At 71.5% G+C, this 56,903-nt stretch carries 52 protein-coding genes, 1 tRNA gene and 1 riboswitch (2 of these 54 only partly in view); of the genes, 29 read left to right on the forward strand and 24 right to left on the reverse strand.

Annotated elements, in window-relative coordinates; translation table 11 throughout:
* The coding region (locus tag Raf01_RS28445; protein ID WP_203921114.1) for an ATP-binding cassette domain-containing protein at positions 1-192 on the reverse strand (192 nt) is incomplete at its 3' end.
* Positions 193-427: 235 nt separating this feature from the next.
* Here Raf01_RS28445 and Raf01_RS28450 point away from each other — a divergent pair.
* Both Raf01_RS28450 and Raf01_RS28455 read left to right on the forward strand, forming a co-directional pair.
* Positions 428-500 (forward strand) — tRNA-Thr (locus Raf01_RS28450).
* A gap of 606 nt (positions 501-1,106) precedes the next feature.
* Positions 1,107-2,333: an MFS transporter gene (locus Raf01_RS28455; RefSeq protein WP_203921115.1), complete on the forward strand. Its 1,227-nt coding sequence runs from the start codon at positions 1,107-1,109 to the stop codon at positions 2,331-2,333.
* Positions 2,334-2,382: 49 nt separating this feature from the next.
* Here Raf01_RS28455 and cpt read toward each other — a convergent pair whose 3' ends face one another.
* Positions 2,383-2,916 carry a chloramphenicol phosphotransferase CPT gene (gene cpt / locus Raf01_RS28460; RefSeq protein WP_203921116.1) on the reverse strand — a complete coding sequence of 178 codons (534 nt, stop codon included), beginning with the start codon at positions 2,914-2,916 and terminating at the stop codon, positions 2,383-2,385.
* A 48-nt stretch (positions 2,917-2,964) separates the two neighbouring features.
* Positions 2,965-3,207: a hypothetical protein gene (locus tag Raf01_RS28465; protein ID WP_203921117.1), complete on the reverse strand. Its 243-nt coding sequence runs from the start codon at positions 3,205-3,207 to the stop codon at positions 2,965-2,967.
* Positions 3,208-3,297: 90 nt separating this feature from the next.
* On the opposite strand from Raf01_RS28465, the gene Raf01_RS28470 reads away from it, so the two are divergent.
* A complete protein-coding gene (locus tag Raf01_RS28470) occupies positions 3,298-4,269 on the forward strand; it encodes a GNAT family N-acetyltransferase (RefSeq protein ID WP_203921118.1) in 972 nt (323 codons plus the stop codon).
* 7 nt (positions 4,270-4,276) lie between these two features.
* On the opposite strand, the gene Raf01_RS28475 is transcribed toward Raf01_RS28470, so the two are convergent.
* Positions 4,277-4,705 (reverse strand): PPOX class F420-dependent oxidoreductase, encoded by a 429-nt coding sequence (locus Raf01_RS28475; RefSeq protein WP_203921119.1) that lies wholly within the window; start codon positions 4,703-4,705, stop codon positions 4,277-4,279.
* A gap of 111 nt (positions 4,706-4,816) precedes the next feature.
* Here Raf01_RS28475 and Raf01_RS28480 point away from each other — a divergent pair, with 111 nt between their 5' ends.
* Both Raf01_RS28480 and Raf01_RS28485 read left to right on the forward strand, forming a co-directional pair.
* Positions 4,817-5,068, forward strand: a complete 252-nt coding sequence (locus Raf01_RS28480; RefSeq protein ID WP_203921120.1) for a hypothetical protein — start codon at positions 4,817-4,819, stop codon at positions 5,066-5,068.
* 126 nt (positions 5,069-5,194) lie between these two features.
* Complete coding sequence (locus Raf01_RS28485) at positions 5,195-5,779, forward strand: hypothetical protein (RefSeq protein WP_203921121.1); 585 nt, start codon at positions 5,195-5,197, stop codon at positions 5,777-5,779.
* Between the two features lie 105 nt (positions 5,780-5,884).
* On the opposite strand, the gene Raf01_RS28490 is transcribed toward Raf01_RS28485, so the two are convergent.
* Genes Raf01_RS28490 through Raf01_RS28500 form a run of 3 tightly spaced genes read right to left on the reverse strand, consistent with a single transcriptional unit; the run spans position 5,885 to position 9,020 of the window.
* Positions 5,885-6,706, reverse strand: a complete 822-nt coding sequence (locus tag Raf01_RS28490; protein WP_203921249.1) for a sugar phosphate isomerase/epimerase family protein — start codon at positions 6,704-6,706, stop codon at positions 5,885-5,887.
* Positions 6,706-7,872, reverse strand: coding sequence for a dihydrodipicolinate synthase family protein (locus Raf01_RS28495; protein WP_203921122.1), 1,167 nt, complete (start codon positions 7,870-7,872; stop codon positions 6,706-6,708). Before Raf01_RS28495 ends, Raf01_RS28490 begins: the two co-directional genes overlap by 1 nt.
* Positions 7,869-9,020, reverse strand: a complete 1,152-nt coding sequence (locus Raf01_RS28500) for a Gfo/Idh/MocA family protein (protein WP_203921123.1) — start codon at positions 9,018-9,020, stop codon at positions 7,869-7,871. The genes Raf01_RS28495 and Raf01_RS28500 overlap by 4 nt, the downstream gene beginning before the upstream one ends.
* Positions 9,021-9,147: 127 nt before the next feature.
* Here Raf01_RS28500 and Raf01_RS28505 point away from each other — a divergent pair, with 127 nt between their 5' ends.
* On the forward strand, positions 9,148-10,173 hold the full coding sequence (locus tag Raf01_RS28505) for a LacI family DNA-binding transcriptional regulator (RefSeq protein WP_203921124.1): 1,026 nt from the start codon (positions 9,148-9,150) through the stop codon (positions 10,171-10,173).
* 112 nt (positions 10,174-10,285) lie between these two features.
* The gene (locus tag Raf01_RS28510) at positions 10,286-12,142 is read left to right on the forward strand and encodes an NAD-binding protein (RefSeq protein ID WP_203921125.1); all 1,857 of its coding nucleotides are present in this window, start codon (positions 10,286-10,288) and stop codon (positions 12,140-12,142) included.
* A gap of 27 nt (positions 12,143-12,169) precedes the next feature.
* Here the strand turns inward: Raf01_RS28510 and Raf01_RS28515 are convergent, their stop codons facing one another.
* Entirely contained in the window at positions 12,170-13,426 is a 1,257-nt protein-coding gene (locus tag Raf01_RS28515; RefSeq protein ID WP_203921126.1) for a DUF4032 domain-containing protein, read from the reverse strand.
* 93 nt (positions 13,427-13,519) lie between these two features.
* On the opposite strand from Raf01_RS28515, the gene Raf01_RS28520 reads away from it, so the two are divergent.
* Together Raf01_RS28520 and Raf01_RS28525 are read left to right on the forward strand one after the other, a co-directional pair.
* Complete coding sequence (locus Raf01_RS28520) at positions 13,520-14,695, forward strand: trypsin-like serine peptidase (protein ID WP_203921127.1); 1,176 nt, start codon at positions 13,520-13,522, stop codon at positions 14,693-14,695.
* Positions 14,696-14,734: 39 nt separating this feature from the next.
* Positions 14,735-15,490: a phosphatase PAP2 family protein gene (locus Raf01_RS28525; RefSeq protein ID WP_203921128.1), complete on the forward strand. Its 756-nt coding sequence runs from the start codon at positions 14,735-14,737 to the stop codon at positions 15,488-15,490.
* Here the strand turns inward: Raf01_RS28525 and Raf01_RS28530 are convergent.
* Genes Raf01_RS28530 through Raf01_RS28545 form a run of 4 tightly spaced genes read right to left on the reverse strand, consistent with a single transcriptional unit; the run spans position 15,474 to position 19,367 of the window.
* Positions 15,474-16,364, reverse strand: a complete 891-nt coding sequence (locus Raf01_RS28530) for a class II fructose-bisphosphate aldolase (protein WP_203921129.1) — start codon at positions 16,362-16,364, stop codon at positions 15,474-15,476. The genes Raf01_RS28525 and Raf01_RS28530 overlap by 17 nt on opposite strands.
* Positions 16,364-17,308 (reverse strand): 1-phosphofructokinase family hexose kinase, encoded by a 945-nt coding sequence (locus tag Raf01_RS28535; protein WP_203921130.1) that lies wholly within the window; start codon positions 17,306-17,308, stop codon positions 16,364-16,366. The genes Raf01_RS28530 and Raf01_RS28535 overlap by 1 nt, the downstream gene beginning before the upstream one ends.
* Positions 17,305-18,408, reverse strand: coding sequence for an N-acetylglucosamine-6-phosphate deacetylase (gene nagA, locus Raf01_RS28540; protein ID WP_203921250.1), 1,104 nt, complete (start codon positions 18,406-18,408; stop codon positions 17,305-17,307). The genes Raf01_RS28535 and nagA overlap by 4 nt, the downstream gene beginning before the upstream one ends.
* Entirely contained in the window at positions 18,402-19,367 is a 966-nt protein-coding gene (locus Raf01_RS28545) for an ROK family protein (protein WP_275413071.1), read from the reverse strand. Before Raf01_RS28545 ends, nagA begins: the two co-directional genes overlap by 7 nt.
* 191 nt (positions 19,368-19,558) lie before the next feature.
* On the opposite strand from Raf01_RS28545, the gene Raf01_RS28550 reads away from it, so the two are divergent.
* Both Raf01_RS28550 and Raf01_RS28555 read left to right on the forward strand, forming a co-directional pair.
* Entirely contained in the window at positions 19,559-20,344 is a 786-nt protein-coding gene (locus Raf01_RS28550) for a DeoR/GlpR family DNA-binding transcription regulator (protein WP_203921131.1), read from the forward strand.
* 343 nt (positions 20,345-20,687) lie between these two features.
* Positions 20,688-21,083, forward strand: a complete 396-nt coding sequence (locus Raf01_RS28555; protein ID WP_373319599.1) for a DUF3263 domain-containing protein — start codon at positions 20,688-20,690, stop codon at positions 21,081-21,083.
* A gap of 80 nt (positions 21,084-21,163) precedes the next feature.
* Here the strand turns inward: Raf01_RS28555 and Raf01_RS28560 are convergent, their stop codons facing one another.
* On the reverse strand, positions 21,164-23,371 hold the full coding sequence (locus tag Raf01_RS28560; RefSeq protein ID WP_239133995.1) for an AAA family ATPase: 2,208 nt from the start codon (positions 23,369-23,371) through the stop codon (positions 21,164-21,166).
* 119 nt (positions 23,372-23,490) lie between these two features.
* On the opposite strand from Raf01_RS28560, the gene Raf01_RS28565 reads away from it, so the two are divergent.
* From Raf01_RS28565 to thrC, 3 genes are all read left to right on the forward strand, one after another.
* A complete protein-coding gene (locus tag Raf01_RS28565) occupies positions 23,491-26,376 on the forward strand; it encodes an alpha/beta fold hydrolase (protein ID WP_203921133.1) in 2,886 nt (961 codons plus the stop codon).
* Positions 26,376-27,257, forward strand: a complete 882-nt coding sequence (locus Raf01_RS28570) for an ABC transporter permease (RefSeq protein ID WP_203921134.1) — start codon at positions 26,376-26,378, stop codon at positions 27,255-27,257. Before Raf01_RS28565 ends, Raf01_RS28570 begins: the two co-directional genes overlap by 1 nt.
* 24 nt (positions 27,258-27,281) lie before the next feature.
* Positions 27,282-27,414, forward strand: a riboswitch (SAM riboswitch).
* A gap of 11 nt (positions 27,415-27,425) precedes the next feature.
* The gene (gene thrC, locus Raf01_RS28575) at positions 27,426-28,712 is read left to right on the forward strand and encodes a threonine synthase (RefSeq protein ID WP_203921135.1); all 1,287 of its coding nucleotides are present in this window, start codon (positions 27,426-27,428) and stop codon (positions 28,710-28,712) included.
* 347 nt (positions 28,713-29,059) lie between these two features.
* Here the strand turns inward: thrC and Raf01_RS28580 are convergent, their stop codons facing one another.
* Positions 29,060-29,581, reverse strand: coding sequence for a helix-turn-helix domain-containing protein (locus tag Raf01_RS28580; protein ID WP_203921136.1), 522 nt, complete (start codon positions 29,579-29,581; stop codon positions 29,060-29,062).
* A gap of 82 nt (positions 29,582-29,663) precedes the next feature.
* Between Raf01_RS28580 and Raf01_RS28585 the strand changes: the two genes are divergently transcribed.
* Positions 29,664-31,097 carry an MFS transporter gene (locus tag Raf01_RS28585; RefSeq protein WP_239133996.1) on the forward strand — a complete coding sequence of 478 codons (1,434 nt, stop codon included), beginning with the start codon at positions 29,664-29,666 and terminating at the stop codon, positions 31,095-31,097.
* Between the two features lie 214 nt (positions 31,098-31,311).
* A complete protein-coding gene (paaN, locus tag Raf01_RS28590; protein ID WP_203921137.1) occupies positions 31,312-32,988 on the forward strand; it encodes a phenylacetic acid degradation protein PaaN in 1,677 nt (558 codons plus the stop codon).
* 64 nt (positions 32,989-33,052) lie between these two features.
* Here paaN and Raf01_RS28595 read toward each other — a convergent pair whose 3' ends face one another.
* Positions 33,053-33,556 (reverse strand): GNAT family N-acetyltransferase, encoded by a 504-nt coding sequence (locus tag Raf01_RS28595; RefSeq protein WP_203921138.1) that lies wholly within the window; start codon positions 33,554-33,556, stop codon positions 33,053-33,055.
* 296 nt (positions 33,557-33,852) lie between these two features.
* Between Raf01_RS28595 and Raf01_RS28600 the strand changes: the two genes are divergently transcribed.
* Together Raf01_RS28600 and groL are read left to right on the forward strand one after the other, a co-directional pair.
* A complete protein-coding gene (locus Raf01_RS28600) occupies positions 33,853-34,056 on the forward strand; it encodes a cold-shock protein (protein ID WP_203921139.1) in 204 nt (67 codons plus the stop codon).
* A gap of 725 nt (positions 34,057-34,781) precedes the next feature.
* Positions 34,782-36,404 (forward strand): chaperonin GroEL, encoded by a 1,623-nt coding sequence (groL, locus tag Raf01_RS28605; protein WP_203921140.1) that lies wholly within the window; start codon positions 34,782-34,784, stop codon positions 36,402-36,404.
* Positions 36,405-36,469: 65 nt separating this feature from the next.
* Here groL and Raf01_RS28610 read toward each other — a convergent pair whose 3' ends face one another.
* Entirely contained in the window at positions 36,470-36,700 is a 231-nt protein-coding gene (locus Raf01_RS28610) for a hypothetical protein (protein WP_203921141.1), read from the reverse strand.
* Between the two features lie 165 nt (positions 36,701-36,865).
* Here Raf01_RS28610 and Raf01_RS28615 point away from each other — a divergent pair, with 165 nt between their 5' ends.
* A complete protein-coding gene (locus tag Raf01_RS28615) occupies positions 36,866-38,014 on the forward strand; it encodes a dipeptidase (protein WP_203921142.1) in 1,149 nt (382 codons plus the stop codon).
* Here the strand turns inward: Raf01_RS28615 and Raf01_RS28620 are convergent.
* Positions 37,978-40,482, reverse strand: coding sequence for a S8 family serine peptidase (locus Raf01_RS28620; protein WP_203921143.1), 2,505 nt, complete (start codon positions 40,480-40,482; stop codon positions 37,978-37,980). The two genes, Raf01_RS28615 and Raf01_RS28620, sit on opposite strands and share 37 nt — an antisense overlap.
* A gap of 36 nt (positions 40,483-40,518) precedes the next feature.
* Here Raf01_RS28620 and Raf01_RS28625 point away from each other — a divergent pair, with 36 nt between their 5' ends.
* From Raf01_RS28625 to Raf01_RS28635, 3 genes are all read left to right on the forward strand, one after another.
* Entirely contained in the window at positions 40,519-42,363 is a 1,845-nt protein-coding gene (locus Raf01_RS28625) for a glycerol-3-phosphate dehydrogenase/oxidase (RefSeq protein ID WP_203921144.1), read from the forward strand.
* Positions 42,364-42,429: 66 nt separating this feature from the next.
* Positions 42,430-43,377: an FAD-dependent oxidoreductase gene (locus tag Raf01_RS28630; RefSeq protein WP_203921145.1), complete on the forward strand. Its 948-nt coding sequence runs from the start codon at positions 42,430-42,432 to the stop codon at positions 43,375-43,377.
* Between the two features lie 6 nt (positions 43,378-43,383).
* On the forward strand, positions 43,384-43,668 hold the full coding sequence (locus tag Raf01_RS28635) for a DUF4031 domain-containing protein (RefSeq protein ID WP_203921146.1): 285 nt from the start codon (positions 43,384-43,386) through the stop codon (positions 43,666-43,668).
* A 46-nt stretch (positions 43,669-43,714) separates the two neighbouring features.
* On the opposite strand, the gene Raf01_RS28640 is transcribed toward Raf01_RS28635, so the two are convergent.
* From Raf01_RS28640 to Raf01_RS28650, 3 genes are all read right to left on the reverse strand, one after another.
* On the reverse strand, positions 43,715-44,323 hold the full coding sequence (locus Raf01_RS28640; RefSeq protein WP_239133997.1) for an HD domain-containing protein: 609 nt from the start codon (positions 44,321-44,323) through the stop codon (positions 43,715-43,717).
* A 108-nt stretch (positions 44,324-44,431) separates the two neighbouring features.
* Positions 44,432-46,075, reverse strand: coding sequence for a DNA repair helicase XPB (locus Raf01_RS28645; RefSeq protein WP_203921148.1), 1,644 nt, complete (start codon positions 46,073-46,075; stop codon positions 44,432-44,434).
* Between the two features lie 362 nt (positions 46,076-46,437).
* Positions 46,438-48,942 (reverse strand): helicase-associated domain-containing protein, encoded by a 2,505-nt coding sequence (locus Raf01_RS28650; protein WP_203921149.1) that lies wholly within the window; start codon positions 48,940-48,942, stop codon positions 46,438-46,440.
* Positions 48,943-49,053: 111 nt separating this feature from the next.
* Between Raf01_RS28650 and Raf01_RS28655 the strand changes: the two genes are divergently transcribed.
* The 3 genes from Raf01_RS28655 to Raf01_RS50625 all read left to right on the forward strand — a co-directional run bounded on the left by Raf01_RS28655 (position 49,054) and on the right by Raf01_RS50625 (position 50,398).
* Positions 49,054-49,290, forward strand: coding sequence for a hypothetical protein (locus Raf01_RS28655; protein ID WP_203921269.1), 237 nt, complete (start codon positions 49,054-49,056; stop codon positions 49,288-49,290).
* A 37-nt stretch (positions 49,291-49,327) separates the two neighbouring features.
* Complete coding sequence (locus Raf01_RS28660) at positions 49,328-49,939, forward strand: HAD family hydrolase (protein ID WP_275413072.1); 612 nt, start codon at positions 49,328-49,330, stop codon at positions 49,937-49,939.
* 72 nt (positions 49,940-50,011) lie between these two features.
* Entirely contained in the window at positions 50,012-50,398 is a 387-nt protein-coding gene (locus Raf01_RS50625; protein WP_203921151.1) for a cold-shock protein, read from the forward strand.
* Here Raf01_RS50625 and Raf01_RS28670 read toward each other — a convergent pair.
* From Raf01_RS28670 to Raf01_RS28680, 3 genes are read right to left on the reverse strand one after another with little or no spacing between them, the layout of a single operon-like run.
* Complete coding sequence (locus tag Raf01_RS28670) at positions 50,387-51,187, reverse strand: 1,4-dihydroxy-6-naphtoate synthase (RefSeq protein ID WP_203921152.1); 801 nt, start codon at positions 51,185-51,187, stop codon at positions 50,387-50,389. The two genes, Raf01_RS50625 and Raf01_RS28670, sit on opposite strands and share 12 nt — an antisense overlap.
* Positions 51,184-51,828 (reverse strand): futalosine hydrolase, encoded by a 645-nt coding sequence (locus Raf01_RS28675; RefSeq protein ID WP_203921153.1) that lies wholly within the window; start codon positions 51,826-51,828, stop codon positions 51,184-51,186. Before Raf01_RS28675 ends, Raf01_RS28670 begins: the two co-directional genes overlap by 4 nt.
* Positions 51,828-53,552: an MFS transporter gene (locus Raf01_RS28680; RefSeq protein ID WP_203921154.1), complete on the reverse strand. Its 1,725-nt coding sequence runs from the start codon at positions 53,550-53,552 to the stop codon at positions 51,828-51,830. The genes Raf01_RS28675 and Raf01_RS28680 overlap by 1 nt, the downstream gene beginning before the upstream one ends.
* Before the next feature lie 61 nt (positions 53,553-53,613).
* Here Raf01_RS28680 and Raf01_RS28685 point away from each other — a divergent pair, with 61 nt between their 5' ends.
* Positions 53,614-54,471 carry a DUF3027 domain-containing protein gene (locus Raf01_RS28685; RefSeq protein ID WP_203921155.1) on the forward strand — a complete coding sequence of 286 codons (858 nt, stop codon included), beginning with the start codon at positions 53,614-53,616 and terminating at the stop codon, positions 54,469-54,471.
* An 81-nt stretch (positions 54,472-54,552) separates the two neighbouring features.
* On the opposite strand, the gene Raf01_RS28690 is transcribed toward Raf01_RS28685, so the two are convergent.
* The gene (locus Raf01_RS28690; RefSeq protein WP_203921254.1) at positions 54,553-54,786 is read right to left on the reverse strand and encodes a DUF2530 domain-containing protein; all 234 of its coding nucleotides are present in this window, start codon (positions 54,784-54,786) and stop codon (positions 54,553-54,555) included.
* A 233-nt stretch (positions 54,787-55,019) separates the two neighbouring features.
* On the opposite strand from Raf01_RS28690, the gene Raf01_RS28695 reads away from it, so the two are divergent.
* A complete protein-coding gene (locus Raf01_RS28695; RefSeq protein WP_203921156.1) occupies positions 55,020-55,478 on the forward strand; it encodes a MarR family winged helix-turn-helix transcriptional regulator in 459 nt (152 codons plus the stop codon).
* Positions 55,479-55,584: 106 nt separating this feature from the next.
* A protein-coding gene (locus Raf01_RS28700) for an MFS transporter (RefSeq protein ID WP_203921157.1) crosses the window boundary here: on the forward strand, positions 55,585-56,903 show its 5' portion. Its footprint extends 97 nt past the window's final position; the window shows 1,319 of its 1,416 coding nt (coding positions 1-1,319); its start codon is at positions 55,585-55,587; its stop codon lies beyond the right edge, outside the window.
* Positions 56,885-56,903, forward strand: the start of a protein-coding gene (locus Raf01_RS28705; protein ID WP_203921158.1) for a maleylpyruvate isomerase family mycothiol-dependent enzyme. The gene runs 731 nt beyond the window's last position; the window shows 19 of its 750 coding nt (coding positions 1-19); it begins with the start codon at positions 56,885-56,887; its stop codon lies off the right edge, out of view. Before Raf01_RS28700 ends, Raf01_RS28705 begins: the two co-directional genes overlap by 116 nt.

The raw sequence follows: 56,903 nt of genomic DNA on the forward strand, positions 1-56,903 counted from the left end.
AATGAAGATGCCGCCGCTGTCGACATCCTCGAGCCCGGCGAGCATGCGCAGGCTGGTGGACTTGCCGCAGCCGGACGGGCCGACCAGGACGAGGAACTCTCCGTCGCCGATCTCCAGGTTGAGGGCGTCGACGGCCGGCTTGGTGCTGCCGGGGTAGATCCGCGAGGCATCGCGGTACGTGACTGTTGCCATCGTGCAGTGCATCCTTCCACCGGCAGGAACGTGCCGGACGATCCGAGTAAAAGGCGTGGTACGGGCCCGTGCTGGGCCGTGCCGTTCTGCCAACGTAAACGTCTTGGCTGGTAATGCCAAGCGTTGCGAAGCCGGGCGGGGTTATTTGCCCGGTTAACTACCGCCTTGTGGTGCGCCGCTCGGCGCGGGGGCGGGCGGTGGGCGTACCATGCTGGGGGCTCGCGGGTCGGGCCGTGCCGACGTGGCGCAATTGGTAGCGCACCCGACTTGTAATCGGAAGGTTGCGGGTTCAAGTCCCGCCGTCGGCTCTCCCCAACGCGTTGACCAGCGGCGTAGGCCGCTCCTAGATCATCGGGCACAGATCGGGCAATTAGCGTTGATCTCGCGCTCCAGGCGGTCGCTCCTGCTCCTTCGCTTACGACCTGTTCCTCAGGCCGGCGTTGGGCGATCGGTCATGGAGCTGGCGAGGCCGGTCAGTCGGGTTCCCTCGGGGGCGCCTCGGCACCGGGTTGACGCCGTCCGCGCTGACGCTGCCGGAGACGTCGAAACACGCGGTCACTGGCAGGTATGCCTACGCATAGCCCTATGACAATGGGCAACCCGGTCTTGACAAACGAGATCGACATGACGAACTCGACTACCAGTGCCACCGGGATGGCGAAGATCAGAATCAGAAGGAGATGAGCCCCGACCGCCCACCAGCCTTCATCCTCGTCGAACCCCCGATTCATGTCGGAGGATGCTACATAGAGGCGTGTCGGCATCGATGTCCCACGGTCGCCCCACCGGCCGCGAGCCGCGCGGTTTCCATCCTCCCGATACCACCGGCTAAGCTTGCCGACAGCAAAGGGCCGCAAGGGGCATGCCGGTTGGGTGGGATGGCATGCGTTGACTCCTCATCAAGGAACCCCTGCATGGCCACCTACCGCCCGCTGGTGCGCGCCACCGGCCCCGGCTTCCTGATCACATCCTTCCTCGCCCGGCTGCCGGCCGCCATGGCCCCGCTCGGCATCATCACGCTCGTCGCCGCGGCCAGCGGCAGTTTCGCGGTCGCGGGAGCGGTGGCCGCCGGGTACGGGGTCGGCGCCGCGGTCGGTGGTCCCGTCGTGGGCGCCCTCGCGGACCGGTTCGGCCAGCGTCTCATCGGCCTGATCGCCGCCGCCGTGGACGCCGCGGCGCTGGTCGGGGTCGTGCTCGCGGTTCACACCCCGGTGCTCGTCGCCGTCGCGGCCACGGCGGCCGGCTTCGCGACTCCGCAGGTCGGCCCGTTCGTACGTGTCAGGTGGGCGGTTCTGCTGGGCGAGCGGGGAGAGCACCGGACGCTGCCCACGGCGTTCTCCTACGAGGGCGCGATAGACGAACTGTCCTTCGTGGCCGGGCCGGCGTTCGTCGGCGTGGTGGCGTTGACCGGCCCACCGGGGCTGCCGCTGCTTGTCGCCGCCGCCCTGACGCTGCTGTTCGCGACCCCGTTCGCGCTGCACCGCACCGCTCCGCCGGTGGTACGCGTGCCCGGTGCGAGCGTGGTCCGCTCCCGCCTGCCGATCGGGCCTCTGGCGATCCTGATGTCGGCGATGCTGGCCATCGGGATGATCTTCGGCGGTACGCAGACGGGGGTGACCGCGTTTGCCCAGGCATCCGGCCGCCCGGGTTCGGCCGGTCTCATCTACGCCGTTCTCGGGGTCGGCAGCACGATCTCCGGCCTGGCATCGGTGTGGCTGCCGGCCCGGCTGGGCCTGGTCACCCGGTATCGCGGGACGTCGGCGGCGCTGGCGGTCGGCGGGTGCGTTCTCCTTCTGGTACCCGGATCGTTGGGCGCGCTGCTCGCGGCGATGGCGGTGTTGGGCGTGACGAGTGCGCCGTACCTGATCTCGGTCGGCACGCTGGCGATCGCGGTCGGGCCACCGGATCGCGCGGGTTCCTTCATGACCCTGGTCGCCTCGGGCGTTGTGGCCGGCGGAGCGATCGGTGCCGCTGTCGCGGGGCGCCTCGCCGATGCCCATGGCGCCTCGGGAGCCTTCATCGTCCCGGCCGTCGCGGGTCTCTTCGCGGTCGGGCTGGCTGCCGTCTCCGGCCACCTGCTGCGCGCTCGTGCCGTCGCTCCATCGGCTGCCGCCGAGCGGCTTCCGGCGCTCCGTTCCTAACCGCAATGCGATCGAGCGGGGATCACCGGTCCTGAAGCGGTGCCGTCGATCAGCCGAGCCGCGCGGCGATGGCCCGCGCACAGACCAGGGCCTCGGTATGCGTGGTGTCCACCACCAGGTCATAGACGACGCCCTGGTGGGCCAGCTCGGCCTGGGACGCCGCCATCCCTTGGACCCGGTCCCCGCGGGCGATCTCGCGGCCCGCGGCGACGGCACTCTCGCACCTGACGCCGACCCACAGCACGTCCAGCCCGGCAAGAGTCTCCCGCCACTGTTGTTGCGATGCCGTCCCGCCGAGGAAGACGTCATCGACGATGACCGGGGCGCCGGCACGGACCATCGCGGCGACCCCCTCCCGCCACGCCGCCTGGAGCGCGCCGAACGCCGGCCCGACACTCACCCGACCATCGGGAGCGAACTCGATTCCGGCCTCGGTCGATTGCATGGACGCGGGCATCGTGTCGATCAGCGTGTCGACGCCGATCGCGAGCCACGGATCTGGCAGGAGCGCCTGCAGACAGCGGGCAATCCCAGACTTGCCAGAACTCGATCCGCCATTCAGCACGATCACCTGAGTCGTCACCACGACACAGTAGAACCGCTCCAGCCTCGCGACGTCGCCGGACGGCAATCAGCCGGTCGGTGGGCCGCCGGGGTTGAAGTCATTCGACCAGGAGATGTCCTGGATGATCTCCGGCCGGGATTGGCTGTCGCGCGCATTGCGGATGCGCTCACGTTCGTCAGTCAGGCTCGCGCCGCCGTCCACGCTCTGGAGTCCCCTCCGGCGGGAGCGCCGGTCGTACAGCCCGGCAATGGTGACAACCGCGGCCACGATGACGACGACGATTAACCAGAACCAGCCCATGACGGTCACCCCGATCCTGTCCTGACTGTCACGCTACGCGCAGCCCGCAAGGGGCTAATCCCGTTGCCCGCCGGCCGGCAGGGGATCAAACTCGCGCGCATGGCGCGCGACGAGGCTCTGAGCTGGCGACCGATTGAGCGCGGCGATGTCGAGGGCTGGTCCGCCCTGATCGCCGCCGTCCAGGTCGCCGATCACGACCGGGAGTACTACGGCGTCGAGGGACTGCTGGATCTGTTTCAGGATCCGTACCGTGACTTCCCGCGCGGCTCGGTCGGGATCTTCGACGGTACGGCGATAGTTGGGTACGGCACGTTGATGTCCCGTACCGCGGCCGACCCGGAGCACCAGATGCGGTACTGGGGCGCGGTCCACCCGGAGTACCGGGGACGGGGGCTCGGCGGCCGGCTCCTGGACTGGGCCGAGTCGGCGGCCGTACCGCTGCATCGGGATCGCTACCCGGGCAGGCCGCTCGCTCTCTCGACCTACACCCTGTCCGGCAATCGTGAGGCGCTCGCGCTGCATGAGGCTCACGGGTACCGGCCGGTCCGCTGGTTCCACGGGATGGCCCGGGACCTGTCCGCGCCGCTGCCGGAGGCCGCCGAGCCGGCCGGGTTCGAGATCGTCGGCCTCACGCCGGACGCCTGGGAGCACGCCCGCCTGCTTCGCAACGACGCCTTCCGCGACCACTGGGGCTCGACCGAGATGACCCCCGAGTCCTGGGCACACTTCATGGCGGTCGGCGCGTACCGGTCGGGATACAGCTTCATCGCGTACGGCGGCGACCAGCCACTCGGGTTCGTCATCGGCCACGAGTACGAGGGGGTCACGGAGGCGACCGGCCACCGCGACGCGTACATCGCGCTGGTGGGCACCGGCCGGGCGGCCCGCAAGCGCGGCGTCGCGTTCGGCTTGCTGAGCCGGGTCCTCGCGGCCGCGAAGGCGGCAGGGTGCGACACCGCTTCGCTGGGCGTGGACGCGGACTCGCCGACCGGCGCCCTCGGGCTCTACCAGCGCGCCGGGTTCACGATGGAGCACACCTCGGTCACTCACCTGAAGTCGCTGCCCGGCTGAGTGCGACTCAGGGCCCGGTCGGAGCCTGGTGCACGGTGCGCCTCGGCTCGTACCACGTCTCGCCGGCCGGCTCACCGGTCAGGTTCCAGCTCCACGAGACGGTCGGGGTGATCCGGGCGTAGATCCCCGGCCCGACCAGGCCGACGCGCTCGATCGGTCGCTCGGCGTCGCCGTAGACGCGCATGCACCGGGCGATGAACGGGCTCAGGGACACCAGGTCGTCGACGACCAGGGCGACCTTCCGGCGCCCGGCCCGGAGGTTGCGGAACTTCCGGGTGCCCAGGACCGCCTCACCGGTACCGCCGACCCAGAAGTATGAGCCGTCGAACTCGAACGCGACCGGCACCACGTCGGGTTGATCGCCGGCGGACAGGGTGGCCAGGCGGGCGAGGGGCTGGGACCGCAGGTACGCGATCTCCTCGTCGGTGAACGCCATCTGCGTGACTCCTCTCTCTGGTAGGGAACGCCATGGGGTACACGAAAACGGGTGGCCGTTATCGACACTGTTATCGACGTCGTGGAGGTAGCCACGCCTAGACTCGCCGCCATGATGCTGCTGCGGAGGTGGCGGCCACCGAAGGCCGCCGCGCCGATCGTGTTGTGGCTTCTCGGGGGCGTGGCGTACCTGCTGGGCTGGCGGATCGCCGCCGTAGTCCTGCTGGGGCTGGGGCTGGTGTCCGGGGCGGGCCTGGCCTGGTGGCGCAACCGCACAGACCCGTGGCGTGCGGCTCTGAAGGCGCAGAAGGACCTGCCTCCGGCGGAGCGGGAGGCACTGAAGGGGTACCCGTCCTGGTGGTAGCCCGGCCGGTCTGGACGCCGGCCCGGCGCTGCCCGTGATCTGCCGCGCGAACAGCGGCGACGGGCTGGCCGAGAGGTGCGAACATGGAGGACAGCACCCACGCGCCCGAGGGGACGGGAGGCGATCGTGGACGACGAGCCGTTCCTCATCGACCTGTCCGCGCCGGCGATCCCGGGCTACGGCCAATCACCCGGTGACGACCCGAGGATCAAACGGCGGCGGTACCTGTGGGCAGCCGGACTCGTCGCGCTGGCCGCCTTCGCCGCCGTCTGGATCCCCCTGCACGAGAACCCACCCACGGCGGTCTCGATCGGGTTCCCGCCGACGATCGAGGGCATCCCGCTCAGCAGTGGCGGTCCGGTCGAGATCAGTGGCAATGCGACCACCCGTCAGGCGTGGTACCGGTTCCCGCTGACCAACGCCGGTGACAGCCCGATCCAGGTCGAGCGCATCTACGCGCCGGTACCCGGGCTGGTGCTGCTGCACAGCGATCCGGCGCACGCGTCCATCGCCGCGCGGCAGAGCCAGACCGTGACGCTGACCTTCGCGGTCTCCGACTGCCCGGACGTGCTGATGCAGGAAGATCAGCGCACGCTGCGCGTGGTGGTCGCGACCGACCTCGGTCCGGTGGAGTGGCAGGTCTCCCTCGCCGCGCTGCTCCCGGACCGGCAGTGGCAGGTGGACATCGCCTCGGCGGCGTGCTCCGGCTGAGCGTCCCTGTGCCGCCGCCGAGCCGGATGCCGCCGCCGAGCCGGATGCCGCCGCCGGGCCGCGTGCCCGCCGCCGGAAAGCAGCGCGAGCCGCCGCCGAGGGCTCCTAGCCCAGTTCGCGGGCGAAGGTGTCCTTCATCGTGCGCAGCGTCTCGTCCCCCGGGGTCGCCCAGATCTTCTCGTTGAAGATCTCCACCTCGACCCAGCCGCGGTAGCCGGCCGCCTCGACCGGCGCGGCAATCCGCCGGAAGTCGATGTGGCCGTCGCCCACGTGACCCCGGCCGAGCAGCATGTCGGCGGGCAGCGGGACCACCCAGTCGCAGACCTGGAAACTCGCGATCCGGTCGCCGGCGCGGGCGAGCTGCGCGTCCAGGTCGGGGTCCCACCAGACGTGGTACGTGTCGACCACGACGCCCACGGTCGCGCTCGGGTACGGCAGGGCGAGGTCCAGCGCCTGGCCCAGCGTCGACACCACACACCGATCGGCGCAGAACATCGGGTGCAGCGGTTCGATCCCGAGCCGTACCCCGGACTTCTGCGCGTACGGCGCCAGTTCGTCCAGCGCGTCGGCCACCAGCGACCGGGCGGCCGGCAGGTTCTTGCCGCTGCCCGCGAGCCCGCCGCTGACCAGGACGAGCACGTCTGCCTCCAGGGCGGCCGCCTCGTCGATCGCCCGCCGGTTGTCGGCCATCGCCGCAGCTCGCGCGTCCGGGTCGACGGCGGTGAAGAAACCGCCCCGGCACAGGCTCGAGACGTGCAGGCCGGCGCGGCGTACGGCGGCCACCGACTCGGCCAGCCCGGCCTCGCCGACCTGCCGGCGCCACAGCCCGATCGCCCCGATCCCGGCGCGCTGGCAGCCGTCCACCGCCTCGGCGACGCTCCACCGGTCGGTGGTGGCCTGGTTGAGTGCCAGCCGGTCGAGTCCGATCACGACTGCACCCCGATCGAGCGGACGGCGTCGGGAGACGCGAGGTATTCCGCCATGCGGCGCGCGGCGAGTTCCGGATCGGCCAGTACGCCGGCCCGGTCGGCGAGTACGAACAGCTTCGCCAGGTGGTCCGCGTCGCGTGCCGTCTCGTACCCGCCGATCAGCCGGAAGTGGCTCTGCTGCCCGTTCAGCCAGGCCAGGAACGCCAGTCCGGTCTTGTAGTGGAACGTGGGCGCCTGGAAGATGTGCCGCGCCAACGGAACGGTCGGCTCGATCGCGGCCAGGTACCCGTCGGTGTCGCCGTCGTCGAGCCGGGCCAGCGCGGCGGCGGCTGGCCGGGCGATGCCGTCGAAGATGCCGAGCAGCGCGTCGCTGTGCCGGGTGCCGTCGCCGAGGATCAGTTCCGGGTAGTTGAAGTCGTCGCCGGTGTAGAGCCGGACCCCGGCCGGGAGGCGGCGGCGCAGGTCGATCTCGCGGTCCTTGTCCAGCAGAGAGACCTTGATCCCGTCGACCTTCGCGGCGTGCGCGGTGATCAGCTCGATCACGGTGTCGGCGGCCGAATCCAGGTCGGTGTCGCCCCAGTACCCGGTCAGCGCCGGGTCGAACGCGGCGCCGAGCCAGTGCAGGATCACCGGCTGGCGTACCTCGGTCAGCAGGGTGTCGTACAGGGACAGGTAGTCCTCCGGCCCGTTCGCCGCGGCGGCGAGCGCACGGCTGGCCATCAGTACGACGGTCGCTCCGGCGCCCTCCACCAGCTCCAACTGCTGCCGGTACGCCTCCAGCACCTCGGCCAGGCCGGGCTTCGAGTCCAGGTCGAGCTGGTCGGTGTTGACCCCGCAGGCCAGTGCGCCACCGGCGCTCTTTGCCTCGGCGGCACTGCGCCGGATCAGCTCGGTGGTCGTCGGCCAGTCGATGCCCATCCCGCGCTGTGCGGTGTCCATCGCGTCCGCGACCCCGAAACCCAGGCGCCACAGGTGGTGCCGGAACGCCATCGTCTCGTCCCAGTCGACGGCGTTGGTCCCGTCGCCGGCCGGCCGCGCGACCACGTGGGCCGCCGCGTACACCCGGCGCTGCCTGGGTGGGGGAGAACTGTCCGGCCAGGACGGTGCCTCGCCGAGCGGGTACCGCCCCTCGCCGGGCAACTCGACGGTGATCGTCACGGTCACACCTCCAGCGCGGGTACCGCGAGCCGCTGGCCGGTGCGCCCGGATTCCAGGGCGATCTGGGCCAGCTGTACGCCCTTGGCGCCGTCGACGAGGTCGTACGGGAACTGCTCGCCCTGGTACGCGTGCCGCAGGAACATCTCCCACTCGGCCTTGAAGCCGTTGTCGAAGTCGATGTTGTCCGGCACCTCGGCCCACTGATCGAGGAACCTGTGCGGGGACGGGATGTCCGGGTTCCAGATCGGGCGCGGGGTCATGCTGCGGTCCTGGACCCGGCAGTTGCGCAGGCCGGCGACCGCGCTGCCGCGTACCCCGTCCACCTGGACCTGGACCAGTTCCTCGCGGTTGACCCGGACCGCCCAGGACGACGAGATCTGCGCGGTGACGCCGCCGGCCAGCTCCAGGATCGCGAACGCCGAGTCGTCGGCGGTCGCGTCGTACTGCCGGCCCTGCTCGTCCCAGCGGCTCGGGATGTGGGTCACCGCGTGGCTGTAGATCGACTCGACCGGCGCGATCAGGTGCTCCAGCACATAGCGCCAGTGCGGGAACATGTCCAGGACGATGCCGCCGCCATCCTCGGCCCGGTAGTTCCAGGACGGCCGCTGGGCGGGCTGCCAGTCACCCTCGAAGACCCAGTACCCGAAGTCGATGCGCACCGACAGGATGCGCCCGAAGAAGTCTCCTTCGATCAGCCGGCGCAACTTGAGCAGGCCGGGCAGGAACAGCTTGTCCTGGACGACACCGTGCACGATGCCGGCGTCCCGGGCGGCCCGGGCCAGGCGCAGCGCGCCGTCCAGCGAGTCGGCGGTCGGCTTCTCGGTGTAGACGTGCTTGCCGGAGTCGATGGCGGCGAGGATCGCCTTCTCCCGCACATGGGTCAGCTGGGCGTCGAAATACACCTGCGTGTCGGGCTCGGCGAGCGCCTCGGGCAGCGAGGTGGTCCATCGATCGAGGCCGTGCCGTTCGGCGATCGCCCGGACCCGCTGGGGATCCCGGCCGACCAGCAGCGGTTCGGGCCACAGCACGGTGCCGTCGGGCAGCTCGACGCCGCCCTGCTCGCGGATCGCCAGGAGGGAGCGGACCAGATGCTGGCGGTAGCCCATCCGCCCGGTCACGCCGTTCATGATGATGCCGATGCTCTGCCGAGACATGCTGCCTCTCTCGTTTGAATGGCCGCGAGGGAAGCCGACCCGGTGAGCCGGACCCTATGACGTTGGAAAGCGCTTTCCGGCCTAGACTACGGGCGTGGGAACGAAGCGGTCAAGAGCCACCGGTCCAATGACGGCCGTCACGTTGCAGGATGTCGCAACCGAGGCGGGTGTGTCACTGGCCACCGCGTCACGCGCGCTGCACGGCGGCACCCGGGTGGTGACGGCCGAGCTGCGCGAGCGGGTCGAGCAGGCGGCACGGGATCTCGGGTACACGTCGCACGGGCCGGCCCAGGCGCTCGCCCGGGCGACCACGCCGGTGGTCGGGTTGATCGTCCACGACATCGCCGACCCGTACTTCTCCGCCATGGCCATCGGCGCCATGCGGGCGGCCCACGAGAGCGGCCTGCTCGTCCTGGTCTGCAACACGTTCCGCGATCCGGCGCTCGAACTGGACTACGTGGCCCGGCTGCGGGCCCAACGCGCCCGCGGGGTGCTGCTGTTCGGCAGCGGCTTCACCGAACGCAGCTACCAGTCCAAGCTGCACCACGAGCTGGACCTGCTGGCCGGCCTCGGCGGCCGGGTGGCCTGCATCAGCCCGCACGGGTTCGCCACGGACGCGGTGCTGCCCGAGCACCGCGACGGTGGCCGGCTGGCGGCCGGTCACCTGGCCGCACTCGGGCACCGGCGGATCGGCGTGATCAGCGGCCCGGCCAACCTGCTGGTGAACCAGGAGCGGCTGCGCGGCTTCCGGGACCAGCTCCGGGCGCTCGACATCGAGCTGCCGCAGGAGCAGATCGCCAAGGCGGACTTCACCCGGGAGGGCGGCCGGGCGGCGGCCGTCGAGCTGATGGGACGCGTCCCGGGGCTGACCGCGATCTTCGCGCTCAACGACGTCATGGCGATCGGGGTACTGGCCGCCCTGCGGGACGAGCTGAAGCTGTCGGTACCCGACGACGTGTCCGTGGTCGGCTTCGACGACATCGCGCTGACCGTCGACGTACAGCCGGCGCTGAGCACGGTTCACCTTCCGCTGGAGGAGATCGGCCGGCACGGCATGCGGCTGCTGCTCGAAGAGGCGCCGACCGGCACCCGTACCGTCCGCGTCCCGGCCAGCCTGGTGCACCGGGAATCGTCCGCCCCGCCCCGGGACTGACCCGCCCGGCGCGGACCGGCGACCCATCGGTGCCGGTAAATGACCAGCTCTCCGGACAGTCCGATCCGGTCGGCGCGGCTCCGGTCTGGCGGTACGCCGATAAAATCCGGTGATGGCCACCAACGGATTCCGACGCCGGCCGACCCGTGCGCCCGAGTTCGTGACTCAGGCCAGGCAGCGGCTTCGCGTCCCGCGCAACGGTGGAACCCAGCCGGACCCGCGTTCCCGGCACTACGTCGTCTGCGGCGACGACCCGCTGGCCCTGCGCCTGGTGGAGGAGCTGGCGGTCCGGTACCAGCGTCGGGTCGTCGTGATCCTGCCGTCGAAGGAGCGGGGTCACGGGCCGGAGCTGGCCGCCATGAACGAGGTCCGGATCATCCAGGCGGACCGGCTGGACGCCGACGCGTTCCGCCGGGCGAAGCTCGGCACGGCCGCGGCACTGGCGCTGGTACGGCAGGACGACGTCGGCAACCTGGATGCCGCCCTTCAGGCTCAGGAGATCAACCCGGACCTGCGACTGGTCATCCGGATGTTCAACATGAGCCTCGGGCACGGCATCCGCAACCTGTTCAAGAGCTGCCGGGTGCTGTCCGACGCGTCCATCGCCGCGCCCGCGTTCGTCGCCTCCGCGCTCGGTGAGGTCGCGCCCAGCTTCGTCCGGCTGCCCGGCCGCACGCTCTACCTGGCCGAACGCGAGGACGTGACACCCGCCAAGACGATCTGCGGCCTCGCCGACACGACCACCGGCACCGAGCCGGTGCTGCTGCCGCGCGACGAGTCGCGCTGCAACCTGGTGCTGGCCGTCGCCGACGGGGGAAACGGGGGCACCGGACCGGTCCGCGGCGAGGAGCAGACGGCGCTGGCCCGGGCCAGCCGGCGGTCGCGGCTGGCCGGCTGGTACCGGCAGCTGGCCGCGGGCCGGCTGTTCGGCTCGGTGGTCAACCGCAACCTGCGGATCGCCACGCTGGTGCTGCTCGGGGTGGTGGTGCTCGGCAGCCTGCTGCTCGCCTCACTGAGCCGCGGGGCGCTGTCCCTCTGGCAGGCGTTCTACCTCACCGTTCTGAACATCGTCGGCGGGGTGAATCCGGAGCCGGACGGGCGGGTGACCGTCCAGGTGCTCCAGGTCGTGGTCATGCTCGCCGGCCTCGCGATGATCCCGGTGATCACGGCCGCGGTGGTCGAGGCGGTGGTGAACGCACGGCTGGCGTTGGCGCTGGGCCGGCTGCGGGGGCCGATCGCCGACCACGTCGTGGTGGTCGGTCTCGGTAATGTGGGTACCCGGGTCATCCAGCAACTGCGTGACCTCGGGATACCGGTGGTGGCGATCGACCGCACCGATCAGGCCAGGGGTGCCCAGCTGGCGCGTGACCTGGGCGTACCGCTGATCATCGGGGACGCGAGCCGGGCCGAGACGCTGGACGAGGCGTCCGCCGGCACGGCCCGGTCGCTGGTCGTGCTGTCCACCGACGACGTGATCAACCTGGAGGCGGCGCTGCACGGCCGCACCCTCAAGAAGGACCTGCGGGTGGTGCTGCGGCTGTTCGACGGGGACTTCGCCGACCGGATCCAGCACGCGTTCGGCGTGACCAGTTCGAAGAGCGTGTCGTACCTGGCCGCTCCGGCATTCGCCGCCGCGATGCTGGAGCGCGAGGTGATCGCCACGATCCCGGTCAAGCGCCGGGTGCTGCTGGTGGCCGAGGTACCGGTGGAGCCGGGTGCCGCGCTCTGCGGCCGTACCGTCGCGGCGGGCCAGTACGGCGGCGAGGCGCGGATCATCGCGGTGACCGCCGGCGAGTTCCGGGACGCCGAATGGGTACCGCCGCCCGACCGGGTACTGGCGCCGGGCGAGCGGCTGATCGTGGTCGCGACCCGGGCCGGCCTGGGACGCCTGGTCGCGCAGTCCACCCCGACGCCGCCACCCCTGCCACCGGCACCGGGCGAGGACAGCCGGGCCGGTTCGCTCAGCTGACTGCTGCCCTCAGCTGACCGCCTTCGCTCAGCTGAGCACCGTGTCCTCCCGGATCACCGGGATGTCCTCGGTCGGCGGACCGACCGCGTAGCCCAGGATGGCCTGCTCGTCCGGCCGCTTCGTGAGGATGTCGGCGAGGTACGACTGGACGGCCGGGGCCAGCCCGATGTCCCGCCCGGCCCGCTCGGACAGCAGCCACCGGTGCTCGAGGACCTGCACGAACAGCTCGGTGGGCTCCAACTTGCCGCGCAGGTGCGCCGGCACCGCCCGAACCACCGGCTCGAACACCTCCGTCAGCCAGCGGTGCGCCGCCTGCTGCTCGTCGTCCAGTTCGGACTCGGCCCGATACGTGTCCAGGTCGTTGAGCAGCTTGCGGGCCTGGTTCTCCTCGGCGTCCAGGCCGGTCAGGCGCAGCAGCCGGCGGGTGTGGTGCCCGGCGTCGACCACCTTCGGCCGGATCAGGTAGCGCTGCCCGTCGTCCTGTACCGACAGCTGAAGCTCCTCGACGTCGAAGCCCAACTCGTTGAGCCGGCGGATGCGCTTCTCCACGTGGTGGCGTACCTCCCGGCCGCCGACCTCCTGCTCGTACGTAACCTCGTGCCACAGCGACTCGTACCGCCGTACCACGTCGTCGGCCACCGTCTCCGGGTCGATCGTCTCGTGCAGCAGTTCGGCCGCCTGAAGGTCGAGCATCTCGCCGAAGATGTTCACCCGGGCCAACTCCACGTCCTCGCCGCGCTGTCCGGTGGACAGCCTCTCGCGAAGCGCGCCGGTCTCCGCGTCGACCAGGTAGGCGGCGAACGCCCCGGCGTCGCGCCGGAACAGCGTGTTCGACAGCGAGACATCGCCCCAGAAGAAGCCGCCCAGGTGCAGCCGCACCAGCAGGGCGGCCAGGGCGTCGAGCAGCCGGTTCATGGTGTCCGGGCGCAGCGTGTGGGAGAACAGCGCCCGGTACGGCAGCGAGAACTGCAGGTGCCGGGTGACCAGTACCGGGTCCAGCGGCTCACCCACGGCGTCCACGCGGTCCGCGACGATCGCGATCGCCTCCACGCTCGGGGCGCCGATCCGCTCCAGCGCCCGCAGCAGGTCGTACTCCTTCTGAGCCACCCGCTCGCCGGTCTCCTTGACGGCGTAGACCGTCGAGTTCAGGCGCACGAACCGCACGACGTGCCGGGAGATGCCCCGGGGCAGCAGGACCAGCCGGTCCTCGGGCCACTCCTCCAGGGGCGTGGTCCACGGCAGGTCCAGCAGGGCCGGGTCGAACACGGCCGAGGTGATGCGCATGGATACCAGGATGACAAAGGCCGACCGCGCGACGCCCCGCGCAGTGATTCGTTACATATTCCGGAAGATCGTCGGATCTGAGGGGAAAGGGCGATGCGTACCGGTCTGGTGATAGTGGGCGTCGTCGTCCTGCTTGGGCTGGGCGGCCTGGCATCCGGGCGCAACACCGGGTCGGGTGCGCTGTCGGGTGCGGAGAAGACGACCGCACTGCGGGCGGAGGCCGGCGGGATGGCCACGGTCGGCGTCTCGCTGAGCATGGAGCGTGAAGTCACCGAGGGGCATCCGCTCACCCTGACGTACACCGGCGCCTCGTACGTGAAGCCGCACGTGAGGATCCTTCTCCTGCCCGGCGAGTACCTGACCGTCACCGACCGGCTCGGCAAGCAGGCGACCACGTACGGCGCGATGGTCGGCGAGCGGTGGCTCACGTCGGTCGACGGTGACACCGCCGTGCTGACCGTACACGGGAAGCTGACCCACCTGGTGGTGGACAAGGTGGCCCGCGGGTTCACCCCGGACGAGCGGGACGCCCAGCGCACGGTCGAGCAGTCCCGGCGGGACGCGGCGATCACCGCCATGCGCCAGGCCGGCGCGGAGACCGCCTGCGGTACCGGCGCCTCCGCCGACGCGGCCTGCTTCAAGGGATCGCACCCGGTGGCGTACCAGAACTCGCGGGCGGTGGCCCTGCTGCTCATCGACGGCATGCAGCTGTGCACCGCGTTCCGGGTCGGCCCGAACAACCGGATGCTGACCGCCCACCACTGCCTGTCCGAGACCTCCACCGTCCGGGACACGGAGATCTGGTTCAACGACGAGTGCGCCGTGTGCGGCGGGGGCACCACGACGAAGCCGGTCAAGGTGTCCGGCGACGAGGTGCTGGCCACCGACGCCACCCTGGACTACACGCTGTTCAGCGTGCGGAACTTCCCGCTGGTACGGCCGTTCGGATACCTGTCGCTGGACGTGCGCGATCCGGGGCCGGGGGAGCAGCTCTACATCCCGCAGCACCGGAGCGGGGACCCGACGGTGATCGCCACCGGCTCCGGCCGGGCGCAGGGTGGCTCCTGCGAGATCGCCTCGGCGGCGGCCAACGGGTACGCGAAGGGCACGGACACCTCGTACTACTGCGACACGTCGGGCGGATCGTCCGGCTCGCCGGTGATCTCCTGGGACAGCAACAAGGTCGTCGCTCTGCACCATTTCGGGGGCTGTCCGGACTCCGGGGTCAGAATCGACCGGATCTACCCGAAGATCCGCTCGCTGCTGTAGGGCACAACCCGGCCCGATCCCGGTCGGTACCCTGGTCGGGTGGCGGCGTTCAAGCGGGTCAGGCCGGCGGGCTGGTGGTTTGACGGCCTGCTCCTGGTGGCGTTCGTGGCGATCACTGCCGGGGTCGCCAGCCGTGCCCTGATCGGCGTAGACGTGTGGCTGCGCGACTGGTGCGACACGCACCGCCCCGGGGTGCTCTACTGGCCGGCCTGGGTGGGCAACCACCTCGGCCAGGGCGGCTGGCTGACCAGCATCTGCGGCATCCTGGCCCTGCTGCTGGCCTGGCGCCGGCACTCGGTACGCCCGGTGTTCGTGGTGATCGTGGCGTTCGCGTTGACCTTCCTCACGCTCACCCCGCTGAAGAACATCACTGACCGCCCGGCGGCGGACGCCAACATGGTGCACGAGGGCAGCGACTGGGCGCGCGGGTACTTCGGCGTCGGCGGTGCCTCGTACCCGTCGGGCCACCTGGTCAACTCGATCGTCTGGTACGGGGTGCTGGCGCTGCTGTGCAGCGCCTGGCTGCCGGTGGTGTGGCGGCGGGTGATCCGGATCGTGCCGCCGGCCGTACTCGGTGTGACCACGATCTACCTCAGCTTCCACTGGCTGACGGATACCGTGGCCGGACTGGTCTTCGGGCTCTTCCTGGACCGGATCATGCGCCGGATCCCGTGGGACGAGATGCCCCTGGGCAGGTGGCTGGCGTCGTCCGGGTGGGACGCGCCCGGCCTGGCGGTGGGAGAGGCGGCCCGGCCGCACGACCGCGGCCGGGAACTCGTCAAGCGAGCACGGTGAGGAACGAAGCGACCGTCTGGGCCATCGCGTCCCGCCCCGGGGCCAGGTACTTCCGCGGGTCCACGACCGTCGGGTCGGCGGCGAGAGCGCCGCGGACCGTGTCCGTGAACGCCACGTTCAGGGCCGTACCCACGTTCACCTTCACGATCCCCGCGGCCACCGCCTTGCGCAGGTCGGCGTCGGTGACCCCGGACGAGCCGTGCAGCACCAGCGGCACCGGTACGGCGACCCGCAGGGCCGCGATCAGCTCATGGTCGAGTTGCGCGTCCCGGCTGGTCATGGCGTGCGAGGAGCCCACCGCGACGGCCAGCGCGTCGACCCCGGTAGCCTCGACGTAACGGGCCGCCTCGCCCGGGTCGGTACGGGCGCCCGGCGCGTGCGGCGGCAGCGGCGGGGCGCCGTCCTTGCCGCCGACCGTGCCCAGCTCGCTCTCGATCCACAGGCCGTGCTCGTGCGCGAACTCGGCCGCCTCCCGGGTCGCGGCCACATTGTCCGGATAGGACAGCCGGGAGAAGTCGGCCATCACCGAGCCGAATCCGTGCTCGGGCGCCTGGCGCAGCAGGTCGACCGAGGTCACGTGATCCAGGTGCAGGGCCACGTCCACGGTCGCGGCCATCGCCACCGCCCGGGCCGCCGCGGCGACCGGACCGAGCGCGCCGCCGTGGAAGCGCACCGCGTTCTCGCTGATCTGCAGGATCACCGGCCGGTTCGCGGCGGTGGCTCCGGCCACGATGGCCTCGGCGTGCTCCAGCGTGATGACGTTGAACGCTCCGATGGCTCGACCAATCTGGCTCAGCGCGTCCGCCGCCACGCCACGACCCAGATCAGTCGCCGCATTGGGGACGACCAGGTTCGCCGTGCTGACGAGGGGCATCAGACCTCCTGGACGTGGACGCCGCGGCGCAGCTTCTGGTAGTCGGTCAGGGACACCGCACCGGCAATCGGGGCGAGGACGGCGGCGCCCGACAGCCCGACCGCGTCGGCCAGCCGATCGGGCCACGTCAGCCGGTAGGCCAGGCCCCGGGCGAGCGCGGCGACCGTGGCGTCGCCGGCTCCGGTCGGGTTGCCGTCCAGTGCCGACGCCGGCCGGGCGTACCAGCGGCCGTCGGGCGTGGACGCCACCAACCCGTACGGGCCGAGCGACGCCACCACGGCGGTGCGGGAGCCATTCCGTACCGCGTCGGCGGCCGCCAGTGCCTCGGTCTCGGCCAGCTCCACGGCACCGGGTTCGAAGACGCCGACCGGCATGCCGGACGTGACGGCCAGCTCGTGCGCGTTCGGCTTGACGATGTCCGGCCCGGCCGCGACCCCGGCCGCCAGTGCCTCGCCGGACGTGTCGAGGATGACCGGTACACCCGCCGACCGGGCCACCTCGACCAGCCGCGCGTACGCGTCGACGGGCAGGCCGGGCGGGAGGCTGCCGGACAGCACCGCCACCCGGGCGACCCGCAGCAGGGCGCTGTAGCGCGCAACGAACCGCTCCCACTCGTCCCCGGTGACCTCCGGTCCGGGCTCCCAGAACCCGGTCGCCGACGAACCGTCGACCACCACCGTGGTACGCCGCGACGGCCCGGCGATGTCCTCGAAGGAATGCCTGAGATCGCCGAGCAGGGTACGGATCGATGTCCCGGTGCCGCCGCCGACCAGCCCGGTCGCGATCACCGGCTCCCGCAGCTCGTGCAGCACCCGGGCGACGTTCACTCCCTTGCCGCCGGCCCGCTCGTGCACCCCGGTGATCCGGTGCGCCTCGCCCGGCCGCAGCGCGGGCACCTCGTACGTGACGTCCAGCGCGGTGTTCAGCGTGACGGTGAGGATCACACCCACTCACCCCCGCGCATCACCCGTACCACCCGGAGGTCCTCGGACAGCTCGACCAGGTCGGCCCGCAGCCCGGCGCGCACGGCGCCGACCGTGGCGTCCATGCCGATCGCGCCGGCCGGGGTCGTGGACGCCATCCGGCAGGCGTCCACCATGGACACTCCGGCACCGAGCGCCCGGCGCAGCGCGGCGTCCATGGTCAGCGTGCTCCCGGCGATCGAGTCCTTTCCGGCCAGCCGGGCGACTCCGTCGGCGACCGTGACCGCGAGCCCGCCGAGTTCGTAGTCGCCGTCGGTCATCCCGGCCGCGGACATCGCGTCGGTGATCAGGGCGGCCCTCGCCGGCCCGGTCACGCCGGTGGCGAAGGCCAGCGTGCCGTCGTGCAGGTGGGTTCCGTCGGCGATGAACTCGCACACCATGCTCGGTGCGCCGAGCATCGCGAAGACCGGTCCGGGGGCGCGGTGGTGCGGCGGGCGCATGCCGTTGAAGACGTGGGTACCGACGGTGGCGCCGGCCGCGACCCCGGCGAGCGTCTGCTCGTACGTCGCGTCGGTGTGCCCGAGAGCGGCCACCACGCCGAGCCGGACGAGCAGCTTGATCGCCTCGATGGCGCCGGCCCGCTCGGGAGCGATGGTCACCATCCGCACCGCCCGGCCGCCGGCCCGGACCAGCTCGGTCAGCTCCTCGGTCGACGGGTCGCGGAGGTACTCCGGGTTCTGCGCCCCGCACCGCAGCTCCGACAGGTACGGGCCTTCGAAGTGGATGCCGGCCAGGGTGCCGTCGTCGACCAGCGGCGCGAACCGCTCGGTGGCCGAGCGCATCAGCTCGAACGGGGAGCTGACCAGGCTCGCGAGCATCGTGGTCGTCCCGTGCCCGAGGTGGAACGCGGCCGCCTTCCGGGCCTCGTCGGCGTCGCCGGTGGTGAACGTGTACCCACCGCCACCGTGCACGTGGATGTCGACGAACCCGGGGACGATCCAGTGCCCGTCGTGGGCAGCCGAGGTGGAGTCGACTCGACTGATCAGGCCGCCGTCGATCACAATCTCGCCGTCCTCGATCACGCCTTCTGGTGTGACCACGCGGCCCGCGACTCTCACGATTGCTCCTCCAGTGCAGACAGTGCCAGCAGACCGGCCCCGAGTTGGCCGGCCTCGTCGCCGAGTTCAGCCCGGACCACAACCGGGCGGTACTGGAACGTGAGCTTGCCGGCCAGCGCCTCGTCCAGCGGCCGGATCAGCGCGTCGCCCGCCTCGGCCAGGCCGCCACCGATGACGATCACCTCCGGGTCGAAGAGGGTCAGCCCGATGCGCAGGCCGTCGGCGAGGACGTCGATCGCCTCCGCCCACACCTCGGCCGCGACGGGGTCTCCCTCCGCCAACCGGCCGACCAGGTCCAGGGCGGTTGCCGGCCGGCCGATCCGGGCCGAGTAGGCCCGCCCGATCGCGGCAGCCGACGCCTCGGCCTCCAGGCAGCCCCGCGCGCCGCAGCCGCATTGGTGGCCGGCCGGCCGTACGACGATGTGGCCGATCTCACCGGCCGCGCCGTGCGCCCCGGCGAACGCCTTCCCGTGCACCACGTGGGCCGCGGCGATCCCGGTGCCGATCGGTACCACCAGCACGTGCCCGTACCCGCGCCCGGCACCCAGCCTGGCCTCCGCGACGCCACCGGCGCGTACGTCATGCCCGAGCGCGGTGGGCAGGCCCAGCCGCTCGTGCAGCAGCCGGCGCAGCGGCACGTTGCGGAAGTCCACGTTCGCCGCCCAGACCGCCACCCCGGCGGCCTCGTCGACGATCCCGGGCACCGCGAGTCCCGCCGCCCGCACCCGGTACCCGTCGGCCCGCCCCTTGGCGGCCAGCCCCTCGGCGGCGTCCAGGATCGTGGCGACCACGGCATCCGAGCCGCGCGCCGCCCCGGTGGCGTACCGCTGCGTATACACCGCCGTCCCGGTCCGGTCGACCAGGGCGCATTTCATCGCGGTGCCGCCGACGTCGATCGCCACGACCACGTCACGCGGTTCGAGACCGGCCGGGCTGCCGATCTCCCCGTCGATAGGTGTCACTGCCACTCCCGGTCGTGCATCCTGCTCATTTCGAGCGTGTTTCGCGCACCATTGTGCAGGCGATTCCCTCAATGGCGCCAGAGGGCGCTACAAACTCTGCTCACGTGACTCGACGTTCGACCCCCTTTTCAAGCATGATTGTGCACACATTCGTCAGCGAGTGTGCGGAGGGTGTTCAGAGGAGGCTCACGGTGGATCGGTACGCGCGCTGGAACGCGCTGCTCGAACTGCTCACCAACAGCGGGCGCGTCACCGTCGAGGACGCGGCCGAGCGGCTCGGCGTGTCCCAGGCAACCATCCGTCGCGACTTCGATCAACTGGCCCAGCAACAGATGATCACACGTACCCGGGGCGGCGCGGTCGCCAACGGTGTCTCCTACGACCTTCCGCTGCGGTACAAGACAGCCAAGCACTCGGCGGAGAAGCAGCGCATCGGTGCCGCGGCGGCCGCCCTGGTCGCGCCCGGCATGGTGGTCGCGCTCAACGGGGGTACCACGACGACCGAGGTCGCCCGCGCTCTGGCGGTGCGCCCGGAGTTGGCCGGTACGCCCGACGGTGCCCAGTTGACCGTGGTGACGAACGCGCTCAACATCGCGAACGAGCTACTGGTCCGGTCCCGGATGAAGATCGTGGTGACCGGCGGTGTGGTGCGCCCTCAGTCGTTCGAGTTGATCGGCCCGTTGGCCGGCGGCATCCTGCGTGACGTCACCCTGGACATCGCGCTGCTCGGGGCGGACGCGATCGACGTCGTGCTCGGTCCGGCGGCCCACAACGAGGGCGAGGCCGCGATGAACAACCTGATGGTGGCGCGGGCCCGGCAGGTCGTCATCATCGCGGACAGCTCGAAGTTGGGGGAGCGCGCCTTCGCCCGGATCTGTCCGATCGAGCGGGTGGACATCCTGGTCACGGACGCGGGTGCCAGCGATGACACGGTGGCGTCGTTCGAGGCGGCCGGCATCCGGGTGATCCGGGTCTGACCGCCGCCTGTCCTGCTCGCGCGCTTGGTCACCTCGCGCGTTGCTCCTGGTCGCGCGCCTCGGATAGGTCCTCGCCGAGACGGTTTGCTCTGCTTACCCCCACGCAACACCTGGCGCCATTTTCGTTGCGTATAGATAAGCAGAGCAAAGCGTGCTGAAGACATTCCCCCGGCCGTCGCGGATGATCGACGCGTGTCGCTGTCAGACCCGGGTACTACCCTCGTTCGGTATGGACAGGGTGGACGCCGACGACCTCGAGACGGTCGACGAACCGGTCGGCGCCGACGAGCCTGATGAGGTCGACGAGCTCGATGAGGTCGACGAGACCGTAGACGGCGACGACATCGTCGACGACGACTTCCGCACGTTCCACGTGCCGGACCAACGCACGGCGCCCGACATCGAAACCGTGCTTGACGTCGAGGCTGAGCCCGACATCGAGGCTGAGCTCGACGTTGAGGCTGCGGCCGCCGTCGAAGCCGCACCCGCGGCGCACAATGCGTTGACCGAGCGGGAGTGTCAGGTGCTGGCCTTCGAGCGCCGGTGGTGGAAACACGCCGGTTCGAAGGAGCAGGCGATCCGCGACCAGTTCGGCATGTCCTCGACGCGCTACTACCAGGTGCTCAACTTGCTGCTGGACAATCCGGCCGCGCTGGAGCACGACCCGGTGCTGGTGAAGCGACTGCGCCGGCTGCGCGCGGCCAGAACTCGCGCGCGCAGCGGCGGCCGGGTGGCCTGAGCGCGGGCCGGCCAGAGCGGGCCGGGTGGGTCGGGCAGGGCAGGTCGGGACAGGCCGGGCAGGGCACGCCGGCGCCACGGTCAGCCGGGTGCGTGCGTAGCCGCGTACGACTCCAGCCACGCCACCTGCCCCGGCTCCAGCGAGGCCCGAACCCGGCCGCGCGCCGTCTCGACGTGTGCCGCGGTGACGGTCGCCGCGTCCAGCGACTCACGCATCGCGGCCAGCGCCGACTCGCGGATCAGCGCGGCGCAGTCCGCCGCGGAGAAGCCGTCCAATGTGGACCCTAGCGCGACCAGGTCCACGTCCGGGGCCAGCGGCACGCTGCGCGCCGCTGACCGCAGGATCTCCGCGCGGGCGTCGCCGTCCGGCGGCGGTACGTAGACCAGACGCTCCAGCCGTCCCGGCCGCAGCAGCGCGGGGTCCACCAGGTCAGGCCGGTTGGTCGCGCCGATGACCACGACGTTGCGCAGCGCCTCCACGCCGTCCAACTCGGTCAGCAGCGCGGCCACCACGCGGTCGGTGGTGCCGCCGTCGCTCGCCTGCCCGCGCACCGGGGCCAACGCGTCGACCTCGTCGAGGAAGACCAGACTCGGGGCCGCCTCCCGGGCCCGGCGGAACAACTCGCGTACCGCGCGCTCGCTCTCCCCGACCCACTTCGACAGCAACTCGGCGCCCTTGACCGATAGGACATTGGCCCGGCCGGTACCGGCGATCGCCTTGACCAGGAACGTCTTCCCGCACCCGGGCGGCCCGTAGAGCAGTACCCCGCGCGGCGGCTGCACGCCGAGCCGGGCGAACGTGTCGGGGTACGTGAGCGGCCAGAGCACGGACTCGGTGAGTACCTCCTTGACCGACGCCATGTCGCCGACGTCGTCGAGGGTCACCTCGGCCAACTCCAGGGTGGACTCGGCCATCGAGGTCGGCCGGACCACCTCGAGGGCGGCGTGGAAGTCGGTCGCGGCGACGCTCGGCGCCTCCGACACCTTCTGCCGCAGGGCGGCCCGCACGCCGGCCTCCCGTACCAGTGCGGCCAGGTCGGCCGCGACGAAGCCGGGGGTGCGCGCGGCGATGTCGTCGAGCTTCACGTCCTCGGCCAGCGGCATCGGGCGGGTGAGCACGGTGAGCTGTTCGCGGCGCATGGCGGCGTCGGGCAGGGGTACCGCCAGTTCGTGGTCGAGCAGACCGGGTGAGCGCAGGGTGGGATCCACCGACTCCGGCCGGCTCGTCGTGCAGACCACCGCAGTACCCGAGCGCAGTGCCTCGCCCATCAGTTGGCGGAACACGGTGGACAGCGGCCCGGGAGCATCGCGCGGGGCGAGCGCCTCGGCATCGGCGACGATCACCACGCCCGGCGAGGTCGTGGACTCGAAGCCCCGGCGCAGGCGGCGCGCCGCGTCGTCGTTGGTCAACGCGGCGATCTCCGGCGCCCAGAGCATGGTGACCATCGCGCCGACGTCGGAGGCGACCGCGCGGACGAGCGCGGACTTGCCCGAGCCCGCCGGGCCGGTGATCAGCACTCCGAGTGAGACCGTGGTACCGAGCCGGGTCAGCACCTCGCCGTGATGGAAGCCGAGGTCCAGTAGCTCGGTCAGCTCCTGTGCCTGGCTGCGCAGGCCGGGTAGGTCCTCCAGCGCGGGCGGCTTCGGAGCCGGCTCGACCGAGGTGGTCACCGGCGTCTCGGTCGAGTGCGTGGCCTGGCCGCCCCACCAGCCGACCACGGTGTCCATCGTGACCAGCCCGGCCTCGCCCGGCTCGTGCCCGGTCACGGTCAGCAGCGCGGTCGTCCACCCGTACCCGACGGTGTTCGCCAGGCTGCGCCGGACCCCCTCGACCAGCGGCCGGGCGCTGCTCGCCGGCAGTACGTCCTGCGGCAGCAGCGACACGTTGTCGCCGATCGTGACCACCTTGCCGAGCATCGCCAGGCGCAGCATCTCCGGAGTGACCACGGCGACGATCTCGGGCGGCCCGGCGATCGACACCCGGTGCGCGGCCCGCACGTCGGCGCGCGCCACGCTGACCTGGCCGCCGTCCCGCACGCCGAGGTTGCCCAGCAGCAGATCATCGGCGTAGAGCAGCGCGCGGCTGGCACCGGACTCGGCCAGCGCGACGATCCCCGCGGTCTCCCGCCGCGCGGCCAGCCGGACCGGGTCTCCGGCCCGCAGGCCGAGAGCGGCGAGCACCTCGGGATGCAGGCGCACGATGCCCCGGCGGGCGTCCAGCGTGGCCGGCCGCAGGCTCGCGGTCAGGGTCAGCGAGGCGCGGTCTCCGGGACTTCGTTCGTCAGTCACGTTCGCGAGCCTATCCGCGACACCGGCCGGACACGGGCCGCCCGCCGATGCTGAGCGCGCGCTGAGAGGCTTCCGGGTACCCGCCCCTTGCGACACCCCGCCGACGTACCGTGTCGACCATGCCCACAGCGCTGTCCGCGCGCCTTCGTCGCGCCCTGCCCCGTCCGCGCCTGACCCGGCGCCGGATCGTCATCGGTGCGGTGGTGCTCGCCGTGCTGGTCGGGGCGCTGTCCTGGGCGGTCCGGCCGTCGTCGCCCGGCTATCGGATCACGTCCCAGATGATCACGGTGCAGACCGGGCCGGCCGGCACCACCCCGATCAGCCTGGACACCACTTACTACCAGCCGGATTCGGCCTCGGCCGCCCATCCGGCCGCCGCGGTGCTGCTGGCACACGGCTTCGGCGGTACCAAGGACGACGTCGCGGACGACGCGAAGGATCTGGCGAGTCGCGGGTACGCGGTGCTCGCCTGGACGGCCGAGGGCTTCGGCGAAAGCGGCGGGCAGATCCACCTGGACAGCCCGGACTGGGAGGTCAAGGACGCGCAGCACCTGATCGACTGGCTGTCCGCTCGCCCCGAGGTGCGCAAGGACGGCCCACGGGACCCGCGGGTCGCCGCGGTCGGTGCCTCGTACGGCGGCGGGCTGGCGCTGATGCTGGCCGGGTACGACCGCCGGGTCGACGCGATCGTCCCGCAGATCACCTGGAACGACCTGGGCAACGCGTTCCTGCCGAGCGCGACCGGCGCCGGCGCGTCCTCCGGGGTGTTCAAGAAGGGCTGGGCGGGCATCTTCTTCACCGGCGGAGCGGTGCCCGCCGCGCTGCCCGGATCCGGTGCTGCCGTGCCGGGAGCCGGCGGTGCCACCTTGCCGGGAGCCGGCGGCGCCCTTACCCCACCCACCGGCGCCACCCCTACGTGTGGCCGCTTCGCGGCGGACCTCTGTGCCGCGTACCTGTCGATCGCGACCACCGGCCGGGCCACCCCCGATCAGCTGGCCCTGCTGGAACGGTCGAGCCCGGCCAGCGTGCTCGACCGGATCCACGCGCCCGCGCTGCTGATTCAGGGGCAGGCCGACTCGCTGTTCCCGCTGTCCGAGGCGGACGCGAACGCGAAGGGCATCGCCGCGAACGGCACCCCGGTGCAGGTCGACTGGTTCATCGGCGGCCACGACGGCGGGAACGGGCCGCAGTCCGACCAGGACCGCAACCGGTACCTGACCGTGCAGTGGCTCGACCACTACCTGCTGGGCAAGGGGTCGGCGCCGTCCACCAGCTTCACCTACTCCCGGCTCGCCGGCATCGACGCCAACACCGACAGCGTGGTCGCGCTGGGCTACTCGGTCCACGGATACCCGGGGCTGTCCGGCCAGTCCTCGACGACCGTCACGGTCGCCGGGCCGCCGCAGCCGGCCGTCAACCCACCCAACGGCACGCCGGCGGGGATCTCGACGGTACCGGGGGTCGGCGGTGGACCAGCCGGCGCCACCGGCGGTACCGCCCAGGACGTACCCGGGCAGCACGCCGACTTCTACTCCGAGCCGCTGAAGTCCACTGTGGACGTCGTCGGTACGCCGACCGTGCGGGTACGGGCGGCCAGCCCGACCGGCCAGGCGGTGCTGTTCGTCAAGCTGTACGACGTCGATCCGCACAGCGGCGCCACACTGCCGGACGGTCTGGTGGCGCCGGTGCGCCTGACCGGACTGCCGGCGACGCTGGCCGACGCCCCGGCGGTGACGGTCACGCTGCCCGGAATCGTGCACCAGTTCCAGGCCGGGCACCGGTTGCGGGTCACCGTGGCCACCTCGGACCAGGCGTACCTGAGCCCGCCCGACCCGACCGTGTACCAGCTCGCCGTGACCGGCGGCGTGCGGCTGCCCACCGTGCACAGCACACCAATCGCCTCCCCGGATCTCATCTGGCGGTGGATCCTCGCCGGGCTGGCCGCCGCGCTGGCGATCGGGACCGTCGTCGCGATCGTGCTCGGGCGGCGCCGCCACCGCAAGTTCTCAAACCGGTCCGGCTCGGCGCGTCTGTCGCCGCGAGACGACCCGGACCAGTCGCACTTGGCACGGGCCGACCTGGCCGACATACCGCTGGTGGTCAGCGGGCTGCGCAAGGAGTACGGCGACGGATTCGTCGCGGTGTCCAAAGTGGACTTCACCGTCCGGCGCGGCCAGGTGGTCGGCCTCCTCGGGCCGAACGGAGCCGGTAAGACCACGTCGCTGCGGGTGCTGATGGGTCTGACCAAGCCGACCGCGGGCGACATCTACGTGTTCGGGCACCGGCTGGTGTCCGGCGCCCCGGTGCTGTCCCGGCTCGGCGCGCTGGTCGAGGGGCCGGGGTTCCTGCCGCACCTGTCCGGCCTGGCCAACCTCCAGCTGTACTGGCGCTCGACCGGCCGCCCGCTGGCCGACGCCCGGCTGGACGAGGCACTGGACATCGCCGGGCTGGGCGACGCGGTACACCGCCGGATCAAGACGTACAGCCACGGCATGCGGCAGCGGCTGGCCATCGCCCAGGCCATGCTCGGCCTCCCCGAGCTACTGGTGCTGGACGAACCGACGGACGGGCTGGATCCGCCGCAGATCGCCGAGATGCGCCGGGTCCTGCGCCGGTACGCCACGGACGGGCGCGCGGTGCTGGTGTCCAGTCACCTGCTCGCCGAGGTGGAGCAGACCTGCACCCACGTCGTGGTGGTGCACAAGGGCACGGTGGTGGCCGACGGGCCGGTCGACGACATCGTCGGCGACTCGCCGTCGGTGCAGTTCGACGTGTCCGATCCGGCCACCGCGACCGAGGTGCTCAACCGCAGCGGCGTACGCAGCGTGTCCGGTGAGGGCAACGGCACGCTGATCGCCGACCTGGACGGGGCGGACCGGGCGGACGTGGTGGCCGAGCTGGTTCGAGCCGGAGTGGGCGTGAACCGGGTGGTGCCGCGCCGCCGGCTGGAGGACGCGTTCCTGTCGCTGGTCGGCGGGGACACCAAGGCGAGTGGGGAGCGGTGATGGCCACGAGTACCATGTCGTCCACTGTGGACGGTTCGGCCGCCGGGTACCGGCCGACGGCCACGCTCACCTTCCGGACCGAACTGCGCCGCCAGGCCAGTCGCCGCCGTACCCAGCTGAGCCTGGGCTTCATGGTGCTACTCCCGCTGGTCATCCTGCTCGCGTTCGAGTTCGGCGGGGGCAACGGCGGAGGCGGGGACCGGGGGCAGTTCGCCGCGCTGGCCGACATCGCCAAGTCCGGCGGGCTCAACTTCGCCCTGTTCACCCTGCTGGTCTCTGCGTCCTTCCTGCTGGTCGTGGTCGTCGCGCTGTTCTGCGGCGACACGGTGGCCAGCGAGGCGAGCTGGGGTTCGCTGCGGTACCTGCTGGCCGCACCGGTGCCGCGCGGCCGGCTGCTGGGCAGCAAGCTGCTCGTGTCGCTGTTCTACAGCCTGTGCTCCCTGATCCTGCTGACCGGCACGGCGCTGCTGGCTGGGACGCTGCGCTATGGCTGGCATCCGCTGCGCACCACGGTCGCCGGGGACATCGCTCCGGGTACCGCCGTGGTGCGGTTGCTCGGGATCGTCGGGTTCGTGGCGGTCACCCTGTTGATCACCGCCGGGCTGGCGTTCCTTCTGTCGGTGTCGACCGACGCGCCCCTCGGGGCGGTGGGCGGCGCCGTACTGCTCCAGATCCTGTCCGGGATCCTGGACCAGATCACCGCGCTCGGCTCGATACGAGTGATCCTGCCCACTCACTACGGGGACGCCTGGCTCGGTCTGATTTCCAATCCGGTGCAGACGGACGACATGGTCAAGGGCGCGATCGCGACGCTTGCCTACGCCGCCGTGTTCTTCGGCACGGCCTGGTGGCACTTCATGCGCAAGGACGTGGTCAGCTAAGCTGTCCCGGAAAGACAACTGAATACCTCATCCAGAGGGGCAGAGGGAACGGCCCGTTGAAGCCCCGGCAACCACCGCGATACCTCGACGTTGAGGCCCGCCGTGGCTGGTGCCAATTCCGTCCAGGCGTGTGAGATTCGCCCTGGGAAGATGAGAGGACGGCCTCCCATGACGTCGACACTCGACGTAACTGTCAGTTCCACCGACCCCGCTCCCACCGCCGCCCGGCACCTGGTCTGTCGCGGCTGTGGCGCGCAGTACCCGCTGGCCGCGCAGCACGCCTGTTATGAGTGCTTCGGTCCGCTGGAGGTCGGTTACGACCAGGCGGCACTGGCCCGGGTGACCCGGGAGCAGATCGAAGCCGGGCCGCAGAACCTCTGGCGCTACTCCCCGCTGCTGCCGGTCGGTCAGGACCCGGCCAGCCGGGTCAGCCTCAACCCGGGGTGCACCCCGCTGGTCCGCGGCGACGCGCTCGCCGCCGAACTGGGCATGACCGGGCAACTGTGGGTCAAGGACGACTCGGCGAATCCGACCCACTCGTTCAAGGACCGGGTCGTATCGGTCGCGCTGACCGCGGCGAAGGGGCTGGGCTTCACCCGGTTCGCCTGCGCGTCGACCGGCAACCTGGCCAACTCGGTCGCCGCCCACGCCGCCCACGCCGGGGTGCCGTCGGTGGTGTTCATCCCGTCCGACCTGGAGCAGGGCAAGGTGCTCACCACCGCGGTGTACGGCGGCGACGTGGTGGCCATCGAGGGCTCGTACGACGACGTGAACCGGCTGTGCTCGGAGCTGACCGAGACCGACGAGTTCGAGGACACCGCGTTCGTCAACGTCAACGTCCGGCCGTACTACGCGGAGGGCTCGAAGACTCTCGGGTACGAGATCGCCGAGCAACTCGGCTGGCGGCTCCCGGCGCAGGTGGTCATCCCGATGGCCTCGGGCGAGCTGCTGACCAAGGTGGACAAGGCGTTCAGCGAACTGGTCGCGATCGGCCTGGTCCCGGACACCCCGTGGAAGATCTTCGGCGCCCAGTCGGCCGGCTGCAACCCGATCGCGGTGGCGCTGCACGCCGACACCGACGTGATCACCCCGGTACGCCCGACCGGGATCGCCAAGTCACTCAACATCGGCGACCCGGCGGCCGGCCTGTACGCCCTGGAGGCGGTGCGGCGCACCGGCGGCTGGATGGACTACGCCGACGACGACGAGATCCGCGCCGCGATCCGGCAGCTCGCCCGCACGACCGGGGTCTTCGCCGAGACCGCGGGCGGCGTGACCACCGCGGTGCTGGGCAAGCTGGTGGCGGCTGGTCGGCTGGACCCGAGCGCGGAGACCGTGGTGCTCAACACCGGCGAGGGACTCAAGACCCTGGACGCGGTCGCCGGCCTGGTCGGTCCGACTCATCGGGTCAAGCCGTCGCTCCGGGCGGCTCGCGAGGCCGGCCTGCTCGGGTGATTTTTTAGGGGCCCTTGACTACTCACCGTGAGTGCCGTGCTGGCATGCACGGCGACTGATCTGGCGCGTCAACCGTAAGGTTGACGTGTAGATAGCGGTGAGTAATCGTGAATTTGCTTTGGGTCCATCTCATACGGGTTCGAGGGCTTGACGACGCTCGCCGAGGCGCGCAGGATGCTGCGTGCGGGAGGACGCATCGCCGCTTGGCCTCGGGGTTACTCGGGAGACCAGCGACCCAGTGCAGAAGCGCTGTGCGAGCGTCCTCTCGACCAATTCTGGGGTCGAATCGGGCCCAGTGCCGGACACCGGGTGCGGCAGCGGTTGCCGTGGAGAGCCGCGGATCCGGGCTACTCCCGGGACGTGTCGGGGTACAGCGCGACGAAGGCCGAATAGGGCTCGCCCTCCGGATCGAGCGGGCGGGACGCGTATTCGTTCAACAGGTCGGCCACCCGTTCGCGCAACTCCTCGATGTCCTTCTTGTCCAGCCGCAGCCCCAGCCGGGAAAGCTGCCTGTCGGCCTCGTCGACGAGCCGTACCTCGTCCAGGAACGCCTCGATCATCGCCTCGCTGCCACCCTCGACCCCGGAGTCGCGCACGTCGAGCGTCCAGGACTTCCCGGTCGCCATGTACGGCACCTCCCGGGCGCCCCGCGCTCCCCGGCGCTCCGGCCCGGCGGCGAGAAAACCGGTGGCGACCAGCGTGCGCACGTGGTGCAGTGTGGTCGCTGGGTTCAGGTCCAGGCGGGCCGCGATCTCCTTGTTGGTCAGTGGCCTGTCGAGGCACAGCCGCAGGATGCGCAGCCGCAGGGACGAGGCGAGCGCGCGGGCTTCCCGCTCGGTCGCCGGCCTGCGTTGCTTGTCGAATGCCATGGCTCGTTCAGCCTAGGGCAGAAAACCCGGATCACCGAGAGAACCGGTTGACTTTTCCCAATCAGTAGCGCACGCTGCCCTCATGCCACCCGACGATGACCTCCTGCCTGCGGCTGTGCCCGTGGGAGTGGGTGCGTCGGCAGGCACGGACGGCCCGTTCTCGGCCGACTCCGGCGGGGTGATGGTCGACACTGATGAGCGGGCGCTCGCCGGCGGGGACGCCGATGCCCGCCCCGCCCGGGGTCCCCTGCGCAGGCGCCTGGGGCTGCTGGACCAGCACGACTTCCGCCAGCTCTACCTCGCGGACACCATCAGCCAGCTCGGCGCCCAGGTCACCCTCCTCGCGCTGCCGCTGGTCGCGGTGCTCGCGCTGCACGCGACCACGTTCGAGGTCGGCGCGCTGACCGCCTGCGAGACGGCCGCCTTCCTGTTCGTCGGGCTCCCGGCCGGTGCCTGGGTGGACCGGATGCGGCGGCGCAACGTTCTGATCGCCGGCGACCTCGGCCGGGCCGTGCTGCTCGGCAGCATCCCGATCGCCTGGTGGCTGCACTGGCTGACCGTGGAGCAGCTGTTCGTCGTCGCGCTGCTGGCCGGCGTCTGCACCGTGTTCTTCGACGTGGCATACCAGAGCTACCTGCCGCACCTGGTCGGCAGGGAAAACCTGATCGAGGGCAACGCCAAGCTGGAGTCGGTCCGGGCGGTGAACCAGATCGGCGGCCCGGCCGTCGCCGGCCTGATCGTCCAGGCGTTCACCGCGCCGTTCGCGATCGCCGTCAACGGGCTCAGCTACCTGGGTTCCGCGCTGTTCGTCACCCGGATCCGGCGCCGCGAGTCCCGGCCGGAGCGCAAGCCGGACGCGCACCTCGGCCGGGAGATCATGGAAGGGCTGCGGTTCGTGCTCGGCAACCGCATGCTCCGCTCGATCGCCGCGTGCACCGGCTCGTCCAACCTGTTCAGCGCGATCGGCGCCGCGATGCTGGTGTTGCTGTTGGCCCGGATCCTGGGCCTGCCGCCCTGGCAGATCGGCCTGTTCAGCTCGGTGCCGGCGATCGGGGGCCTGCTGGGCGCGTTCACCGCGACCAGGATCGCGCGCTGGCTGGGCCAGGGGCCGGCGATCTGGATCGCACCCCTGGTCAGCGCGCCGTTCGCGCTGTTGATGCCGATGGCCCAGCGCGGAATCCTGCTGTGGCTGGCCGCGATCGGCAACGGCATCTGGTGGTACGGGGTGGTGGTCTACAACGTCGCCCAGGTCAGCTTCCGCCAGGGCCTGTGCCCGGAGCGGTTGCTCGGCCGGATGAACGCCACCATGCGCTTCCTGGTCTGGGGCACGATGCCGGTGGGTGGACTGCTCGGCGGGCTGCTGGGCGAAACGCTCGGCGTCCGGCCGGCGATGTGGATCGGCGCCATCGGCGGCCTGTTCTGCTTCCTGCCGGTGTTCCTGTCGCCGCTGCGCTGGATGCGCGAGCTGCCTACGCACGAGCCGGACCCGGTACCGGAGGGGGCGCCGGCCGCATAGACACCTGATCACCGGAGCGGACTCCGTTGGCTGCGTTGTTCCCCACTCTGGAGATCAGGAACGGGGGTGGGGCGATGCCACAAGCATCGCCCCACCTGACTGTCTGTCGGGACGCCCGCCTGTGGCGGGGCCGGCCGGTCGCGGGAACTGTCCGCCGCACGACTGGGGCAAAGTCACCACGGCCGGGGACCGCGGGATGCGGCATCATTGGCCCATGACTGCCACCGTCGCCAGCCACGAGCTGTACGCGAAGCACTCCGACACGCTCCAGCGAGCGCTGACCGCGATCGCCGAGCGCGGCTACTGGTCCGCCTACCCCGAATCGCCGAGCCCCAGGGTGTACGGCGAGGGAGCCGCCAGCGCCGGCGCCGCGGACTTCCGGTCCTACCTCGGTACGGACTTCCCCCTCGACCAGCCGGGCGATTCCGTGGTGGCTACCGAGTCGTCCCCGTTCGGCATCGCGCTCGATGTCCGGTATCCGCACGCCTCACCCGATGCGTTGATCGACGCCGCGACCGGTGTGCTGCCCGCCTGGCGCGCCGCCGGCCCGCAGGTACGGGCGGGGGTGTGCCTGGAGATCCTGGCGCGGCTGCACGAGCACATCTTCGAGCTGGCCAACGCGGTGCAGTTCACCACCGGCCAGGCGTTCGTGATGGCGTTCCAGGCCGGCGGCGCGCACGCGCTGGACCGGGCGCTGGAGGCGCTGGCCTACGCGTACGCCGAGCAGACCCGTCACCCGGCCGCCGCCGACTGGGAGAAGCCGGCCGGTCGGGGCGATCCGCTGCGGATGAACAAGACCTTCCACGTGGTACCGCGCGGAGTCGCGCTGGTGGTCGGCTGCAACACGTTCCCGACCTGGAACTCGTACCCCGGCCTGTTCGCGTCGCTGGCCACCGGCAACCCGGTCATCGTCAAGCCGCACCCGCGCGCGGTGCTGCCGTTGGCGATCACCGTCCGGTACGCGCGGGAAGTGTTGGTGGAAGCCGGATTCGAGCCGGACATCATCCAGCTCGCGCCCGAGGGGCCGGACGAGAAGCTGGCCTCCACGCTGGCGCTGCGGCCGGAGGTGCGGATCATCGACTTCACCGGATCCACCGGGTACGGCGAGTGGCTGGAAGCCAACGCCCGCCAGGCGGTGGTGTTCACCGAGAAGGCCGGGGTAAACGCGATCATCGTCGACTCCACCGACGACTTCGCCGGCATGTGCGGCAACATCGCATTCTCCCTGACTCTCTACAGTGGACAGATGTGCACCACCCCGCAGAACATTCTGGTGCCCCGCGGCGGGATCGAGACCGCCGACGGGCACAAGTCGTTCGACGAGGTGGCGGCCGGCATCGCCGGAGCGGTACAGAAGCTGACCGGTGACGACGCCCGGGCGGTCGAGCTGACCGGTGCGATCGTCAACGACGCCGTGTCGGCGCGCATCGAGGCGGCCCGGGGGCACGGGACGGTACTGCTCGACTCCCGTACCGTCAACCACCCGGCGTACCCGGACGCGGTGGTGCGAACTCCGCTCATCCTGACGCAGGATTCGTCTCAGGTGGCCGTGTTCGACGGCGAATGGTTCGGGCCGATCTCGTTCGTCGTCGCCACCGAGTCGACGGACGAGAGCGTCGCGCTGTTCCGCCGTACGGTCGGTGCCAAGGGCGCGCTGACCGCGGCGGTGTACTCGACCTCGCCGGACGTACTGGCCGCCGTCGAGGACGCGGCGATCGACGTCGGCGTGCACCTCTCGGCGAACCTGACCGGTGGTGTCTTCGTCAACCAGTCCGCCGCGTTCTCCGACTTCCACGCCAGTGGCGCCAACCCGGCGGCGAACGCCGCGCTGACCGACGGTGCCTATGTCTCCAACCGGTTCCGGATCGTGCAGTCCCGCCGGCACATCTGACGATCCACCCGTCCGCTGCCCGGCCCGCCGTCGGTGGGTCGGGCAACGCCGTACCGGCGTCGGATCAGGCCGTACGGCGCATCTTCAGCTCGGTGAGCACCGGTACCGTCGGGTGCCGCGCGCGCAGGCCGGTGTCCACGAAGCCGAGCCGCTGGTACGCCCGGACCGCCCGATCGTTGCCGACGACCACTTCCAGCTCCAGCTCGGTCCGCCCGGCCGCGCGGGACCACTGCGCGACGGCCTCGATCAGCCGCCCCAACAGGCCGCTGCCCCGCCACGCGGGCGTCAGGTACACGGCGTATATCAGCGTGACGTCCCGGGTGCCGGGCGGCGTGAAGCCACCGGCCTGCCCGACCAGCCGGCCGTCGGCCGCCGCGACGAACAGTGCCGACTGGTTGCCCGCCACCCGTTCGGAGAACTTGGCCTTGAACTGGGCGTGCGACCGGGCGGCCGCCTCGTCGATTGTTTCGAGAAACGCCAGCGGCGTGTCCGCGAGCATTTCCAGGCGCAGTGCCCGGGCCATTGCCGCATCAGCGATCGTCACTCGGCGCACTACCGCTTCGCCCATTGCGCTAGCTCTCTTCTCTCCGTAGCCGCTTGACCGGCCCGCCTAAAAACCGCGCGAGCCTGCGGTTCCGATAGTCCTACCGTTCGGCGCTTACCCGGCGGTACCCATTGAGTCTCGACTGTGACCATGAGGTCCGATTTGCGGGGGTGCGGCTAACAGACCGCTCGTGTACCGTGCTTTTTCGGTCGCTGTTTCGCCCCGTGTCCCGCCAGACCCGGTAAGCAAACCGCGGCACCGGCTCCGCGGTGGGGTCGGGGGTTGAGAGACCCAGCACCATCGAAGTGAGGAAGTGCACCGTGGCACAGGGCACCGTCAAGTGGTTCAACAGCGAGAAGGGCTATGGCTTCATCGCGGTCGACGGGGGGCAGGACGTCTTCGTCCACTTCTCCGCGATCGAGATGGACGGCTACAAGTCGCTGGAAGACGGTCAGCGCGTCGAGTTCGAGATCGCGCAGGGTCAGAAGGGCCCGCAGGCGGAGAAGGTCCGCCTGATCGCCTGAGTCTGCGAGGCCGGCTATCGCGGGCCGTATCAGACGTGACATCACGGGACATCGATCCTCACCTCTGTGGTGATTCGGTGTCCCGTGTGTCGTTTCTGATCTTCTCGTCGTGGGCCGTGCTCCCACCCTCTTAGGTCTTGATGAGAGCCGCTGGCATCCGACAGTGGACCCGCCTCTGCGGCTCTTGATCTTTCCCAACGTCGGGCCGCCGCCCGGGGCGCGACCGCGGTTCCGGCCCGGCCGGAACCCTCCGCGCGATCCGGCGGAACCCTCCGCCCGGCCCGGCCCGCGGGCGGGCCCATCGCGGCCCCGCGGCCTTTCCAGCGGCCCTCCCCACGGGCTGCTGCCGCAGTGCTGTGGGCCCTCTGCGCGGCCCCTCCGTGCGGCCCGATTCCCCGACCCGCGCTCCCTTGGTATCAACCGGCGTACCGACCCCGGTTCACCGACGCGAACCCCCGGCCCGGCGCGGCCACAGACGCTTGCACTCGTCAGGGGAGAGTGCTAAACAAGTGATTGGCACTCGGGTAGGCTGAGTGCCAACGGTCGGGGCGGTGGGGTCCCAGCAGTGGGGCCAGTCGTCGCGGGCTAATCGGCCCGGCCGGGGAGCGGTGTTGCCCAAGCCGGCGTGTCTGCCGGGGTGGTCGCACTGTTCTGACCACGCGTAAGCAAACGGGCCGCCGTCTAAGAAGCGGAGGCGCCGGGATTGTCCAGGAGGACAACGCCGAATGGCCAAAATCATCGCGTTCGACGAGGAGGCGCGCCGCGGTCTTGAGCGGGGCATGAACAACCTCGCCGACGCCGTCAAGGTGACGCTGGGCCCGAAGGGCCGCAACGTCGTGCTCGAGAAGAAGTGGGGCGCCCCCACCATCACCAACGATGGTGTGAGCATCGCCAAGGAAATCGAGCTCGAGGACCCGTACGAGAAGATCGGCGCTGAGCTGGTCAAGGAAGTTGCCAAGAAGACCGACGACGTGGCCGGTGACGGCACCACGACGGCGACCGTTCTGGCTCAGGCGCTGGTCCGCGAGGGCCTGCGCAACGTCGCCGCCGGCGCGAACCCGATCGCTCTGAAGCGGGGCATCGAGGCCGCGACCGCGGCGGTCGCCGAGGAGCTGGCCAAGCTCGCCAAGGACGTGGAGACCAAGGAGCAGATCGCCTCGGTCGCCTCGATCTCGGCCGGTGACTCCAGCGTCGGCGAGATCATCGCCGAGGCGATGGACAAGGTCGGCAAGGAAGGCGTCATCACCGTCGAGGAGAGCAACACCTTCGGCCTGGAGCTTGAGCTCACCGAGGGCATGCGCTTCGACAAGGGATACATCTCCCAGTACTTCATGACTGACGTGGAGCGGATGGAGGCCGTCCTCGACGACCCGTACATCCTGATCGTCAACAGCAAGATCTCCGCGGTGAAGGACCTGCTCCCGAGCCTGGAGAAGGTCATGCAGTCGAGCAAGCCGCTGCTGATCATCGCCGAGGACATCGAGGGCGAGGCTCTGGCCACCCTGATCGTCAACAAGGTGCGCGGCACCTTCAAGTCGGTTGCCGTCAAGGCCCCCGGCTTCGGCGACCGCCGCAAGGCGCAGCTGCAGGACATCGCGATCCTCACCGGTGGCCAGGTCATCAGCGAGGAGATCGGTCTCAAGCTGGAGAACGCCACCCTCGACCTGCTGGGCCGCGCCCGCAAGGTGCAGATCACCAAGGACGAGACCACGATCGTCGACGGTGCCGGTGACGCCGACCAGATCCAGGGCCGGGTCAACCAGATCCGTGCCGAGATCGAGAAGAGCGACTCCGACTACGACCGCGAGAAGCTGCAGGAGCGGCTGGCCAAGCTGGCCGGTGGCGTTGCGGTCATCAAGATCGGTGCCGCCACCGAGGTCGAGCTGAAGGAGCGCAAGCACCGCGTCGAGGACGCTGTGCGTGCGGCCAAGGCCGGCGTCGAGGAGGGCATGGTCTCTGGCGGCGGTGTCGCGCTGGTCCAGGCTGGCAAGACCTCGTTCGACAAGCTGGACCTGGTGGGCGACGAGGCCACCGGTGCTCAGATCGTGCGTACCGCTCTGGAGGCTCCGCTGCGCCAGATCGCGGTCAACGCCGGCCTCGAGGGCGGCGTTGTGGTCGAGAAGGTCCGCAGCCTGCCGGCTGGCCAGGGCCTGAACGCGGCTACGGGCGAGTACGTCGACATGCTCGAGTCGGGCATCATCGACCCGGCCAAGGTGACCCGGTCGGCGCTGCAGAACGCGGCCTCGATCGCGGCCCTGTTCCTGACCACGGAGGCCGTGGTCGCGGACAAGCCGGAGAAGGCGCCGGCCCCGGCCGGTGCGCCGGGCGGCGGGGACATGGACTTCTGAGTCCCAGTCTCAAGCCACGACGAACGGGCGAGCCACTCGGCTCGCCCGTTCGCCGTCTGAAGGGGTTACCGGTTCGGCGGCTTGTTGTTGTTGTTTTTCTTCGGTGGTACCGACAGCGGACTCGGCTGAGTTTGCTGGCCCTTCATCGCTTTACTGCGATTACGTAGCCATTCGTCGGCGCTCGCCGGTGTGCCGTTGTCATGCACCATTCGACCGGCCGCGGTCTCGTCAGGCAGCTCGTCGACTAGCTCCTGCGCCTCGGCGCGAAGATCTTTTTCCGATTTTGACTTGCCCATGGCGCTCCTCCTTCCGGACTCCCGGAAATGCCCACATTACGGCTCAGGTCACTCTGAGTCCGGCGAACAGAGATAACCGCCTGAACGGGTGGCCGTCGCATTGGCGTCCCTTAGCCGTCCGAGTGGCCGGGGTTACCGAGGGCGTCCCTTGGGTACCGTGCCACCATGGTTACCGAGCGGTTCCGTCCGCTGCTGGCCTCCGCACCGGTGATCGACGGGCATAACGATCTTCCATGGGAGATGCGCGGACGGGTGCGCTACGACCTGGACCGGTTGGACGTCGGCGTCGACCAGAGCGGCAGCGGGCTGCACACCGACCTGGTACGGCTGCGGGCCGGCGGGGTCGGGGCGCAGTTCTGGTCGGTGTACGTGTCGGTACGCCTGCCCGGCGAGGAAGCCGTGGCGGCCACCCTGGAACAGATCGACTTCGTACACCGGCTCGCCGAGCGCTACTCCGACCGGATGGCGCTCGCCCGCACCGCCGACGAGATCGAGGCCGTCCGGGAGTCGGGCCGGATCGCGGCGCTCATCGGCGTCGAGGGCGGCCACTGCATCAACGATTCGCTGGACAACCTCCGGATGCTGTTCGACCGGGGCGCCATGTACCTGACGCTGACGCACAGCCTCAACACCGCGTGGGCGGACAGCGCGACGGACGCCCCACGGGTCGGCGGGCTGGGACCGTTCGGGTACGAGGTGGTGCGGGAGTGCAACCGGCTCGGCATGCTCGTCGACCTGTCGCACGTCGCTGTGTCCACAATGGAGGCCGTGCTCGACACGTCGGTGGCACCGCCGTTCTTTTCGCACTCGTCGGCCCGCGCGCTCTGCGATCACACGCGCAACGTGCCGGACTCCGTGCTCGAGCGGGTCGGCGAGAGCGCGGGCATCGTGATGGTGGCCTTCGTGCCCGGCTTCCTCACCGACGACTGCCGCGAGTGGATGGCCGAACAGGGTGCCTTCGAAGCCACCATCACGATGCCGGACGATTCTCCACAGTGGAGGGACGAGCTGGCCGCCTGGATCCGCGCGCATCCCCGCCCGCCCTGTACGGTGGCCGACGTCGCCGACCACGTCGAGCACATCCGGGAAGTCGCCGGTGTGGACTGCGTCGGGCTCGGCGGTGACTTCGACGGCATCGCCGCGACGCCGGACGGGCTCGCCGACGTCTCCGGCTACCCGAACCTGCTGGAAGAGCTGTCCGGGCGCGGCTGGTCGGATGCCGACCTGGCGAAGCTCACCTGGCACAACGCGATGCGGGTGATCCGCGAGACTGCCCGCTACGCCGATCCTCTCGCCGAACCCACCGCCGCGTAGGCGTCCACGATCCCGGCCCGGTCTCCGCAGCCGTCGCCGGACGCCCCGGTCGCCGTCTGCCTCAGGATCCGCGCGGTACCGGCGATGTCACCCACGAGCCGCGGGTTGGCGGCCCAGACGAGCGCCACTACCCCGGCAACGTGCGGCGAGGCCATCGAGGTGCCGGACATCTCCGCGTACCCGCCGCCGGGTACGGCCGACACCACCTTGGCGCCGGGTGCCAGGATGTCCGGCTTCGCCGCCCCGGGCACCGGGCCCCGGCTGGAGAAGTCCGCCACGGTACCGGTGCTGTCCACCGCTCCGACCGTGAACGTGTCGGCGTACGGCGCCGGTGGGTCGGTGATCGAACTGCAGCGCGGGCCGGTGTTGCCCGAAGAGGCGACGACGAACACCCCGGCGGCCGTCAGCGCGTCGATCGCCGGCAGCAGTGCGCCCCGGTCGCATCCCTCCTCGCCGGTGCACCCCCAGGAGTTGGTGAGCACGTTCGCACCGCGCGCCGGGTTCCCGTCCCGCAGCGGGTCCCCGCCGTGCCGGAACGGCGCCAGCATGAACTGGAGGCAGGCCAGGTAGTCGGCGGGGTTGCCCAGATCGCGGTCCAGGTTCACGCAGCCGATCCACTGCGCGCCGGGCGCCACCCCGACACCGCCGCGGCCCAGTGCCGACGCGATCGTGTGCGTACCGTGTCCATTGTGGTCGGTCGGGGTACGGGTGCCGTTCCACGGGTCGTACCACGAGTCGTCGCCACCCCGGAACGAGCCGGCCAGCGCCGGTACCGTGGAGTCGACGCCGGTGTCCGAGGTGCCGATCACGACGCCCTTGCCGGTGTCCCCGGTGGCCCACACCCGGTCCGCCTCGACCATCGTGATGTTCCACTGTGGACCGTCGGGCGCCGGTGCGTCCGGTGCGAACGGTGCGCCCCGGCCGGGTACCGGACGCAGGTGCGGGGAGAGCAGCACGCGGCCCACGTCCGACCGGGTGGACAACCACGCCCGCGCGGCCGGCCCGCCGTCCACCTCGATCCCGTTCACCAAGTAGTACGGCGTGAACGGCAGGTGCGCCCGGGCGAGGTCGTGACGCAGTCCGGCCTGCGTACGGTTCGCGGTGTCCACCAGCCGCCGGTACACCTCGGTCCGGCGGGCGCCCGGGTCGGCGATACCGGACAGGTCACTCAGGTCGGCCTGGGTACGCATGACCACGAACAGCCGATCGCCGTGCAGCCCCGGCGACCCGATGGTGGCGTACCCGACCAGCCCGGTCGCGGCGACCGCCACCACGGCAGACGCGGCCACCCAGCGGCGCCCGGGCCGGCGCGGGCTGCTCGAGCCGGACGCGGAACCGATCCGCGGACGACGGCGCCCGTTCGGCCGGCGGGCGATGAACAGTCCGGCGCCGCAGAGCAGTCCGATCGCCAGCGCACACCCGGCCGCGAGCAGCCCCCAGAACCCGACGTCCCGCGCGCCGTAGTTGATGATCAGTTCGGTCTGGACCGGCTCGACGAAAGCCAGCGGCCCGAGCGCGGCGAGGGCGACCAGCGCCGCGATCGCCGGCTGGCCGCCCCCGGCCCCGGCCAACTGGCGGCGCGCGCGTCCCAGGAGCGGGCCCCGTGCCGGCGCCGCGACCCCGGACGGCGGCAGCGCGCGCCCCGGGAACGGGCCGCGAGCCAGCGCGGCGGCCGCGAACCCGAGCGGCGGCAAGACCGCGAGTTCGCCCAGTTGGATGCCGACCGCACCGGTCCCGGCGGCGACCAGCGCGAGGAAGACCCCGGCGACGAGCCCGCCGAGCAGGACCAGCCGGCGCCGGGAACCGGTGAAGTCCAGCCAGAACGGCGCGTCGAGCGCAGTCGCCGCCAGTAACCCCAGCGCCGCCGAGGCGGTCAGCGCGAACAGCGTCTCCAGGGCCCCGCCCAGCGCACCCAGCCACAGCCAGGGAACCAGGCAGGCCAGTCCCGCAGCGAGACCGGGCAGCCCGGCGCGACCCCGGGGCAGAGCCGGCCGGTAGGACGCGATGGCCAGCCGGGCCGCGAGGCCGACGAGGGTGAGCAGCAGCAGGTACAGCGTGTTGTGTGCCAGCGGTACGGCCCGCAGCGAGCCGAGTACGCCGAGCAGCACCGCACCGGCGGTCCACAGCCGGCCGGCCGACCGCACGGCCGCCCGCGCCGGGCTGGCCGGGCGCGTCAGGGTCGCCAGCAGTACCGCGGGCACCACCACCACGAGGGCGTTGAGCCACCCGACGGCCGGCCAGGCCCACCACGGCACCGGGCGCTCCTCGACGATCAGGACCTGCCCGCCCAGCCACGCCCCCGCCTGAAGCACGGCCGTCGCCACGAGCGCCCAGCCGGCCACCAGGACGGCGGCGAGCACGGCCGCGACATCCGGCCCGGTCGGTGCGGAACGGGCGGCTGGTCCCGGCTCGGCCGATCCGTCCGGCTCGTCCGGGCCGCCCGCGGCAGATCCTGCGAACTGACTCACACCCGCACGGTACGGGCTTCTGGTTACCGTTGACCCATGCGTCGTGATCCGATGATCTCCCGATTCGCCGCGGGCCAGCTGTCGCCGGCCCGCCGGGCGAGCGACCTCGAACGGCTGCGCGACCGGCGGTATGACGTGCTGATCATCGGAGGCGGGGTCACCGGCGTCGGCGCCGCGCTGGACGCCGCCGCCCGGGGCCTGTCGGTCGCCCTCGTGGAGGCGCGCGACCTGGCCTCCGGCACGTCCAGCCGGTCCAGCAAACTGATCCACGGTGGCCTGCGCTACCTCGAACAGCTGGAGTTCGGCCTGGTCCACGAGGCGCTGCGGGAGCGCGGCCTGCTGGCCACCAGGCTGGCCCCGCACCTGGTCCGGCCGCTGCCCATCCTGGTCCCGCTGACCGCCTCCCCGGGGCCGCTGGGTTCGGCCGAACGCGCCTGGCACCGGACGTACTACGGCGCCGGCGTGGCCCTCTACGACGCGTTCGCGGGTGTGGTGGGCAGGTCTGTCGGCCGGGGCATGCCGATGCACCGCCACCTGTCCAAGACCATGGCCCGCCGGCTGTTCCCGTCCCTGCGGGAGGACGTGCTCGCCGGCGCCATCCGGTACTACGACGGCCAGGTCGACGACGCCCGGTATGTGACCACCATGGCCCGCACCGCGGCCAGCCTCGGCGCCGCGATCGTGCCCAGCGTCCGCGTGGTCGACCTGGTCCGGGACGCCCGCGAGGTGACCGGTGTGCGGGCCCGCGACGAGGAGACCGGCCAGGAGTTCGAGATCGCGGCGCGCACCGTGGTCGCCGCGACCGGGGTGTGGAGCGACGACATCTCCGCGCTGCTCGGCGACGTGCGGCCGGGCCTGCGGGTCCGCGCGTCCAAGGGCGTGCATCTGGTGGTACCGCGCTCCGCGATCTCCGGCGACGCCGGCCTGATCCTGCGTACCGCCACTTCGGTGCTGTTCGTCCTGCCCTGGGGCGGCCACTGGATCATCGGTACCACCGACACCGACTGGCAGCTCGACCGCGCCCACCCGGCCGCCTCCGCCCGAGACATCGCGTACCTGCTCAACCAGGTCAACCACTGGCTCGACCGACCACTGTCCACATCGGACATCGAGGGGGTCTACGCCGGCCTGCGCCCGCTGCTGTCCGGCGAGGACGAACAGACTTCGAAGCTGTCCCGGGAGCACGCGGTCGTCGAGCCGATGCTGGGGCTGATGCTGGTGGCCGGCGGGAAATACACGACATACCGGGTGATGGCCGCCGACGTGATCGACCGTGCCGCCCGGCGGCTCGGCCCGGACGTGCCGCAGTCCCACACCGACCAGCTGCCGCTCCTCGGCGCCGACGGGTACGGTCCACTGTGGAATCGGCGGGCGGATGTGGCACGCCGGCACGGGCTGTCCGTCGGTGCCGTGGAGCACCTGCTGGAGCGGTACGGGTCGCTCTCCCTGGAACTGCTGGCGCTGATCGACGCGGATCCCGCGCTGGGACAGCCGGTTCACGGTGCCCCGGAATACCTCGCCGCCGAGATCGCCTACGCCGCCTCGCACGAGGGGGCGCTGCACCTGGAAGACGTCCTGACCCGGCGCACCCGCATCTCCATCGAGACCACCCACCGCGGCGTGGACAGCTCGGCGCACACCGCCCGGCTGATGGGCACCGTTCTCGGCTGGGACGACGAGGTCCGGGATCGCGAGGTGCAGCACTACCTCGCCCGGGTGGCGGCGGAGCGCGAGTCGCAGCGGATGCCGGACGACCTGACCGCCGACGCGGCCCGGCTCGGCGCCCCGGAGGTGCGCGGCGGGCTTCGCGACTGGTCTGGGTCGTCGCGCGGCGCCAGACGCACCGAGCCAGACTGGTCGGAGTCAGTACCCGGCGCCTGAGCCCGCGCCGATCGGCCCCGCACCCGTCCGGGCAACCGTCGCCACCGTCCGGGCATGATGGGACCCGTGCGAGTGACTGTGGTGGGTGCCGGCGTGATCGGCCTGAACTGTGGCTGGCAACTGGCGCAGGCAGGGCACCGGGTACGCATCGTCGCCGAGAAGCCGCCGGCGGAGAGCACATCGGCGGTGGCGGCGGCGCTCTGGTACCCGTACCGGGCCTATCCCAGGGAGCAGGTCACCCGGTGGTCCGCGCGCACGTACCAGGCGCTGACAGGGCTGGCCGACCAGCCGGGCAACGGGGTACGGCTGCGCCGGGGGCGGGAGCTGTTCCGGAAACCGGCCGCGGACCCGTGGTGGATCGAGGCGGTACCGGAGCTGGAGCGGGTACCGCCCGCCGAGCTGCCGCCGTCCTATGTGGACGGATTCGCGCTGACCGTACCCGTGGTGGACATGCCGCTGCACCTCGCCTGGCTGGTGGACCGGCTGGTCGATGCCGGCGTGACGATCGAGCCCGGGCGGGTCGACGCACTCGGCGACCTGGCCGGGTCGGCCGACGTCGTGGTCAACTGTGCCGGCCTGGGCGCCGGGGCGCTCGTACCGGACGCCGAAGTCACCCCGGTACGCGGCCAGGTCGTCGTGGTGGCGCAGTTCGGCCTGACCGAGTGGCTGCTCGACCAGGCAGACGAGGAGCAGCTGACCTACGTCGTACCGCGGGAGGACACCGTGGTCCTGGGCGGCACCGCTCAGGAGGGCGAGGACGGCATCGTCCCGGTACCGGCGACCGCCCGGTCCATCGTGCGGCGGTGCGCCGAGCTGGTACCGGCCGTCGCCGGGGCCACGGTACTGGCCCACCGTGTCGGGTTGCGACCGGCGCGCCCCGCCGTACGCCTGGCGGCCGAGACGCCCGGCGGTGGCTGCCCCGTGGTGCACTGCTACGGGCACGGCGGAGCCGGCGTCACGCTGGCCTACGGCTGCGCCGAGGAAGTCGTGTCCCTCGTCGGCTCGTTAGGCTGAGCGGCCGTGCTGTACATCGACCGAGCCGTCTGGCCGGGACGCGGCCGGGCCGCGGGGCGGCTGTGGGCTCACCTGATCAGCGACGTGTCCTACGAAGAGCTGCACGCGTTCGCGGAGTTGCTCGGCGCGCCCCGGCAGGGGTTCGAGCGCGACCATTACGACATCCCCGAGTCGCTCGTGACGGTGGCGGTCTGGCTGGGCGCGTTGCCGGTCAGCGGGCGGGAGATCGTGGCTCGGCTGTACACGGGTGGCCTGCGCCGCCGCAAGCACAACGGCCGCCGGGCCGGCTGATCCGCGAAAGCGGCCCGACGCCGTGGGCCGTCGCACGAGTCTCGCGTCAGGCCGAGGGCCGGTCCGCCAGCGTGGCCAGTTCCCGGCGCAGGTTTGCCCGCGCCGGCTCCTCCCAGCATGCGTGCAGCTCCGGAGTCCGGTACAGCGCGGGTAGCCCGAGCAGTCCGCGCAGGACACCGGCCCGCCCGGCCCGGTACGCCTCGTCGGGAACGTGCGCGTACTCAGCCCGGATCGCCCCGGCGTACCCGTCGTACTCGTGCCGTGGCCATGCGAGTACCGCCAGATCGGCATCGCACAGCGCGATGCCGTCCCGGTCGTCGGGCGCTGGATCGTGACCGGCGGTGAGCCGGATCAGCCGGACCACCTCGGGCACCTGTTCGGCCAGCCCCAGCCCGGGAAGCATCCGCGCGGCGAGGACGGCTGAGCGCTCCTCGTTGTCCGGTCGCTGCGGATCGTAGACGGCGTCGTGGTACCAGGCGGCGAGCCGAGCGGCCGGCGACGCGCCCAGGTCGTCCAATGTGGACAGTGTCGCGGACAGGTGGTCCACGTTGTGGTACCGGCGGTGTGGCTCGCCCCACCGGTCGAGGAGGTCCCGCCCGGCGGACTCGGCGGCGCCGGCATCGGCGTCCGGCATCAGGCGCAGCCAGTCGCGCATGAGGTTCATGGTGCCTCAGTTCCAGTACCCAGGTCGCTCCAGCACGATGCCGTTCGGCGCGTCAGAAACCGGCTCCGGCGCCGTGTCTCCACGACTATCGGCCCCGCGCTACGCCGACAGCACGTCGTCCGCGTCCACGATCGTGTAGGCGTAGCCCTGCTCTGCCAGGAACCGCTGCCGGTGCGCCGCGTACTCCGTGTCGATCGTGTCCCGGGCGACCACCGTGTAGAAGTGCGCCTGGCGGCCGTCCGCCTTGGGTCGCAGTACCCGGCCCAGCCGCTGAGCCTCCTCCTGCCGGGAGCCGAACGTCCCGGACACCTGGATCGCCACCGCCGCCTCCGGCAGGTCGATCGAGAAGTTGCCCACCCGCGAGATGACCAGAGTCGCGATCTCGCCCGACCGGAACGCGTCGAACAGCCGCTCCCGCTCCTTGTTCGTGGTCGATCCCTGCACCACCGGCGCGTCCAGGTACTCCGACAGCGCGTGCAGCTGATCGATGTACCCGCCGATCACCAGTACCTGGTCGTCCTTGTGCCGCTCGACCAGCGCCCGGACGACCGGCAGCTTGGTCCGGGCCGTCGCGGCCACCCGGTAGCGCTCCTCGGGCTCCGCCGTCGCGTACCCCATCCGCTCCTCGTCGGTCAGCGTCACCCGCACCTCGGTGCAGGTCGCCGGCGCGATCCAGCCCTGCGACTCGATGTCCTTCCAGGGCGCGTCATAGCGCTTCGGGCCGATCAGCGAGAACACGTCGCCCTCCCGGCCGTCCTCGCGCACCAGGGTGGCGGTCAGGCCGAGCCGTCGGCGTGCCTGGAGGTCGGCGGTGAACCGGAAGATCGGCGCCGGGAGCAGGTGCACCTCGTCGTAGACGACCAGACCCCAGTCGCGGGCGCCGAACACGTCCAGGTGCGGGAACGCGCCGCCGCGGCGGGTGGTCAGCACCTGGTACGTGGCGATGGTGACCGGCCTGATCTCCTTGCGTTCGCCCGAGTACTCGCCGATCTCCTCCTCGGTCAGTGACGTCCGGGCGATCAGCTCCCGCTTCCACTGCCGGCCGGCGACCGTGTTGGTGACCAGGATCAGCGTGGTCGCCGACGCCTCCGCCATCGCCGCCGCGCCGACCAGTGTCTTGCCGGCGCCGCAGGGAAGGACCACCACGCCGGAACCGCCGGCCCAGAACTGCTGCACGGCCTCGCGCTGGTACGAGCGGAGGGTCCAACCGTCCTCGTGCAGCGAGATCGGGTGCTTCTCGCCATCGACGTACCCGGCGAGGTCCTCGGCCGGCCAGCCAAGCTTCAGCAGGGCCTGCTTGAGCCGTCCCCGCTCGGACGGGTGCACCGCGATGGTGTCCTCGTCGACCTTGGCGCCGAACATGCCGGCGAGCTTCTTGGACTTGGCGACCTCGATGAGTACCGCCCGGTCCAGCGCGCGTAGCACCAGACCGTGCGCGGGATCGTTGGCCAGTTGCAGCCGGCCGTACCGGTCCATCGTCTCGGCGACGTCAACCAGCAGCGCGTGCGGAACCGGGTACCGGGAGAATCGCAGCAGCGCATCGACGACGGCCTCGGCGTCGTGCCCGGCGGCGCGGGCGTTCCACAGTCCGAGCGGGGTGAGCCGGTAGGTGTGCACGTGCTCCGGCGAGCGCTCCAACTCGGCGAACGGAGCGATCGCCATCCGGCAGGCGAGCGCGTCCGGGTGATCGACCTCCAGCAGGAGCGTCTTGTCGGACTGCACGATCAGCGGGCCGGTGGACACGGGTGGAGCACCTCCAACGCGGCGGGGCACGGGAACCTCCAGTCTCCCACGCGGCAACGACAGCACGCCGGACAGTGGCGCTGGTCACCGGCCCCGACGCAACTTGCTCTCCGGGAATTGAAGAAAGTTGGGTTGAGCGTGCAACCTCGCCACAAGCAACGGCGTCTATTAATTTGGGCCGGCAATGGGCCGCCGGTCCGGGTTGCGCCGGGGCGTATGCGTCCGGGCCGCGGCGGTCCCGGGCGGGCGAACTGTCCGTCACTCGCGGCAACGGGGGCGGACGCGTCGCCCAGGCCGCACCCGACTCCCGCCCCGCGACCACGGACGGAGCCGACGGTTGGCGACGCGGCGGGCGAGTCGGACTACTCCTCGACCACGGCCGCGGTGATGCGGTGCAACGCGAACGTGTGCAGCGTCTCGGTGCGGTCGTCCTCCGCGCGCAGGTACCCGGCAGAGACCGAGACCGGCCGGACCAGCCGGGCGGCCGTGCCGCCGTGCGCGTCGACGTATCCGACCCAGACGCGTTGTTTGTCCCGGACTGCCTGTTGCAGCACCGCCATGGCCTGAATGTGGGCCTGTGCCGGAGTCGCGGTGCCGGTCCGCTCGGCGCGCAGGCTCGCCGGGGGCCGGCGGGCGGTGCGGACAGCGGTATCCGCCCGGCGCAACTGCTCGACGATGGCGGCCAGCCTCGGTGTGGACAGCCGGACCGCCCCGTCACCGGCGGTGCGCACCGTCACGGGGGAGCGCCGCGATGGTGCGCGCAGGGATTTCGGCCGAACCAGCACGGCGGCGCCGCTGGCGTCCTCGGGTACCGGTGAGTATCCGGCCTCGCGCAGCCCGGCGAGCAGGCGTGCGGAGGAGTACGGGGTGGTCAGCACGGTCGGCGCCAACCGGCGCAGCTGGAGGTGGGACAGCCGGCGGTCGGCCATCAGCTCGACGAGCAGCGCCTCGTCGTCGCTGCGCAGGTACCCGCCGGCCGAACCGACCCGCAGTCCGCCGTGGCGGCGGGCGACATCGTCGATGAGGTAGGTCAACCCCTGCGGCACCGGGGTACGCGACCGGCGGGCGAACAGCGCGTGCAGCTCGGCCGCCGAGTATCCGGCGTCCAGCGCCCGGCGTACCGAGTCGGCGGTGATCCGCAGGACGTTCGTAGACTCCGGCTCCCCGATCAGCGCCAGTTCGGCGGCCAACTCCGGTTCGGCCGGCCCGGGCAGCACGGCGGTCAGGTCGGCCTGCAGCAGGACGTGGTCCACCGGTGCCGGCAGGAGCCCGTCGAGCACGGCGACCGCGGCGGACAGCGGTGCCCCCGATCCGCTGAGGCCGAGGGGATCCTCGTCCGGGTCGCGGCCCCCCGCATCGGACAGGTCGGCCAGGAGCAGCCGGCCGTACCCGGTCAACGCCCCCATCCCGGTCAGCCCGAGCTGCGCCGCCTCGGCCAGTGCCCAGCCGACCGCGTCCCGGGCCGGCGACGGCGGCTGTCCCGCCGGCCGGCGATCATCCGCGCCGACCGCACCGATCGGGCCACCCGGCCGGGCCCCGGCCGGGCCGGCGAACCGGCGCGGCGCCCGCCAGCCGAGCACGTCGAGTATCTGATCGGCGTCCAGCGCCGCACCCGGCTCGGCATCGGACAACACGCCCATCGCGGCGCTGCGCAGCGCCGGCGCCCCGAGCCGCTCCAGCTCGGGCGCCAGAACGCTGATGAGCCTGTCCCGCTCGTCACGCCGCCCGGCCAGGCCGGGCTGCCGGGTCATCGCCAGCCACGCCTGGATGAGCTGTACCCAGCGCGTGGCGATCGGCAGGTTGCGCCAGTGGTCGTACCCGGGAGTGGGCAGGAACCGGGGTTCCGCGCCGGTGTCCGGCTCGGTCTCGCCGATGAGCCCTGCCGCGGCGGCCGTCTCCAGCAGCGGGGCGGTGACACCCTCGTCGATCCCCACTGCCTTGGCGAGCCGGCGTACGTCGCGGATGCCCAGGCCGCCCGATTTCAGCACCGGTGCCGGTTCGGCGGCCAGCGCGTCGAGCAGGTCCTCGACGTTGCGGACCACCGCCATCACCTGGCCGGCTCCGGCCGAGTCAACGATCTTGGCTGACTGGGTGGCGGCCCGTGGGGCGGACGGGTGCGGGGCAGGCGGGTCCGGGTGCAGCGGACCGAGCGGGCCGACGTCGCGGCGCAGGAGCAGGCCGACCTCGCGGGGGAGTTCGACCGATCCACCCGGACCGGCGGGGCCGCCCACTCCGGTCACCGGTACCAGCAGATGCCGGGAAACGAGCCAGCCGACCGGGCTGTCCGGATCCTCGACCGCGTTGGCCGAGGCGGCGCCGAGCGGCGGGCCGGCTGCCAACCGGTCGAGTACCGCCCGGGCGGCGGGCGGCGCGGCCAGTACGGTGCGGCGCAGGCCGGGCGCGTCGGCGCACAGAGCCGCCGCCTCGGCGTCCAGCGCGGCGGCGGGGCGGCCCAGCCCGGCCGGGTATGCCGGGGTGACCTCGTCGACGCCGGCCGCGACGTGCAGGGCGTGGGTCGGCCCGTACACCAGGAACAGCGCGCGCAACCGGTCGATGGCGGCGCGCACGCGGTCCGGCTCGGGCGGGGTGCGCCCGGCGGCGACCAGGGCCAGGACGGCGTCGATGCTGGTCTGTCCGTCGCTGCCGGATTCCGCGTCGGCGCGGGTCAGCCGCAGGGCGTCGAGGATCTCCAGGGTGAACCGGTCGAGCGGATCCAGGGCGCGGGCGACCGACACCCGGGACTGGGCGCGGGCGGCCAGCGCGGACAGGTCGCCGGGTACCGGTACCACCAGGTCCGGGCGCAGCCGCAGCAGTGCGGCCAGCCCGTCGTCGGGCAGGGCGCGCAGGTGGTCGGCGAGTGTGGGCATCGTCCCTCCACGCTACCCAAGGCCGAGCCCGCCCGGCTCCTCCCGGCCCGTGGGTGGGCCGGATGACTGTGGGACACTGATCAGGAAGCCAGTTGATCAGGAGGATCACCAGTGGCGGAGCCGTTGGAGAAGTCGAACCGCATCGCGGGCGACACCGAAAAGCGGGCCGAGATGACGCCGAGCCGTCCACCCGTGGTCGCGTACGGCCGGCTGCCGGTCAGCGAGTTCGCCTACGACCGGCCGGGCGCCGCGTCGCCGTTCGGCGACGATCAACGCCTGCCGTTGCCGCACGAGCGGATCACCTACGTGCACCCGAGCGAGGACGACGAGACGTCGGTCCACCCGTGACCGCCGGCCGACGCGGCCGCTCGGGCATCCGGTCGAGGTGACGTTCACCGTCGGCTTCGATCTCGACATGACCTTGATCGACTCGAGGCCGGGAATTGGCGCGACCTACCAGGCCCTGTGCGAGGTCACCGGCGTCGCGATCGACATCGACCTTGTCGTCAGCCGGCTTGGGCCACCTCTGGAGCAGGAACTGGCTCACTGGTTCCCGCCCGACCAGGTAGCGGACATGGTGACGCGGTACCGGGAGCTGTACCCGCGGTACGCGATCGCGCCGACCCGCCTGCTGCCCGGAGCCGCCGAGGCGGTCGCCGCGGTGCACGACGCCGGGGGACGTGTGATCGTGATCACAGCTAAGCGCGGCGATCTGGCCCGGCTCCACCTGAAGCACGTCGACCTGCCGGTCGACGAGGTCGAGGGCCTGGTCTGGAAGGACGGCAAAGCGCAGGCGCTCCGGGCGGCAAAGGCGGTCGGCTACGTCGGCGACCATGTCGCGGACATGGCGGCCGCTGTCGCGGCTGGTGTGCCGGGCATCGGGGTCAGCACCGGTCCCTGCTCGGCCGGCGAACTCGCCGCGGCTGGGGCACGTGCTGTTTTGCCCGATCTGACCCTGTTCGCGAATTGTCTGGCCGACATTCGGGTTGGGCCATAAGTTTCGGATAGCTAGCCTGGTGTACGGACCGCGGGCAGGCGCGGCCGGACACATGGGAAAGATGAGGTTGCTGTGCCGACGGGGCGAGTCAAGTGGTACGACACGGACAAGGGATTCGGCTTCCTCACCCGTGACGACGGCGGCGACGTCTTCGTGCACAAGGCGGCGCTGCCCGACGGCGTGGCCGACCTCAAGCCCGGCCAGCGGGTCGACTTCGGTGTGGTGGAGAGCCGCAAGGGCAATCAGGCCCTGGCGGTCAAGCTGCTGGACGCGCCGCCGTCGGTCGCCGAGCTGCGCCGCCGCCCGGCCGAGGAACTGCACGGCCTCATCGAAGACATGATCAAGGTGCTGGAGGCGAAGGTTCTTCCGGACCTCCGCCGTGGCCGGTACCCCGACAAGCGCACCGCGAAGCCGATCGCCGAGGCGATCCACGCGGTGGCTCGCGAGCTAGAGATCTGAGGGCGGGACCAGCCCTTCGTTCGTGGCCCGGTTGAGGAGGGTTCGGATCGCCGCGTACCCCTCCTCGCCGAGGTCCTCGCTGAACTCGTTGACGTAGAGCCCGATGTGCTGGGCGACCACGTCCGGCTCCATCTCCTGCGCGTGGGCGAGCACGTAGTCGTGGCTGGCGGCCGGAAATGCCCAGGCGTGACGTACCGAGTCGCGCAGCCAGCGGGTCGCCTCGGCGGGATCCACGCTGCCCCGCTTCGCGAGGATCGCGCCGAGCGGGATCGGCAGCCCGGTGTCGCCCTCCCACCACTCGCCGAGGTCGGCCAGGCAGGTCAGCCCGTACCGCTGGTAGGTGAACCGCGCCTCGTGGATGACCAGTCCGGCGTCGTACCGACCTTCGGCGACGCCCGGCATGATCTGGTGGAACGGTACGACCTCGATCCTGGCCGGCGGGTTCTTCGCGGACCACAGCCGGAACAGCAGGTAAGCGGTGGTCCGCTCGCCCGGTACGGCGACGGTTCCGCCCTCGACGCCGCGCCCGTTGGACAGGACCAGCGGCCCGCAACCCCGGCCGAGCGCACCGCCGGTGGGCAGCAGCTCGTACTTGTCCAGCAGCCACGGCAGCGCCGCGTAGCTGACCTTCACGATGTCGAACTCGCCCCGCTCGGCCGCGGTGTTCGTGACGTCCACGTCGGCGTACGTCACGTCGACCGGTGGAGCGCCCTCCACGAGGCCGTGGACCAGCGCGTGGAAGATGAACGTGTCATTGGGGCAGGGCGAGAAGGCGAGGCGAAGCGTCACGCCTCCAACTTACCCAGCGCCGCCGAGGCGCGGGTCAGCGCCGCCAACGCGTCACCGATCCGCCAGCCAGCCCGGTCGCGCGGCCCGACAGCGTTGGAGATGGCCCGCAGCTCGCCGAACGGCACGCCGGCCTGCGCGGCGGCGGTGGCCACACCGAAGCCCTCCATGCCCTCGGCGACCGCGTCCGGGTACCGGTCGCGCAGCGCCGCGGTACCGGCCGCGGTGCCGGTCGTGGTGGAGACGGTCAGTACCGTCCCGGCGGCCGCGTCCGGCAGCGCGTCGGTCAGCCGGCGCATCAGGTCGGCGTCCGCCTCGTACCGGACGGTTCCGAACCCCAGTTCGTCCAGCGGCAGGAAGCGCTCGGGCGACTCGGCGCCCAGGTCGGCCGCGATGCTGCGGGTCGCCAGGGCGAGGCCGCCGACGCCGACGTGCTCGGAGAACCCGCCGCCGATCCCCGCCGAGATCACCGCCCGGTACCGGGTGTCCGTGGTGGCCAGCAGGCGTGCCGTGGCCGCCGCCGCCGAGGCGGGACCGACGCCGATCACCGCGACGTCGACCAGCTCACCGGCTCCGGCGACGACCGCGTCGCGCTCGGCGTCGACCGCGGTGACCACGAGCAGCCGACCCGCGCCTGCCGGCATCAGTCTTCCTCCTGGGCAGGCGGCAGGCCGGACGGCCGGTAGAGGTGGTAGCCCGGCTCCGTCTCGTCGTCCCGGGGCAGTACCCGAGTCGATTTCGGTACCGGTTCCGTGCGGTCCTGGCCGCCGGCAGGCGACGAGGCGCTCCCCGGCCCGGCTGAGCCGTCCGCCGCGGCACCGAAGGCCCCAGTACCGGATTTGGCGGGACCGGAAGCCGCGGCACCGGAGCCGGTGGGAGGACCGGCGGCGTCGTGCGCCCGGCGGATCCTTTCGGCCTTCGCCGAGCGCATCCGGCGCCACCGGGGCCGGTCGGTGCGGGCCGGCACCGGCTCGGTGTCCGCATCCAGATCGATGGTCGCGTCCTGGCCGCGGGACGCCTGCCCGTCGTGGTCGTGCTGCACCGCCCCGTGCAGCTTCTCCTTGCGCAGCATGCCGACCCGGATGACAGCGGCCGCGGCGGCCAGCGTCATGATGACCGCCACGATCGCGATGCCGGTCTGGCCACCGAACGGGATCAGGCCGAGCGCGCCGCCGAAGACCCAAGCGATCATGAAGACCGTCTCGGACCGGCCGAAGCCCGTCGCCCGTACCCGCTCCGGCACCCGTTCCTGAATCGTCGCGTCAACGGCAAGCTTCGCCAGGCCGGTGGCGGCCGAGGCGACCAGAGTGAACAACGCGACGGTCAGGAGGTTGAAGTGGACCGCCGCGAACAGTCCGGCCGCGGCGGTGAGCACGGTCACCGTGGCCTGGAGCAGCACCGGCCGGCGGATGCGCAGCCGGGTACCGATCGCGGTGGCCAGGAACGAGCCGACGCCCAGCCCGCCGGCGACCACGCCGAGCGCGGCGGCACCGGCCAACTTGTGACCGAGCAACGTCGCCGGTATGTGGTGGGACCGCACCGCGAACGCCAGGAACAAGGTCAGGAAGCCGAACAGTGCCCGCAGCACCGCGCCGCCGGACAGCACCGCGACGATGAGTCTGCCGTTCAGTACCTTGGTGCCCCGATTGAAGATCGCCGGTACCGTCTCCGGTGGCTCCGAGTCGGCGCGCGGCGGCAGCTTCAGGGCGAACACCATGCCGGCAAGGAAGATCACCGACGACACGCGCAGCGGCCACTGCGGCCCGAACCAGTAGGCCGCCGCGCCCAGCGGGGCCACCACGGCGCCGGCGATCGTGCCGAACAGCGAGGCCCGGGCGGCCGCCTCGGACAACCCCATGGACGGCGGCAGCAGGCGCGGGACGGCGGCGCTGCGTGCCACGCCGTACGCCCGGGACAGCAGCAGCACGCCGATGGTGGCCGGGTAGAGCCCGATCCCGTGGATGTAGTCGGAGATCAACCAGGCGAGGAACGCCCGGCCGAGCATGGTCGCGGCGAGCGCGTAGCGCCGGCCGTGCCGGAACCGGTCGAGCACCGGCCCGACCACCGGAGCCACCAGCGCGAACGGCAGCATGGTGACGAACAGGTACAGGGCGACGTTCTTGCGGGCCGCGTCGCCGGCCGCGCTGAAGAACACAGTCCCGGCGAGACCCATGGTGATCAGGGTGTCGCCGGCGTACGAGGCGGCGTGCAGGTCCAGCAGCCTGATCATCCCGATCTCGCCACCGCCGCCAGAATGGCGGATGACCTGCACCCGCCTGTTCACCCAGCGCCCGACCCGGGTTGCGCCACGCGCGGACCTGCGTGCGTTGCGCACCCCGTACCCGACGGTCTTTCCCAGCGACGGCATGTGACCATGTTGACCCATCGCCGCGACATTTGCCCCTCCCCTCGGGCATTGCCCACCGGCCATGAGCAAGAATGTTGATGTGACCTCGGGTACCAGGAGCAGAGTCGACCAGGTTCTCGCCGACGCGGTGGAGTTGGCCCGCGCGGCGGTTGTCGAGGCGGCGATCGAGGAGGGCGGCCTGCCACTCGCGGGCGCCGACACCGAGGGCGGCGCCGTGGGCGACCACCTCCAGGTGGTGTCCGAGGGTGAGAGGCTGGTCACGCACTTCTTCGCCTGCCTGCTGCCCGGATACCGGGGCTGGCGCTGGGCGGTCACCCTGACCCGGGTTCCGCGCAGCCGCCAGGTGACGGTCAACGAGATCGTGCTGCTGCCCGGTCCGGACGCGCTGGTCGCGCCGCAGTGGGTGCCCTGGGAGGAGCGGGTACGCCCCGGGGACCTCGGCGTGGGCGATCTGATGCCCACCCCGCCGGACGACGACCGGCTGATGCCCGGATACCTGATGTCGGACGACCCGGCGGTCGAGGAGGTCGCCTGGGAGCTGGGGCTGGGCCGGCCCCGGGTGATGACCCGGGAGGGCCGGTCGGACACGGCCCAGCGCTGGTATGACGGCGATCACGGGCCGGAGGCGCCCATCGCGACCGCGGCGCCGCGCACCGCGCGGTGCGTGTCCTGCGGTTTCTACCTGCCGCTGGCCGGCTCGCTGCGGCAGGCGTTCGGAGTCTGTGGCAACCTGTTCGCCCCCGATGACGGGCGCGCGGTCAGCTGGGATCACGGCTGTGGTGCGCACTCCGAGGTGCTGGCCGAACCGGCTCCCGAGGTGGAGGAGCTGCCCACCGTGTACGACGACGGTGAGCTGGATCCGGTCGCAGACGGCCCGGTGCCGACCGGCCTGGACGCCGAACGCCTCGACGTCTCCTAGCCGCTCCCGGTTCTCGATCTACCCGACCGGCGCGGGCCTTCGGCCCTCAGACGTTCGATCCGCCAGACCCTCAGGCCCGGATCACTGCTCGTCCACCCGGGTCTCGGCCTGGCGCGCCCGCAGCCGGCGCACCTGGCGGTGCCGGTCGTGACGGATCATCAGGTACAGGCCGGGCATGATGCCCAGAAGCGCGCCGGCCAGGCAGGTCCACAGCCAGTTGGTGTGCCCGTGGTCGTGCAGCCAGCCGCGGAAGGGCAGCAGCACCAGGCCGAGTACGACCCAGATCGCGGTACCGATCACCGCGAACGGGATCATCGGCGGGTCGAGCGGCTGCACCGTCGGCTTTTCCACGTCCACGCCAGCAGCGTACGTGGCCTGCCCCACTTTCCGCTGGGAGGGCTCGAAGCGTGCCGGACGAACCGGGTTGCGGCGCTGCGGTACCGATGCTGTGTCCGGGGCCACCGGCGACCGCTACCGTCGGTCGTGAATGTGTGAGTGCGCCCATAATCCCATGTCGTTAGCCATGCTTATTAGCTATGCTAAACATCGTGACGGAACGGATGGCGGTCATGTCCAAGCGGATTGCTCCGGCGGCCCTCGCGGCCATGCTGGGAGACGCCATCAGTCGCCTGGGTCGTAGGCAGCGCCAGGCAAGGCCGGTCGGGGAGCTGACGCAGAACCAGATCTCCGTGCTGACCAGCCTCGAGCTGGGCGGTGCCTTGACCCCACGGGAACTCGCCGACGCCGAGCGCGTCCAGCCGCCGACCATGACCAAGGTCCTGGCCCGGCTGGAGGAACTCGGATTGCTCCAGCGCACCCCGCACCCGACCGACCGGCGGCAGGTACTGCTGTCCGCAACGTCCGCCGGCCACGACATCGTGGTCGAGCAGCGGAGGGCGAAGGACGAATGGCTAACCCGGGTGCTGACCCGGTTGACCCCGGCGGAACGGCAGATCCTGTGCCAGGCCGCCGAGATCATGAGCCGGATCGCCCGCGAGGGCGACTGAATGACGGGTCTGGGTCGTCGCGCGGCGACAGCCGCGCCGAACCAGACCGGCCCGAATCTCGACCGTCCATACCGGACCGAACACCTTCAGGAGGCGAACGCTCAGAGTGCGAGCGCGTTTGGGCAGCACATTCCAGTCCCTGCAAGTCCGCAACTACCGACTCTTCGCGACCGGCCAGCTGATCTCACTGATCTTCGGCTGGATGCAGATCACCGCGCAGGACTGGCTCGTCCTGCAGTTGTCGCACAACTCGGCCTCCGCGCTCGGCGTGGTGACGGCCTTCCAGTTCACCCCGATCCTGCTGCTCACGCTGTACGCCGGCAAGCTCGCCGACCGGTTCGACAAGCGGGTCATGCTGTTGATCGCGAACTCCACCTGGCTGGTGCTCGCCGCGCTGATGGGCGTACTGGTCACCAGCGGCGCCGTCCAGCTGTGGTGTGTCTTCGTGTTCGCGCTGCTCTGGGGAACGGTCAGCGCCTTCGAAACCCCGACCCGGCAGTCGTTCGCGTCGGAACTCGTCGGGCGGTCGCTGCTGCCCAACGCGCTGGCGCTGTCGTCGGCGACGTTCAACTCCGCGCGGGTGATCGGCCCGGCGCTCGGTGGCGTGGCCATCGCGGTGCTGGGTACCGGCTCGGCGTTCGTGATCAACGCGCTGTCCTACCTGGGTCCGCTGCTGATGATCACCCTGATGCGGCCGAGCGAACTGCACCGTAACGGCCTGGCCAAGGGCAGAGTCTCCGCGGCCGACGCCCGGGTCATCGACGGGCTGCGGTACGTGCGGCGCAGGCCCGACCTGATCCTGCCGCTGGCGCTGATGTTGGTGATCGGCATGGCCGGGTTCAACTTCCAGCTGACTCTCGCCGTACTGGCGAAGAGCGTGTTCCACAGCGGCGCGGCCTCGTTCGGGCTGCTCACCACGGCCATCGCGGTCGGCGCGCTGATCGGTGCGCTGACCGGCTCCAGCCGGCGCGGCCGGCCGACGGTCTGGGTGGTGCTCGGCGGCGCCATCGCGTTCGGGGTGGTGGAGACGGCCGCCGGGTTGATGCCGACGTACCTCATCACGGCCGCGGTGCTGGTCCCGACCGGGTTCGCCATGATCTACCTGTCGCAGGCGGCGAACCAGCGGGTGCAGATGGGCGTGGATCCGGAGATGCGCGGCCGGGTGATGGCGTTGTACGTGCTCGTGTTCATGGGTACGAACCCGGTGGGCGCGCCGCTGGTCGGGTGGGTGACACAGACCTTCGGGGCACGGGTCAGCATCTCGGTGGGCGGAGTGGTTTCGCTGGTGGTCGGAGGCGCGGCGCTGGCGGTCCGGTTGCGGATGAGCGGTGGCCGGATCAGGATGCGGTTGGCACCAGTGCCGAGGCTCTACCTTGATGTCCCACCGACGTGGCAGGGTGAGGAGCATGGAGACCCCGCAACTGC

It is taken from the genome of Rugosimonospora africana (genome assembly GCF_016862975.1).
GTDB classification, from domain to species: Bacteria; Actinomycetota; Actinomycetes; order Mycobacteriales; family Micromonosporaceae; genus Rugosimonospora; species Rugosimonospora africana.

What these genes read in the sequence shown, in the direction of transcription:
- paaN (WP_203921137.1), top strand. Translation starts at nt 31,312, where the DNA reads ATGACTGCCACCGTCGCCAGCCACGAGCTGTACGCGAAGCACTCCGAC.
- Raf01_RS28510 (WP_203921125.1), top strand. Translation starts at nt 10,286, where the DNA reads ATGGCCACCAACGGATTCCGACGCCGGCCGACCCGTGCGCCCGAGTTC.
- Raf01_RS28580 (WP_203921136.1), bottom strand. Translation starts at nt 29,581, where the DNA reads ATGGCATTCGACAAGCAACGCAGGCCGGCGACCGAGCGGGAAGCCCGC.
- Raf01_RS28530 (WP_203921129.1), bottom strand. Translation starts at nt 16,364, where the DNA reads ATGCCCCTCGTCAGCACGGCGAACCTGGTCGTCCCCAATGCGGCGACT.
- Raf01_RS28595 (WP_203921138.1), bottom strand. Translation starts at nt 33,556, where the DNA reads ATGGGCGAAGCGGTAGTGCGCCGAGTGACGATCGCTGATGCGGCAATG.
- Raf01_RS28615 (WP_203921142.1), top strand. Translation starts at nt 36,866, where the DNA reads ATGGTTACCGAGCGGTTCCGTCCGCTGCTGGCCTCCGCACCGGTGATC.
- Raf01_RS28455 (WP_203921115.1), top strand. Translation starts at nt 1,107, where the DNA reads ATGGCCACCTACCGCCCGCTGGTGCGCGCCACCGGCCCCGGCTTCCTG.
- groL (WP_203921140.1), top strand. Translation starts at nt 34,782, where the DNA reads ATGGCCAAAATCATCGCGTTCGACGAGGAGGCGCGCCGCGGTCTTGAG.
- Raf01_RS28625 (WP_203921144.1), top strand. Translation starts at nt 40,519, where the DNA reads ATGCGTCGTGATCCGATGATCTCCCGATTCGCCGCGGGCCAGCTGTCG.
- Raf01_RS28570 (WP_203921134.1), top strand. Translation starts at nt 26,376, where the DNA reads ATGGCCACGAGTACCATGTCGTCCACTGTGGACGGTTCGGCCGCCGGG.
- Raf01_RS28475 (WP_203921119.1), bottom strand. Translation starts at nt 4,705, where the DNA reads ATGGCGTTCACCGACGAGGAGATCGCGTACCTGCGGTCCCAGCCCCTC.
- Raf01_RS28610 (WP_203921141.1), bottom strand. Translation starts at nt 36,700, where the DNA reads ATGGGCAAGTCAAAATCGGAAAAAGATCTTCGCGCCGAGGCGCAGGAG.
- Raf01_RS28480 (WP_203921120.1), top strand. Translation starts at nt 4,817, where the DNA reads ATGATGCTGCTGCGGAGGTGGCGGCCACCGAAGGCCGCCGCGCCGATC.
- Raf01_RS28675 (WP_203921153.1), bottom strand. Translation starts at nt 51,828, where the DNA reads ATGCCGGCAGGCGCGGGTCGGCTGCTCGTGGTCACCGCGGTCGACGCC.
- Raf01_RS28565 (WP_203921133.1), top strand. Translation starts at nt 23,491, where the DNA reads ATGCCCACAGCGCTGTCCGCGCGCCTTCGTCGCGCCCTGCCCCGTCCG.
- Raf01_RS28685 (WP_203921155.1), top strand. Translation starts at nt 53,614, where the DNA reads ATGAGCAAGAATGTTGATGTGACCTCGGGTACCAGGAGCAGAGTCGAC.
- Raf01_RS28500 (WP_203921123.1), bottom strand. Translation starts at nt 9,020, where the DNA reads ATGTCTCGGCAGAGCATCGGCATCATCATGAACGGCGTGACCGGGCGG.
- Raf01_RS28470 (WP_203921118.1), top strand. Translation starts at nt 3,298, where the DNA reads ATGGCGCGCGACGAGGCTCTGAGCTGGCGACCGATTGAGCGCGGCGAT.
- Raf01_RS28690 (WP_203921254.1), bottom strand. Translation starts at nt 54,786, where the DNA reads ATGATCCCGTTCGCGGTGATCGGTACCGCGATCTGGGTCGTACTCGGC.
- thrC (WP_203921135.1), top strand. Translation starts at nt 27,426, where the DNA reads ATGACGTCGACACTCGACGTAACTGTCAGTTCCACCGACCCCGCTCCC.
- Raf01_RS28680 (WP_203921154.1), bottom strand. Translation starts at nt 53,552, where the DNA reads ATGCCGTCGCTGGGAAAGACCGTCGGGTACGGGGTGCGCAACGCACGC.
- Raf01_RS28515 (WP_203921126.1), bottom strand. Translation starts at nt 13,426, where the DNA reads ATGCGCATCACCTCGGCCGTGTTCGACCCGGCCCTGCTGGACCTGCCG.
- Raf01_RS28520 (WP_203921127.1), top strand. Translation starts at nt 13,520, where the DNA reads ATGCGTACCGGTCTGGTGATAGTGGGCGTCGTCGTCCTGCTTGGGCTG.
- Raf01_RS28585 (WP_239133996.1), top strand. Translation starts at nt 29,664, where the DNA reads ATGCCACCCGACGATGACCTCCTGCCTGCGGCTGTGCCCGTGGGAGTG.
- Raf01_RS28650 (WP_203921149.1), bottom strand. Translation starts at nt 48,942, where the DNA reads ATGCCCACACTCGCCGACCACCTGCGCGCCCTGCCCGACGACGGGCTG.
- Raf01_RS28640 (WP_239133997.1), bottom strand. Translation starts at nt 44,323, where the DNA reads ATGCGCGACTGGCTGCGCCTGATGCCGGACGCCGATGCCGGCGCCGCC.
- Raf01_RS28505 (WP_203921124.1), top strand. Translation starts at nt 9,148, where the DNA reads ATGACGGCCGTCACGTTGCAGGATGTCGCAACCGAGGCGGGTGTGTCA.